Genomic DNA, 57,671 nt, shown 5'->3' with positions numbered 1-57,671 from the left:
ACGGTGGCGGACACGACGGCGGCCCCCGCCGTCGCGATCGCCTCGGTGAGGTCGGCGAGCAGCCGGGGGCGCCCGAACGACTCGGCGACCAGCGTGACCCGGCACGCGGCCGCCTCGCCCCAGCGGACGCCGACCGGTGTCCGGCCGGTGGACCGCATCCGGGCCGCCCCGGGACACTCCCGCCGGTGCACGGTGACCGTGCCGCCGCGGACGACGAAGCCGGTGACGTCGTCGGGGGGCACGGGCGTGCAGCAGCCCGCGAGGCGCACGGTGGCGTCCGGCCGGTCCACCACGGCGCCCGCGGTCGCGGGGGTCTCCTGGGGCTGCGGTTCGGGCCTGGGCCCGGACGGCCGGCCGCCGTGCGGTCCCTGGGGAGGCTCGGGGTGGGCTTCCAGCCAGCCGGTGATGGCGATCCGGGCCGCGGGGGTTCTGGCGTGGTCGAGCCAGGCGCGCGAGGGGCCGGAACCGGCGTCCTCGGCGAGCAGCGGCTGCACCGTGTCGCCGTCGCTCAGCACGGTGCCGAGGGTGGCGAGCCGGCCGTTGACCCGGGCGCCGACGCAGTTGTGCGCCCGGTCCCCGTACTGCGCGTAGGCGGCGTCGACGCAGCTGGCTCCGGCGGGCAGTCCGAGCGTGCCGCCGTCGGTGCGGAAGACCGTGATCTCGCGGTCCTGGGCGAGGTCGGCGCGGAGCGTGGTCCAGAACGTGTCGGGGTCCGGTGCCGACTGCTGCCATTGCAGGAGCCTGGACAGCCAGCCGGGCCGGGTCGGGTCGGCGCGTTCCCCGTCCGCGGGTTCGGCGGCCTGGGGTCCGGAGCCGCCGTCCGCCGCGTACGGGTTGCCGAGGGCGATGACGCCGGCTTCGGCGACCTTGTGCATCCGGTGCGTGCGGATGAGGACTTCGGCGACCGCGCCCTCGGGGCCGACGACCGCGGTGTGCAGCGACTGGTAGAGGTTGAACTTGGGCGCGGCGACGAAGTCCTTGAACTCGGAGATCACCGGGGTGAAGCAGGTGTGCAGCTCGCCGAGCACGGCGTAGCAGTCGGCGTCCTCGCCGACGAGGACCAGCAGGCGTCCGAAGTCGGTACCGCGCAGTTCGCCGCGTTTGATCCTGACCCGGTGCACGGAGAAGTGGTGGCGCGGTCTGATGAGGACCTCGGCGAGGATGCCCGCCTCCCGCAGCACCGCCGCGACGTTCTCGGCGATGGGGGCGAGCGGGTCGGGTCCGGCGGCGGCGATCAGCGCCCGGGTGCGTTCGTACTCCTCGGGGTGGAGGATCGCGAAGACGAGGTCTTCGAGTTCGGTCTTGAGCACCTGCACGCCGAGCCGTTCGGCGAGCGGGATCAGCACGTCACGGGTGACCCGGGCGATCCTGGCCTGCTTCTCCGGGCGCATCACACCGAGGGTCCGCATGTTGTGGAGCCGGTCGGCGAGCTTGATCGACATCACCCGGACGTCGTCGCCGGTGGCCACCAGCATCTTGCGGAAGGTCTCGGGTTCGGCCGCCGCGCCGTAGTCGACCTTCTCCAGTTTGGTGACGCCGTCGACGAGGTAGCAGACCTCCTTGCCGAACTGCTCCCGCACCTGATCGAGCGTCACTTCGGTGTCCTCGACGGTGTCGTGGAGCAGCGAGGCGGTCAGTGTCGTGGTCTCGGCGCCGAGTTCGGCGAGGATCAGGGTAACGGCGAGGGGGTGCGTGATGTACGGCTCGCCGCTCTTGCGCATCTGTCCGCGGTGCGAGGACTCCGCGAGCAGATAGGCGCGCTGCAGGATGGAGAGGTCGGCATCGGGGTGATGGGCGCGGTGTGCCTCGGCGACATGGCCGATCGCATCGGGAAGTCGGTCACGCGGTACGGAGCCGAGGAGCGCGACGCGGCCGAGCCTGCGGAGGTCAATCCGGGGGCGGCCCCGCCTGCGGATGGGAGTACCAGGGTTGGCGGCCTCTGCGCTCATGGGGGGGTACCTCCGGCGACGTCGACCGGCAGGGGGGAAGGCACGGTCGCACCTCCGGGCCGGTGCTTGATGCTACCGAGCCCACCACGTGGCGGAGTCCCGCTCTTGCCCAGCGTGAAACGGATCACCCATTCGAGCGAAGCCTTGGGCCTTGCCGTTTCGGTCATGTCAGGCATCGCCCGTACGCGACCACCCGGCCGGTGCGGGGTGGTGGCGCCCGCTCGGGCCGCTACGCGGGCCGGGCGGCGAGCCAGGCCGGATCGATGACGCCCTCGGCGACGATCACGGCGGGGCCGGTCATCTCGATCTCGCCGTCCGGGTGCTCGGTGATGACGAGGGTGCCGCCGGGCAGGTCGACCGTGTACGTGACCGGGGTACCGGTCCGCGCGGGGTCGGCGCCGTCCCTGCGGGCCGTGGCGACGGCGACGGCGCAGGCGCCCGTGCCGCAGGAGCGGGTCTCCCCCGAGCCGCGCTCGTGGACCCGCATGGCCACATGGCGGGGACCCCGGTCGACGACGAACTCGATGTTGACGCCGTCGGGGTAAACGGCCGCGGGACTGTAGGACGGGGTGGCCAGCAGGGCGCCCGCGTGCTCCAGTTCATCGACGAAGGCGACGGCGTGCGGATTGCCCATGTTCACGTTGCGGGCGTCCCAGCCGCGGCCGTCCACGGTGACCGTGACCCCGTCCTCGGGCAGGGTCGCGCGTCCCATGGAGACGGTGATGTCGCCGTCCTTGGCGATGTGCACCTTCTTGACGCCTCCCCGGGTGGCGACGGCGAGGTCGCCCGCCTCGGCGTGCCCGGCGCGCTGCAGATAACGGGCGAAGACGCGTACGCCGTTGCCGCACATCTCGGCGACGGAGCCGTCGGCATTGCGGTAGTCCATGAACCACTCGGCCTCGTCCGCCATGGCACGCGCCTCGGGATGCGCGGCGGACCGTACAACGTGCAGCAGCCCGTCCCCGCCGATACCGGCCCGGCGGTCGCACAGCCGTGCGACGACCGCGGGAGGCAGGTCCACGGCGTCGTCCGGGTCGGGAACGATCACGAAGTCGTTCTCGGTTCCGTGGCCCTTGAGGAAAGTGATCTGCGAGGTGCTCACAGGGCAACTGTACGAGGCGGCGGCGACGCCCGCCGAAACCGGGCCGGGCGGAGCGCCGGGGCGGGACGGGAACGGGACGCGGCCGGTCGCCGGGCACGCCGTCGGGCAGCGCCGGAGGGGCCGTCGGAGCAGGTCAGCGGAGCCGGGCCACGCGCCCGACGGCCAGGGCGACCAGGACGAGGCAGACGGCGACGTAGAGGGCGATCACACGCCAGTCGGGCCGTTCGCCCGTGCCCCGCTGCGGCAGTCCGGGCCAGGTGTAGCCGACGCGGCGGGCGGCCATCATGCCCCAGCCCGCGGCACAGCCGCTGATCAGCAGGCCCAGCATGGCGACGACCGCGCCGCCGTCGCCGAACTCGAAGGCGAGTGGGAAGGCGAACATCAGCGAGCCCACCGCGGCGAGCGCGACGATCGGCGCGAGCTGCCAGATGCGCATCCGCCTTGCGGGCCGCAGCTCGACCTCGACCTCGGCGGGCACGTCGAGTTCGTCGGGCCCGTCGGGGCTCAGACGCGCCGGTTCGCGGCCCGTCCCATGCGCCGTCGCGTGAACCTGGTCGTGCGCGGGCGCGTGTCGCGTGTCCGGTGCGTCGTCTTCCGTGTCGCGAGGGCCGGCCTCCATCGCCACGCGCCCTCCCAACTCGGACTCCACTGATCGATCGATGCTCGATGATGGCACGCCCCGAGGCACCGGAATGACGAGCGGGGCGTCCCGATGCCATCACGTGATCAGGCTGTAACCGCTCGTTCGACCAACGCCAGAGCCCGGTGCGGGAGTTCCCCGCGGTCCTCGGCGGCACCGCTCAGCCAGTGGACCCGCGGGTCGCGGCGGAACCACGAGTCCTGACGGCGCGCGAATCGTTTGGTGGCGCGAATCGTCTCGGCGCGCGCCTCCTCCTCCGTGCATTCCCCGGCCAGCGCGGCCAGCACCTGCTGGTAGCCGAGCGCCCGGGAGGCGGTCAGTCCGTCGCGCAGACCTCGTGCCTCCAGATCGCGCACCTCGTCGACGAGTCCGGCCTCCCACATCCGGTCCACCCGCAGGGCGATGCGTTCGTCGAGTTCGGGACGGGCCACGTCGACGCCGATCTGGACGGTGTCGTACACCGCATCGTTACCCGGAAGGTTGGCGGTGAAGGGTCTGCCGGTGATCTCGATGACTTCGAGGGCCCGGACGATCCTCCGGCCGTTGCTCGGCAGGATGGCCCGGCCCGCCTCGGGGTCGGCGGCGGCGAGCCGGGCGTGCAGCGCCCCGGGGCCGCGCTCGGTCAGCTCCTCCTCCAGCCTGGCCCGCACCTCCGGATCCGTGCCGGGGAACTCCAGTGCGTCGATGGCGCCCTTCACGTAGAGGCCGGAGCCGCCGACCAGGACGGGGGTGCGCCCCGCCGCGAGCAGCCGGTCGATCTCCGCGCGGGCCAGTCGCTGGTACTCGGCGACGCTGGCGGTCTCCGTGACGTCCCAGATGTCCAGCAGGTGGTGCGGCACGGCCCCGCGCTCGGGGAGCGTCAGCTTCGCGGTGCCGATGTCCATGCCCCGGTAGAGCTGCATGGAGTCGGCGTTGATCACTTCGCCGTCGAGCCGCTGAGCGAGGAACACCCCCAGATCGGACTTTCCGGCAGCGGTGGGGCCGACGACGGTGATGACCCGCGGTGCGGGAGCTGAGCTTGTCACCGCCCCAGTCTCGCAAACCTTCCGCCCTGTTCCCGAACGAGTGGGGCGGCCCGGGGCGGCGCCGGTCCTGCGACGCCGAACGACGCGAATCCTCGCTCAAACCAGTAGAATTTCTACGTGAATACGGGCGTTTTTCATGGTTTGGAATTCGACTGCGAAGCCGGTGGGCGAAGCGGTCGGCGGCCGGACCGGACAGGACGCCCGACCATGGTTTCTTCCAACAGGGAAGGTGCCCGATGGGCTTCCTGGACACTTTGAAGGCCAAGCTGAGCCCCGCCAGGGAAAAGGTCGGCGAACTCGCGCATCAGCACGGGGACAAGATCGACCACGGCCTCGACAAGGCGGCACGGACGGTCGACGAAAAGACCAAGGGCAAGTACAGCGAGAAGATCGAGTCCGGCACGAGAAAGGCCAAGGAAGCGGTCGAACGCCTGTCCCACAAGCACGAGGACGGTGCGCCCGAGCGCGGGGACGACACGCCGCCGAGCGCGCCACCGCCCGCTTCGTGACACTCGGCCGCTTGGTGGCGTCCCGCCGACCGGGACGTCCGGCGGAACGGGAGGACCGCGCCGACGGGCGGCCACGCGGTGCGAAGACCGCACGGCCGCCCGCCGCACGCGTGACTCCGTGCGGTGCCCTCCCCCGTACGGGTCCCGGGGCCGCGGACGACTCCCGTACGGGTCTCAGGACCAGGCGGCGACCAGGTAACCGACGCCGTACGGGGCGTCCTCGTACAACAGCCGTCCGCGCAGGTCGGCCCCTTCGGCCGCGCCCGCGAGGACCTGCCAGGGCGCGCGGCCGGCCGCCTTCAGTTCGTGTGCGAGCGACGCGTCCAATGCGATCAGGGCGCCGGGATCGGCCTCGCCCAGGGCGCGCGCGGCGGCGGCGTCGAACGCCTCGGCGCGCTCGTCCAGGTAGCCGGGGGCCTTGAGCGTGCGGCAGGCGCTGCCGTCGCCCATCACCAGGAGTGCCAGCCGGTCCGCCCGGGCGGCCAGCTCCCGCCCCGAGCTCACGCAGCGTTCGGTCTCCAGGGGCTCCCCCACGCCGAGGCCTTCGACGGGTGCGTCCGACCAGCGTGCGTCAGCGAGCAGCCAGGCGCCCACGGCCAGGGACGGCGGCAGCGGACGGTCCGCCACCCGCCCCAGGTCGCGCCCGAGCCGTACGCCGAGATCGACGCCGAAGCCCCGGAACGTGGCGGTGGCACCCTCGGAGTGCGGTCCCCGGCCCGCGTGGGCGGCGGGCCCGACCACGATCAACAGGTCGGGCCGGGCGGTGGCGAGCACGTCCACGGCATCGGCGCACGCCTTCCTCAGCGCGTCGAGCTCGGGCGCGGCACCGGCGGCGACCTCGGGTACCAGCAGGGGCGGACAGGGGCAGACAGCGGCGGCGACAAGCATGGTCGGCAGCGTACTGCGTGAGCACGCGACTCCGGCCGGCCGTCGCCGCCCCGCGGCCGGTCCGCCGTCACCACCGGAGCGGGCGGGGCGCCGGGCTCTCAGTCGCAGCCGCAGCCGGGGGCAGCCGCGGCCGGCAGCGGGGCCGGGGCGCCGATGCCGGGCAGCCCCAGCATCACTCCGGCCGGCTTGGCCGCCTCGGCGGCGTTGCGCCTCTCCCAGGCGTCCCCGGCCCGGGTCCGCCGCACCCCCAGCGCAGGTCCCTCGGCGAGCAGGTGGTGCGGGGCCGCGTACGTGACCTCCACCGTCACCACGTCGCCCGGGCGCACCTCCTCGTCGGGCTTGGTGAAGTGGACCAGGCGGTTGTCGGGGGCGCGGCCGGAGAGACGGTGCGTGGCGCCGTCCTTGCGGCCCTCGCCCTCCGCGACCATGATCTCCAGCGTCCGGCCGACCTGCTTCTTGTTCTCCTCCCAGGAGATCTCCTCCTGGAGGGCGGACAGACGCATGTAGCGCTCCTGGACGACCTCCTTGGGGATCTGCCCCTCCATCTCGGCGGCCGGGGTCCCGGGGCGCTTGGAGTACTGGAAGGTGAAGGCGTTGGCGAAGCGCGCCTCGCGGACCACGTGCAGGGTCTGCTCGAAGTCCTCCTCGGTCTCGCCGGGGAAGCCCACGATGATGTCGGTGGAGATGGCGGCGTCCGGCATCGCGGCACGCACCTTCTCGATGATGCCGAGGAAGCGCTCCTGGCGGTACGAGCGGCGCATCGCCCTGAGCACGGTGTCCGAGCCGGACTGCAGCGGCATGTGCAGCTGGGGCATCACGTTGGGCGTCTCGGCCATGGCCGCGATCACGTCGTCCGTGAAGTCACGCGGGTGCGGCGAGGTGAAGCGGACCCGTTCCAGGCCCTCGATCGTCCCGCAGGCGCGCAGCAGCTTGGAGAACGCCTCCCGGTCGCCGATGTCCGAGCCGTACGCGTTCACGTTCTGGCCGAGCAGGGTGATCTCCGAGACGCCCTCGGCGACCAGTGCCTCGATCTCGGCGAGGATGTCGCCGGTGCGGCGGTCCTTCTCCTTGCCGCGCAGCGCCGGGACGATGCAGAAGGTGCAGGTGTTGTTGCAGCCGACGGAGATGGAGACCCACGCCGCGTAGGCGGACTCGCGACGCGTGGGCAGGGTGGAGGGGAACGCCTCCAGGGACTCGGCGATCTCGATCTGGGCTTCCTCCTGGACGCGGGCGCGCTCCAGCAGCACCGGCAGCTTGCCGATGTTGTGCGTGCCGAAGACGACGTCCACCCAGGGGGCCCGCTCGACGATGGTGGTCCGGTCCTTCTGCGCCAGGCAGCCGCCGACGGCGATCTGCATGCCGGGGCGCCTGGCCTTCATCGGGGCGAGCCTGCCGAGGTTGCCGTAGAGCTTGTTGTCGGCGTTCTCCCGCACCGCGCACGTGTTGAAGACGACGACGTCGGCGTCCCCGTCGGAGCCCTCGGCGGCCCGCACGTAACCCGCGCCCTCCAGCAGACCGGACAACCGCTCGGAGTCGTGGACGTTCATCTGGCACCCGTAGGTGCGGATTTCGTAGCTCTTGGGTGCTTGGACGTCCACTGCGAGGCTCCGGTCGCTGCTGCTGGTCATCCCTCAAGGGTAGGCGGTCCCGGGAGCGCCTCCCGCTCCGGAGCCCCGGCCCTGGTCATCGCGGGGACGGGCTGGCAGGATCGCCGCCATGCTCCAGGCGCTCTCCCGTATCGGCCGCCGGCGCGCCCTCCGGGCGGGTGCCGTCCTCGTCGTCGTGCTCGGGCTGTCGCTGTGGTGGCTGCTGCCGCTCGGGAAGCCGGCGCCGAGCGGGACGCTGACGTTCAGCACCGGGGTGCGCAGTGGGGTCTACCAGCGTTACGGCGAGCGGCTGATGGGCGACCTCGCCAGGGATCTGCCGCAGGTGTCGATCCGGCTGCGGACCAGTGAGGGTTCCCAGCAGAACATCGCGCGGGTGGCGACCGGGAAGGCCGACTTCACCATCGCCACCGCCGACGCCCTCGCCACCTATCTGCGCGACCGCGGTCCGGGCGCCGACCGGCTGCGGGGCTGCGTGCGGCTGTACGACGACTACGTCCAGCTGGTGGTGCCCCGGGACTCGCCGGTGCGCCAGGTCTCCGACCTGCGCGGCCTGCGCATCGGGGTGGGGCAGCCGGGATCGGGGGTGCGGCTGGTCGCCGACCGCGTGATGGCGGCCGCCGGGCTGGATCCGAACGACGACGTGACACCGGTGCCCGACGGCATCGACACCATGCCGAGGCAGCTGGAGACCGGCCGGCTCGACGCCTTCTTCTGGTCCGGCGGACTGCCCACCTCCGCCGTGCAGGAGCTGTCGGACCGGTTCGCGGTCCGGCTGGTTCCGCTGGAGGCGTCGCTGGTCAAGGAGCTTCAGGCGGTGGGCGGGGCCGCCCGTCACTACCGGTCGGCCGTGATGCCCGCCGACGCCTACCGCAACGCGCAGCAGGGTCAGGCGGTGCCCACATTGGCGATCGCCAATGTCCTGGTGACCACCGACCGCACGGATCCGTCGATGACCGCGGCGTTCACCAGGACCGTGATCGACAGCCGGGACCGGATCGGACGCGAGGTGCACGCGGCCCAACTGGTGGACCTGCGGACGGCGATCTACACCGATCCGTTGCCGTTGCACGAGGGGGCCAAGCAGTACTACCGCTCGGTCAAGCCGTGACCGGTGGTGCGCAGGGCCTGGTCCGTGGTCCGTGCCCCTCGGTCCGTGACGCGCGCCGGCCCGTGCACGGGTCCCGCCCGGCGGCGACCTGGTCGTACCCGGCCGCCCGGTCGGGCCGTGACCGCGCGCACGGTACGGCCGCTCAGCCCTGCGGGCCGTTGCGCGGCACCGTCACCGTCACGCGCAGCCCGTGCGGTTCGTTGGCCGTGTAGTCGAGGGAGCCGCCGCCCGCGGCCAGGAGGGCCTTGGAGATGGAGAGTCCGAGACCCGATCCCTTCACGTTCTGGTGCTGCGTGCTGCGCCAGAACCGGTCCCCGACGCGTTCCAGCTCCTGCGGCGTGAGGCCGGGGCCGTGGTCGGCGACGACCACCGTGACGTCGTCGCGTCCGGAACCGACCGTGACCAGGACCTCCTTCCCGGCGGGGGTGAACTTGAGGGCGTTGTCGATGACGGCGTCGAGGGCGCTCGACAGCGCGATGGGGTCCGTCCAGGCCGTCACCGCGGTCGGTCCGTCCGACCGGAGCCGTACCCCCTTGTCGTCGGCGACCGGACGCCAGGAGGCGACGCGTTCCTCGGTGAGCGCGCCGATGTCCGTGAGTCGCAGGTCGGCCGCGGCGTGCTCGGCGAGCGCCAGGTCGAGCAGGTCGTCCAGGACCTGGGCGAGGCGCTTGCCCTCCGTGCGCACGGAGGCGATCTCCTCGTTGCCCTCGGGGAGTTCGAGCGCGAGGAGCTCGATCCGCAGCAACAACGCGGAGAGGGGATTGCGCAGTTGGTGCGAGGCGTCGGCGACGAAGGCGCGCTGCTGCTCCAGCACGTTCTCGACGTTGTCGGCCATCTCGTTGAACGAGCGGGCCAGACGCCTGAGTTCGGGCGGGCCGCCGGAGGCCGCGACCCTCGATCTCATCCGGCCGCTGGCGATGTCGTGGGTGGCCGCGTCCAGGGTCCGTACCGGCAGCAGCACCCAGCCGGTGAGTCTGATCGCGGCGCCGACCGCCACCAGCATGGCGATCGCCTCGCCCGCGGCGATCAGCAGCCAGCCGCGCAGCGTGCGCGCGCGCATCTCGGACGTGGGCGAGTCGATGACCACGACGGCGACGACATCGCCGTCCCGTACGACGGGCGAGGCGATGACGATCCTGCCCCGTTGCCAGGGCCAGACCTGTTGCGGATCGTGGCTGCGCCGCCCGAGGAGCGCCTCCTGGAACGCCTCCCGCCCCTCCCCGTCCAGGGGCAGCTGCCAGTCCGCCGGGGCCTTGGCCATGGCGCTGTCGTCGCGGTAGAGGACGCCGGCGTGGATGCCGTACACCGAGTCGTAGGTGCCGAGTTCGCCCCTCAGGGTGTCGCGCCGCTCCTCGTAGCCGGGAGTGCGTTCGGCGACGAACTGGGCGAGCGCGGCGAACCGCGCGGCGTCGTCGATGCGGTCGATGACGACGCGCTGCTGCTCGGCGTTGGCCACGCTCACGGCCAGCGGGAAGCCGAGGGCGAGCAACACGCTCGCCATGAGCACGATGAGGAGGGGAAGCAGCCGGGTGCGCACCTGGGACGTAGGCCTCTGTTCGTCTCCGCCGCCGCTACGCGGCCGGGTCGACGAGGCGGTAGCCCACCCCGCGCACCGTCTCGATCAATGCGGGCAGCCGCAGCTTGGAACGCAGGGACGCGACGTGCACTTCGAGCGTGCGGCCCGTGCCCTCCCAACTCGTGCGCCACACCTCGCTGATGATCTGCTCCCTGCGGAAGACCACACCGGGCCGCTGGGCCAGCAGCGCGAGCAGATCGAACTCCTTGCGGGTGAGCTGGATCTCCGAACCGTCCACACTGACCCGGCGGGTCGGCAGCTCGATCCGGACGTCCCCCAGGCGCAGCGCGGCGACCGGTGTGGACACGGTGTCCTCGCCGGCCGACGTGCGCCGGCTGACGGCGTGGATGCGGGCGAGGAGTTCGCCGGTGTCGTACGGCTTGACCACGTAGTCGTCGGCCCCGAGGTTGAGGCCGTGGATCCGCGAGCGGACATCGGCGCGGGCGGTCACCATGATGACCGGTGTGGACGTGCGCTTGCGGATCTTCCCGCACACCTCGTAGCCGTCCTGATCGGGCAGGCCGAGGTCGAGGAGCACGACGCCGAAGGGTTCCGTGTCCGCGGGCAGCAGCGCCTGGAGCGCGTCCTCGCCGGTGCGTGCGTGGACGACCTGGAAGCCGTGCCGGGCGAGGATCGCGGAGAGCGCGGCCGCGACGTGGTTGTCGTCCTCGACGAGCAGCAGTCTCATACGCCCTCCTTCCATGCTGCGACGGTGCGGTACCGGCTGCCGCGGGGCGTTCGCGGCCACGGGGGTCCGCGCGGGCGCGCGTGCGGAGCCCGTGCCGCTCCCGGTGTCGTGTTTCGTACGCCTCTGGTCACTTCCCCGTACGGAGGTGTTTCACGTGATGGCGTACCAGGGCATCCACTCCGATGAGCGGTACGCCAGTCAAGAGCCCGCCCCTCGCGTCGGGCCATCTGTTATCCACCCGGTACGCCCGGGGTGTCCCACCCACATCCCTGGTCACAGGGTGTGTCCGGGCGCCACCGGATCGTTATCCTCAATTCTCGCTCAGATGTGATGACGCTGGTCGCGCCGCAACCCTAGGGTCCTTCCCAACCGAGGAGGACGGAGCAAGAAGCCGATGAGCGGAGTTTCAGTGACCAAGGGCGCCGAGGACGCCGCACCCGCGGCGAACGACCTTGTCGTACTGAGCAACGTCAACAAGCACTTCGGCGCGCTGCATGTGCTCCAGGACATCGACCTGACCATCGCCCGCGGCGAGGTCGTGGTCGTCATCGGACCCTCCGGGTCCGGAAAGTCCACGCTGTGCCGCACGATCAACCGCTTGGAGACGATCGACTCGGGCGACATCTCGATCGACGGCAGGCCGCTGCCGCAGGAGGGCCGGGAGCTGGCACGGCTGCGTGCCGATGTCGGGATGGTTTTCCAGTCGTTCAATCTCTTCGCGCACAAGACCGTGCTCGAAAATGTGATGCTGAGTCAGATAAAGGTCCGCAAGACCGACAAGAAGGCCGCCGAGGACAAGGCCCGTTCGCTGCTGGAGCGGGTGGGTGTCGCGACGCAGGCCGACAAGTACCCGGCCCAGCTCTCCGGCGGTCAGCAGCAACGCGTGGCCATCGCCCGGGCGTTGGCGATGGATCCCAAGGTGATCCTCTTCGACGAGCCGACCTCCGCGCTCGACCCGGAGATGATCAACGAGGTGCTGGACGTCATGCAGCAGCTCGCCCGGGAGGGCATGACGATGGTCGTGGTCACGCACGAGATGGGCTTCGCGCGTTCTGCCGCGAACCGGGTCGTCTTCATGGCGGACGGGAAGATCGTCGAAGAGGCCACGCCCGACCAGTTCTTCAGCAACCCGCGCAGCGACCGGGCCAAGGACTTCCTCTCGAAGATCCTTCACCACTGATCGGAACCGATCGACCGGAACCGGTCGGCCCGAGCCGATCGATTCCTCGCCACCGGTCCGTGAACCGGCCGGTCACCCGCATCGCGTCAACTTTAGGGAATGTCATCATGCAGCTTCGTAAGGTCACCGCCGCCTCGGCCGCCGTGCTCGCTCTCGCCCTGACCGCCACCGCCTGTGGTTCCGACAAGAAGGACGGCGGTTCGGACGGTTCGGGCAGCGGCAAGATCACCATCGGCATCAAGATCGACCAGCCCGGTCTGGGGCTGAAGACGCCGGACGGCAAGTTCACCGGCTTCGACGTCGACGTCGCCACGTACGTCGCCAAGGAACTCGGCTACGACGCCAAGGACATCGTCTTCAAGGAAACCAAGAGCGCCGACCGCGAGACGGCGATCGAGCGCGGCGACGTGAAGTTCATCGCCGCTTCCTACTCGATCAACGACGAGCGTCTGAAGAAGGTCGACTTCGCCGGCCCGTACCTGCTGGCGCACCAGGACATCCTGGTCCGCGCCGACGACGACTCGATCAAGTCGCCGGAGGACCTGAACAGCAAGAAGCTGTGTTCGGTCGCCGGTTCCACCTCGGCGCAGAACGTCAAGGACAAGCTGGCCCCGAAGGCGCAGCTCCAGACCTACGGTGGCTACTCGGAGTGCCTGACCGGCCTGGAGAACAAGGTCATCGACGCCCTGACCACCGATGACGACATTCTTGCGGGCTACGCCTCGCAGAAGGAGTTCCAGGGGAAGTTCAAGCTGGCCGGCTTCAAGATGACCAACGAGAACTACGGCATCGGCCTGAAGAAGGGCGACGCCGATCTCAAGAAGAAGATCAACGACGCTCTCACCAAGATGGTCTCGGACGGTTCCTGGGACAAGGCCGTGAAGGACAACTTCGGCCCGGCGAACTACAAGAACGAGCCCGCTCCGAAGATCGGCAACGTCGTCAAGTGAAGCAGGGCTGACCGGGCGCGCCGTCCGTGAACGGCGGCGCGCCGCGCCCTCCCTCCGACACGCGGAAGCGCGGGAGATCGTGTTCGACTTTCTTGAAGGTTACGACCTGCTGGGGGCCTTCTGGGTGACGGTGCAGCTCACCGTCTACTCCGCTCTCGGCTCCCTCATATGGGGAACGCTACTGGCCGGCATGAGGGTCAGCCCGGTCCCCCTGATGCGCGGCTTCGCCACCGCGTACGTCAATGTGGTCCGGAACATTCCGCTGACCGTGATCATCGTGTTCTCGTCGCTGGGCCTGTACCAGACGCTGGGCATCATGCTCGGTGCCGAGGTCATCGACGACATCAACTTCCGTCTGGCGGTGCTCGCCCTGGTCGCCTACACCGCGGCCTTCGTGTGCGAGGCGCTGCGTTCCGGCATCAACACGGTGCCGGTCGGCCAGGCCGAGGCGGCGCGTGCGCTCGGGCTGAGCTTCACGCAGGTGCTGCGGCTGATCATCCTTCCTCAGGCGTTCCGTGCGGTGGTCAACCCGTTGTCCAACGTGCTGATCGCGCTGACGAAGAACACCACGGTCGCCTCCGCGATCGGTGTCATCGAGGCGTCCTACCTGATGAAGGACATGATCGAGGCCGAGGCCCAGCTGATCCTGATCGCGCTGGTCTTCGCGTTCGGCTTCGTCGTCCTGACCCTCCCGACCGGCCTGATCCTCGGCTGGGTGAGCAAGAAGGTGGCGGTGAAGCGATGAGTTCCTCGGTCCTCTACGACGCCCAGGGACCGCGCGCCAAGCAGCGGAACATCCTGTACACGGTGCTGTTCGTCCTGGGCACCGCGGCCGTGGTGTGGTGGGTGTACGACGGCCTGGCCGAGAAGCACCAGCTCGACTGGATCAAGTGGAAGCCCTTCTTCACCAGCTTCCAGCCCTGGGCGACGTACATCTGGCCGGGCCTCCAGAACACGCTCAAGGCGGCGTTCTTCGCCCTGCTCATCGCGCTGCCGCTGGGTGCCCTGTTCGGTATCGGCAGACTGTCGGACCACCGCTGGGTACGGATGCCGGCCGGCTTCGTCGTGGAGCTCTTCCGCGCCGTCCCCGTACTGATCCTGATGATCGTCGCGAACGCGGTGTACGCGGAGTACACCACCATCGACACCGATGTGCGTCCGCTGTACGCCGTGGTGACCGGTCTGGTGCTGTACAACTTCTCGGTGCTCGCCGAGATCGTGCGGGCCGGAATCGAGTCCCTGCCGAAGGGCCAGGCGGAGGCGGCCAAGGCGCTCGGCATGCGCAAGAGCCAGGTCATGGTGTTCGTGCTGCTGCCGCAGGCGGTGACGGCCATGCTGCCGGCGATCGTCAGCCAGCTCGTCGTCATCGTGAAGGACACGGCGCTCGGTGGCGCCATGATGACCTTCCCCGAACTGCTGGCGTCGGTCCGTCCGATGAGCGCCAACTACGGTGCCAACACCATCGCTTGCTTCACCGTCATTGCCGTGATCTTCGTGGCGCTGAATTTCGCGCTCACCTCGTTCGCGAGCTGGTTGGAGCGGTGGCTGCGGCGCAACAGGAAGAGCAGGGGCACCGCGCCGGGGGGCGCACAGAAGACCGTCGGTGAGCCGGCGCTCGTCGTGGACGACGGACGCGCCTGACGGCTCGCAGCATCGGGCGCCCGAGGGGCGGTGGCGAACGCGCCACCGCCCCTCGTCGTCGTCCGGCGTCGCTTGACGCGGGCACCGGCAGTAGGTTGCATACGTTCTGTGATCGCGCCCCCTGCACCCTTCGCCGCCACACCTCCTCCACGCCCTGTCACGGTGCCGGGCCGTGCCTTCCTGCCGCCCGTGTCCGCACCGAGCGCCCCGGTCCGAGGAGTTGCCCCGTGGACCCGGTGATCGTAGTCGGCGCGGGACCGGTCGGTCTGGCGCTGTCGCTCGCCCTCGCAGCCCAGGATGTGCCCTCCGTCCTCCTCGACGAGGACCCGGGACGGGACGAGACGCGCCCCGCTCGGACCGTGATCCTGCGCGAGGACACCGCTGACCTGGTCGAACGGCTGGGCTGCACGGCGCTTGGGCACGAGGGCGCGCGGTGGTCCGGGTGGCGGTCCATGCGGCGCAGGCAACTGGTGCGCGAACTGCCCCTGGGAACGGGCGAAGACCGGGGCCGGGACGAGGACGTCGTCGACGGCGATCCGCCGCCTCCCTCCCCCGTCCACCTGCCGCAGCACGCTCTGACCTGCGGACTGCGGGACGCGGTCGCCGCGCAGGAACTCGTACGGGTGGTGCCGTACAGCCGGGTCGACCGGCTGGAGCAGGACGCCACCGGCGTCACGGTGCACACCAGGGAGCCGAACGCCACGTGGTGGCGCGGGAGTTACGTGGTGGGCTGCGACGGCGCCCGGTCCACCGTGCGCAAGCTCCTCGACATCCGCTTCCCGGGACGCACGGCGGTGGAGCGCCATGCCGTCGCCGCGCTGCGCACCGAACTCCCCTGGCCGGGGCGGGCCGTGCTGCACCGGCTGCCGCCGTGGCGCACCGGCGGCGCCGAGGTGACCGCGCGTCCGCTCCCGGACGGCGTCTGGCGGCTGGACTGGCTGCTGCCGCCGCGCGGCGAACTGGTCACCCCGGACGCCCTGATCACCCGCATCCGGGACACCCTGGCCGGCTGGTGCGGCGAGACGCCGCCGTACGAACTGCTGGACACCGGCGTGTACACGCTGCACCATCGGCTCGCCCTGCGCTGGCGGGCCGACCGGGCCTTCCTGGCCGGGGACGCCGCCCATCTGCTGGGCGCGCTGGGCACCCAGGGGCTCGACGAGGGAGTGCGGGACGCCGAGAACCTCGCCTGGAAACTGGCGCACGCCTGGCACCAGGGCGCCTCGGACGTACTGCTCGACAGCTATCAGGCGGAGCGGCGGGCCGCGGTGGCCACGCGGCTGCGGGCCGCGGACCAGTCGCTGCCGGTCCTGCGCGGGGGTGGGGGGCTGCGGACCCTCGTCCCGGGGAGCGCACGGGGGCACGACTCCTTGCTCATGGACGGGCATCTGGGCCGGGGCCCCCTCGGCGCGCCCCCTTCGTACTCTCATTCGCCCCTTGCGCCCGCGCATGCCGAGGCGCACACCTCCGTGGGTACGCTCCCCGGTGCGCCGGTCATCGATGTGCGGGTGACGGCGCCCGACGGCACGACCGTACGGCTGCGCGAGCGGCTGGGGCTGGGGAACCTGCTGGTGCTCCTGGTGGCACCCGGCACCGGGGTGTGGGACCGGCGGCACTGGATGACGGCGGGGGTCATGCCCCGACTCGCCACGGCGGTCGACGCGCTGCCGGTGCGGAGCGAGCTTCTGGTGACGGAGAGCTATCCGGGGGCGTCGGCGCACACCGTCCTGCTGATCAGGCCCGACGGTCATCTCGTGGCATCGTTCGGCGGGGTGCGGCCCCGGGAGCTCCACGCGGCGGCGGACACGGTACGCGGCGGGGCGGTGCACACCACCGAGCGCTCCGACCGGACGGTGGAGGTCAATTGACCGCTGCCGGTCCGCATGGTGTACTCCGGAACGTGACCGACACCGATGTGCGCCTGTGGCGGAGGGTCCATATGGACCTCGTCCGCTATGCGGGCTGCGTGTGTCGCCCGTCCTGCTGACTCGCCCCTCCCCTGCCGCGCCGTGCGCTCTTCCGTACGGCGTGCGCCCGCGCGAACCTTCAGGACGGCTCTCCTTGTCTGCTTCTTCCTCACCCTCCGCACCCCTGCCCGCCTCCACCGGTGCCGGGTCCGCTTCCGGTTCGTCGGCCCGTACGGGTTCCGGTACGACGGCCACCGGTCCGGGTTCCGGCTCCGAGCAGACGGCCGGTTCCGGCACCGGTCCGTCGGCCGCCGAACTGCTCGACTTCGTCCTCCGGGTGGCCGCCGCCCCCCGCATCGTCGCCTCGCTCCCCCTCGATCCCGAAGGACGCACCTGGCTCCCGCTCGACGGCCCCGGCGGCAGTGAGGCGTGGCTGATCGGCTGGCCACCGGGCAGCGGCACCGGCTGGCACGACCACGCCGACTCGATCGGCGCCTTCACCACCGCGACCGGCACCCTCAAGGAGTACTCGCTCGCCGCCCGGCTGCCCACCGACGGCTGGAAGACCCTGGAGCTCACCGAGGGCATCGACCGTTCCCGTGTGCTGACCGCCGGTCGGGGCAGGGCCTTCGGCCGTCACCACGTCCACGAGGTGCTGAACGAGTCCACCACCGAGCATGCCGTCTCCGTCCACGCGTACTTCCCACCGCTGCCCCGGATCCGGCGCTACAGCCGAACCGGTTCCGTGCTCCGCCTCGAACAGGTGGAACGGCCGGAGGACTGGCAGTGAGCGACAGGCGCGCGGCCGGATCCGAACCGGTCGGCCGCGCGGGCGGGTCGGAACCGATGGGCCGCGCGGGCGGCTCGGGACCCGTCGGCATCGATGAACTGCTGGAACGTGTCCGGTCCGGGTTCGTCAGGGTCGGTCCCCGGGAGGCCGCCGCCGCGGCCGAGGACGGGGCACTGCTCGTCGACATCCGCTACGCGCGACTGCGGGAACGGGACGGGCTGATCCCCGGAGCACTGGTCGTCGAACGCAATGAACTGGAGTGGCGGCTGGACCCGTGGGGAAGCCACCGGCTGCCGGAGGCGGTGGGCCACGGCCTTCGGATCGTGGTGGTCTGCGACGAGGGCTACGCGTCGAGTCTCGCCGTCGCGTCCCTGCGGCAGCTCGGGCTGCACCGAGCGACGGACCTGATCGGCGGCTTCCAGGCCTGGCGCGCGGCGGGGCTTCCCGTGGACGTGTGACGGGCGCGGGCGGCGCGGACCGGTACACGGGCGGGCGGAGTCGCGGCCACCACCGGCGCCGTGTACACGCACCGCGTGGGTCCGGAATCGTCCGGGCCCACGCGCCACGGGCGGCAGCTCCGTGTCCCTCGTCCGTCCCTCGAATCCGTCGCGACACACCCGAACGCCGCACCCCGGTGGAGCGATCTCCGCTCACGGCGGACATTCGGCTCAACGCCGAGAACGACGTGACGGAGGCACCGCGCCCATGCCGACCCCCATCTCCACCACCCCCGCACCCGCCCCGACCCCCGATCTGCTCGATGCCCAGGTCGTTCACCTGTACGACACCGAGGCATGGCGGCAGATCGTCTCCGGCTGGGATCTCACCGCTTCCGAGCCGGTGCCCCTGCCCTCCCCCGGGGCCATGGAGCAGGCGCCGGAACCTGGACCGACGGACTGGCGCGCCCTGCTGTCCGTACCGGTCGACCGGCTCATCGCCGAATCCGTCCGGGCCCTGCCCGCCACCGCGCCGCGCGAGCGGCCCCTTCCCGGGCGGCTGGGCGCGATCCTCCCCGACCGGCTGCACTCCTGGCGCCGCATCGGACAGCCCGATGTGCGACCCTCCACTCATCTCGCCCACGCGCGAAGGATCCTGACCGAGTGGGGCTGGCAGAACACGCCCTACAAACTCCGCAACGCCCGCGGGGCGCGGTGCATCTGCGGCGCCCTCCTCACCGCGCACCGTCTGGGCTACGGCTCCCTGGACACCGTGGACCGGGCGGGCGCCTGGCTCGTCACCGAGCTCCGCTCCCGGGGCTGGACCGGTCTGATCGGTCCGTGGAACCGCCACCCCGGCCGTACCGCCGAGGAGGCACTCGCCCTGGTCGACGCCACCATCGCCCGCGCCGCCCGCGCCGGTCAGTGAAGGCGCCCGGTCCACGAAGACGGCCGGGACACGGAGCCGTGTCACGGCACAGCCGCTGCGTCACGCCCCGGTGCCGCCGGGGCGAGCAGGGCGTCGACCACGTCGCGCAGCGGGCCTCCGAGGTCCTTCTCGGTGGCCGACGCGAGCGGCTCCAGGCCGCGGGAGGCGCGCAGCACCGTGATGCCGAAGGCCACGGACAGCACCAGTTGCGCGCGCAGGAGCAGTTGGTCGCCGCCGGGGGCGTCGGGCCGCCATCCGGCCGCCGAGGCGAGCCGCTCGCTGAACGTTCGCAGCAGGCCGGTGCGCATCCGCTCGGTTCGCTCGTCGCCGGAGGAGCGCAGCAGCAGGAGGAGCGCGTCCCTGGGAGTGTCCGAGGCGAGCACGCCCGCGGTGTGGCCGCTGATGACCTCCGGGATCTGTTCCAGGTCGGCGACCGTGCCCGCCTCGCGGGAGAGTTCGCCGATGACCGCCCTCAGGCAGGCTTCGAAGAGACCTTCCTTGGACCGGAAGTAGCGGTTGATGAGCGCGACGTTGACACCGGCGTCGTCGGCGATGTCGCGCACGGTGGTGGCCGCGTATCCGTCGTGCGCGAAGCGGCGACGGGCCGATTCGAGCAGAAGCGCGCGGGTCCTGGCGCCGGTGCCCCGCCGAGCTGTCTGCGGCGCACCGGCCGTCGCAGCCGGGGGCGTGGTGCCGGCCGACGGCGCGGGACCGGTGGTCGCCGCGGACGGCGCGGGACCGGTCGTCGACGACTCGGGCGAGGGGTCGTCCGGGGAACTGCTGGCTCTCATTGCTGTCCTCTCTCCACCCGAACGGTACGTCCACCACCATGTAAACAAATGTTGACCACACGCCCAGGCCTGCTCTAGCGTCCATGTAAGCAGATGTTTACTTATGGCCCCGGGCGAGCGAATCGAGCCCGGCGACCCCTCAACTTCCTGGAGTCCCGAATGGACGCCCCCCAGCCCACGGCCCGCACCGGTGGCGTGGTCGCCACGCTGGCCCTCGCCGGCATCACCGCCGCGATCATGCAGACCCTGGTCACACCGCTCATCGCGGAGTTGCCCGAGATCCTGCACACCACGTCGTCGAACGCGGCATGGGTGATCACCGTCACCCTGCTGGCGGGAGCGATCTGCGTACCGATCTCCGGACGGCTCGGCGACCTGATCGGCAAGCGCCGCATGCTCCTCGCGTGCTCCGTACCGCTGGCGGCCGGCTCACTGGTGTGCGCCCTCGCCACCTCCGTCGTGCCGATGATCATCGGACGCGGGCTGCAGGGGATGGGCATGGGCATGGTGCCGCTCGGCATCGCCCTGCTGCGCGACGTGGTCCCCGCGGAGAAGCTCAGCTCCTCCATCGCGCTGGTGAGCGCCTCCATGGGGATCGGCGGCGGGCTCGGTCTGCCGATCGCTGCGGCGGTGGCCCAGTACGCCGACTGGCGGGTGCTGTTCTGGGGCTCCACCGTCCTGGCCGTACTGATCGGCGCGGCGATCTGGTTCCTCATCCCCGAGGTCCCCGCCGGGGCCAGGGGGCAGCGCTTCGACGTCCCCGGGGCGGTCGGGCTCGCCGCCGGACTGGTCTGCCTGCTGCTCGCCGTGTCGAAGGGCGCCGACTGGGGCTGGACCTCCGCGACCACCCTCGGACTGTTCGCCGCGGCCGTCGTGATCCTGCCCGCCTGGGGCGCCTGGGAGCTGCGCACCAGGGATCCGCTGGTCGACCTGCGCACCACGGCCCGCCCGCGTGTGCTGCTCACCAACGTCGCCTCCGTCTTCGTCGGCTTCGGCATGTACGCGAGCATGCTGGTCGTGCCGCAGCTGCTCCAGTTCCCGGAGGCCACCGGCTACGGACTGGGCCAGTCGATGCTCGCCGCCAGTCTGTGGATGGCGCCCGGAGGCATCATGATGATGATCGTCTCGCCGTTCGGCGGGAAGCTCACCGACGCCCGCGGCCCGAAGTTCACCCTGATCTGCGGCGTTCTGGTACTGGCCGTCGGGTACGGCCTGTCGCTCGTGCTCATGGGCTCCGCATGGGGCCTCATGCTCGCCCTCGTGGTCATCAACAGCGGCGTGGGGCTCGCGTACGGCTCGATGCCCGCGCTGATCATGAGCTCGGTCCCGCTCGCCGAGACCGCCGCCGCCAACGGCTTCAACGCCCTCATGCGTTCACTGGGCACCTCGGTCGGCGCCGCCGTGATGGGCGTGGTCCTCTCGCAGATGACCGTCACCATGGGCGGCCACACCTTCACCTCCGAGAGCGGCTTCCGTTCCGGCCTGGTCATCGGCTGTGGCATCGCGCTCGTCGCCGCGCTCATCGCCGGTGTCATCCCGGCCGCCCGTGCCGTCCCCCGCACCGGAGGCGAAGCCACCCCCGCCACACCCGAGCACACCGCCCCCGGGCAGGTCGCACCCGAGCACACCACAGCCACACGGACCGCACAGCTCCCCCAGGACGCACAGCTCCCCCAGGACGCACAGCTCCCCCAGGACGCGCAGAGCGCCCAGGTCACGCGGGCCGAGGTCTGACGGGACGACCTCCGCCTGTTCGGCAACCGCCGCGCCGTGGTGCCGACATGCCGGAGCGCCGCAGTGGCCACACGCCTCTTCCGGTGCCCCGCTGTCGGCACCCTGCGCGCCTCAACCGCCGGCTGCCGTCACATGCGAACCTCTTGGAACCGCCACATCACCCACCACCGTCCAACGCCGATCAGAACGGCTCGTCCAGCCCCTCCGTGTCCTCCCCCTCCTCCTCCAGCGCCTGACGCACCACGCGCAGCGCCATGCCTTCCCCGTACCCCTTGCGAGCGAGCATGCCCGCGAGGCGACGCAGCCGTCTGTCACGGTCCAGCCCGCGAGTGGAACGCAGTTTGCGCGCCACCAGTTCACGGGCCGTCGCCTCCTCCCGCTCCGCGTCGAGCTGCCCGACCGCCTCGTCGATCACGGCCGAGTCCACCCCCTTGGTGCGCAACTCACGGACGAGCGCCCGGCGGGCGAGCCCCCGACCGTGGTGCCGGGACTCCACCCAGGCATCCGCGAAGGCGGCGTCGTCGATCAGCCCCACGTCCTCGAAGCGGGACAGCACCTGCTCGGCCGCCTCGTCCGGGATCTCCCGCTTGCGCAGGGCATCCGCGAGCTGCTTCCGGGTGCGCGGGGTCCCGGTGAGCAACCGCAGGCATATGTTGCGGGCCTGCTCGACCGGATCTCGCGGTTCCCCCTTCTCGGCCCTCGACGAGGAGGGGGAACCGCTGCCTCTGGAACGGGAGCGGCCACGACGCCCCGCCCCCTCGCCGGAACCCGAGGCCGAACCGGGACCCGGGCCCGGACCATGGCCGCCCCCGGCCTCCGGCCCGTACGTGTCCTCGTACCCGTACGCGCTTTCGTGCCCGCGCTCGTCCTCGCACCCGGCGAGATGCCCGACGGCGAACTCGGAACCGGGGCCGGCGCCCGGGTCCGTGGCGCCGACCGGCCACTCCGTACGACGCGTCATGGGTCAGCTCTTGGCTGCCGCGGCCTTGGCAGGCTTGGTCTTGCCGGCCGGAGCAGGCACCGACTTCGCGCTCTCCGCCGGAGCCGCGGCGCCGCCTCCCGAGCCGGTCTCGGCGGCGTTGTCCTCCGCCCTGACGCCGACACCCAGCTTCTCGAGGATCTTCTTCTCGATCTCATTGGCGAGGTCGGGGTTGTCCTTGAGGAAGTTACGGGCGTTCTCCTTGCCCTGGCCGAGTTGGTCGCCCTCGTAGGTGTACCAGGCACCGGCCTTGCGGACGAAGCCGTGTTCCACACCCATGTCGATCAGACCGCCCTCGCGGCTGATGCCCTGCCCGTAGAGGATGTCGAACTCGGCCTGCTTGAAGGGCGGCGAGACCTTGTTCTTCACGACCTTGACGCGGGTGCGGTTGCCGACGGCCTCGGTGCCGTCCTTCAGCGTCTCGATCCTGCGGATGTCGAGGCGCACCGAGGCGTAGAACTTCAGCGCCCGGCCACCGGTCGTGGTCTCGGGAGAGCCGAACATCACACCGATCTTCTCGCGCAGCTGGTTGATGAAGATCGCCGTGGTCTTGGACTGGTTGAGCGCGCTGGTGATCTTGCGGAGCGCCTGGCTCATCAGGCGGGCCTGGAGACCCACGTGCGAGTCGCCCATCTCGCCCTCGATCTCGGCGCGCGGCACGAGCGCGGCGACGGAGTCGATCACGATCAGGTCGAGAGCGCCGGAGCGGACCAGCATGTCCACGATCTCGAGGGCCTGCTCACCGTTGTCCGGCTGGGACAGGATGAGGTTGTCGATGTCAACGCCGAGCTTCTTCGCGTACTCGGGGTCGAGGGCGTGCTCGGCGTCGATGAAGGCCACCGAGCCGCCCTGCTTCTGCGCGTTCGCCACGGCGTGCAGTGTCAGTGTCGTCTTGCCGGAGGACTCCGGCCCGTACACCTCCACCACACGGCCGCGCGGCAGACCACCGACGCCAAGGGCCACGTCGAGAGCGGTGGACCCGGTGGGGATCACCTCGACGGGCTCGTTCGGCCGCTCGCCGAGGCGCATGACCGCGCCCTTGCCGAATTGCCGTTCAATCTGTGCGAGCGCGGCGTCCAGCGCCTTCTCGCGGTCGGTTCCTGCCATGGGTTCCACCCGATTTGCTTGTGTCGATCGCTTCACGTCAAAGACGCTAACCCCTGCCACTGACAATGGGCCTCGACGTCCTCCCGGCCTGTGGATAACTCCACGGTGGGGCCCGGGAAAACCCGGCCGGAATCCCATAAGAATGGATGTTCGATTTTAGTGTCAAGCGCACCGCGCCGGGCCGGGCCACCTCCTGTGATCGACCTTTGTCATCGTGCCCCGCCCCCTGCCGTCGAGGGCCGATCGGCGCGGAACCTCGGCCGTCGGGCCGCGGACCGCCGGGCACCTCTGCGGCCCGGACAGGCCGGGCAGGTGATCCGCTGAAGGTGCTGCTGGTGCCGTCCCCCGTAGCTGTCCGGGCACAGCTCCGCATACGTTCGGCGCATGGCTGACGAGTGCTTCGGGCTTCCACGGCCCGCCGCGAGCCAGGATCTGCTCGACCCCGACCGCGGCGATCTCGATGCCTCCCTGAGGGCTGCCCCGTAACCCCTGGCTTCCATCGGCGTCGCCCGGGCCGACCCGAACAGTGAGCGAGTGCGCCGGATCCACGGTGACGCGACAGACCTCCCACCGCTGGAGGTCGACCTCGTGATGACGACGGCGAACGTCGCCCAAGCCATCGCTGATCCCCCACATGGCAGCAGACGCTGCGGGGAGCCTACGAAGCACTGCGGCCCGGTGGGCACCTGGTTCTCGAGACCCGCGATCCGGCCCGACGCGCCTCGGAGGGGTGGACGCGCAAGATCTCCTGTCGTGTGACGGAGATCCCCGGCGACGGCTCCGTCGAGAGCCGGATCGGGCCGATCGAGGTGAACTAACCTCTGGTGACCTTCCGCCGGACCTGTGTCTTCGCTGCGGACGGACAGGTGCTGACCTCGGATTCGACCTCGCGATTCCGTGAGCGGGAAGAGGTCGGGAGGGACCTGGTCGCACATGGCTACGCGGTTGAGGACGTTCGCGATGCGCACGAACGGCCAGGGCGCGAGTTCGTCTTCCTGGCACGACGTCCGTGACCTCCGGTGATCCGGGTGCCGGTCCCCGGCTGCGGCCCGGAGGCCCGCGCAGCCGGGAAGGCGCGGTCGGTCCGCGCAGCCGGGAGCGCGCCGGGCCGGGGCCGCCGGGCGCCCGCGGGGCCGCGCCGTCACAGACCCCGGGGGCGCTTCCGGGCCTCCCGGCACGCCCTTCCCCGGTCAGGCGCTGTCCGGACTCTCCGCCTCCCCGGCACCGGCCCGGGCGTCGTGGCCCGCGTCGTTCCCGTCCGTCCGCCAGAAGCGGCGCAGCCGGGTGAGTGGCGCCTCACCGCGTCGCCGACGGGAGCCGTGCACCCGGGGGTCGTCCGTCACGTCGTACCGCTTCACATAGGCGCCCAGGAACGCCTGGAGGGTGGCGACGGCCGGGATCGCGATCAACGCGCCCACCGCGCCCATCAGCGCCGTACCCGCGATGACCGATCCGAACGCGACGGCCGGATGGATGTCGACGGTCTTGGAGGTGAGCTTGGGCTGCAGACCGTAGTTCTCGAACTGCTGGTAGACCACGACGAAGCCGAGCACCCACACCGCGTACCAGGGGTCCACGGTGAACGCGATCAGCATCGGCAGGGCTCCCGCCAGATACGTGCCGATCGTGGGTATGAACTGGGAGACCAGGCCGACCCAGATGGCGAGCGCCGGCGCGTAGGGAACGCCGAGGATCACCAGCACGATGTAGTGCGCGATTCCGGAGACGAGTGCCATCAGGCCGCGCGAGTAGAGGTAGCCGCCCGTCTTGTCGACCGCGATCTCCCAGGCCCGCAGGACCTCCGCCTGCCTGGCGGGCGGCAGGACCGAGCACAGGGCGCGCCGCAGCCTGGGGCCGTCGGCGGCGAAGTAGAACGAGAACAGGAAGACCGTCAGGAGACGGAAGAGCCCGCCGAGCACGGTGGTGGAGACGTCGAGCACTCCGCTCGCACTGTTCTGGACGTACTTCTGCAACCAGTCGGAATGCAGCAGGCTGTCCTGGACCTCGACCCGGGACAGCTCGGTGTGGAAGTTCTGGTTGACCCAGTTGATCACCGAGTCCAGGTACTTCGGGAACTCCTCGACCATGTCGACGATCTGGCCGGCGAGCATCGAGCCGAGCAGCACGACGAAGCCGGTGGAGGCTATCAGCACGGCGAGGAAGACCAGGAAGGTGGCGACACCGCGGCGCATTCCACGTGCGGACATGCGACTCACCGCGGGCTCGATGGCGAGCGCCAGGAAGAACGCGATCAGTACGTTGATCAGCAGCCCGACGAGTTGGTCGAACGCCCAGCTGCCGAGCCGGAAGCAGGCGTAGAGCGCCAGGGCGAGCACCATGGCGCGCGGCAGCCACACGGGCATACGGGTCGTCGGCCGGTGACCGGCCGACGCCACCGACGGGTCCGACGGGGCGGTCCGGGTGTGAGGCGCCTCGCGCTGAGCCGTCGAGGCTGTGGCGACTGTCTGGGTCGTCTGGGCTGTCTCGTCTGCAGATGGCACCGCTCCAGTCTCACCCACCACGGTGACAAACGGCGGTCCGCCCCGCGCAACGGCACAGGTCCGGCGCCTGGCGGGGAGGGATCAGCGCTTGTCGGCGGGGATGCCGACCGCCGCGCAGACCCCTCGCCAGACGTCCTTCGCCTCCCAGCCGGCGGCCAGTGCCTGGTGCACCGTCTGCCCGTCGAGTTCGGCCATCACGTGATCGCGTGCGAAGGAGTCGGCGTACCCCGCGCCGAAGTGGTCCGCCATCCGTTCCCAGAAAATCGTCAACCGCATGACCTCAGTATCCCGCTCCTGAGGGTGCAGCCCGGCCGCTACGGCTTGCCGAGAGCGCTTACCGCCCTACGGTCGGTCCATGGCTGGAACCGGAACAAGTCCCCTCAAGCGTGCCGAGCAGTTCATCTGGCTCACGGCCCGTGTCCTGGAACAGCGGCGGTTCGCCCATCACTTCCTGGGAGGAAGCGCGGACGCCGTGGAGACCGCGCTCACCGCCTACCTGAACGAGGACGGCGGATACGGGCACGCGCTCGAACCGGATCTGCGCGGACCCGTCAGTCAGCCGCTGCACATCGCGCACGCCCTCAACGTCCTCGACTCGGTCGGCCGCTGCGGCGGGCCACGGGTGGAACGGATCTGCCGTTTCCTGACCGATGTGTCGACCAAGGAGGGGGCGTTGCCCGCCCTGCTGCCGACGCAGCGCGGCTACCCGGCCGCGCCGTTCATCCCGATCGTCGACGATCCGCCCGCGGAGCTGCTGGCCACCGGCCCCGTGGTCGGGCTCCTGCACCGCAATGCGGTGTGGCACGCCTGGCTGTTCCGGGCCACCGATTTCTGCTGGTCGGTGGTCGAGGCTCTGGACCGGTCGCATCCGTACGAGATCGAGGCGGCGCTCGCCTTCCTGGACGGCGCTCCGGACCGGGCCCGTGCCGAGGCGGCGGCCGACCGGCTGGGGCGGCTGGTACGGGAACAGCGGCTCGTCGTGCTGAATCCGGAGCGGCGAGCGGAGTACCCGGTGGCGGCCGGGTACGCGCCGGGCGAGCAGCACTTCCCGTACGACTACGCCCGGACGCCCGATTCACTGGCGCGGGCCTGGTTCACCGACGAGGAGCTGGAACGCTCGCTCGACCATCTCGCGGCCGAGCAGCAGGCGGACGGCGGCTGGACGGTGAACTGGCGCCGGTGGGCCCCGGGGACGGCCCTGGAGGGGCGGCCCCTCGTGACCCTCAAGGCGCTCCTGACCCTGCGGGCCCACGGGCGCGACATCGGCTGAGAACGCCCGGGGGTCGCCGCGGTGCACCCCACCGGGACGCCACACGGCCCGGCGCACCCCGACGGCCGCTCATGGCCCACCCGTCACTCGTGGTCCGACCGTCGCGCATGTCCCAGCCGCCGCTCCTGGCCCGACCGTCGCTCCGGCCCGTCCGTCGCTCACGAGTACCCCGTGGGTCGGGTCGTCGCTCGCGCGGCTGTCACCAGAGTGCCGGGGCGAGGGCGCGTACCAGCGCCGTGACGACCACGGCGGTGCCCACCACCACGAGAAAGGGAGCGCGCAGCGCCAGAGCGAGCGCCGCTGCCGCGAGCCCCGCGCCCCTGGCGTCCAGGGTCAGGCCCCGGCCGTCGCCGAACGTCTGCTGTGCGGTGAGGGCGGCCAGGAGCGCCACGGGCAGGAGTGCGGCGAGCCGCCGGGTGAGCGGACGTTCCAGCACCCCTGCGGGCACCAGCAGGCCGAGCAGTTTGGCGAGGTAGCAGCCGACGGCGGTCAGCGCGATGGCGATCCAGACGTTCATCGGCCCGCCTCCGTCATGGCCGTACCCCGGGCCGTGCCCTTGCCGCGTCCCTGGGAGGGCCCTCCCTTCCCGCGTCCGCGCAGGAAGAGGACCACGGGTGCGGCGAGCGCGGACAGCAGGACGGGGACGCCCGCGGGCAGTACGGGCAGCAGCCCGAGCGCGAGCAGGACCGCGAGCGCGGCGGTGACGCGCTCCGTCGTGCTCTTCAGCATCGGCGCGAGAAGGGCGAGGAAGACCGCCGGTGATGCCGCGTCCAGCCCCCAGGCATCGGTGTCTCCCAGTGCCTCGGCGCCGAGGGCGCCCAGCAGTGTCGTCAGGTTCCACAGCACGTAGAGGCTGAGCCCGGTGACGGCGAAGCCGATCCTCGCGGCCCGCCGGGTGGGCTGCGACAGGGTCACGGCGGTCGTCTCGTCGATGACCCACTGGGCGGCGAAGGGCCGAAACGCGCGCGGGAGCGCGAGGAGCTGCGACAGCCGCAGGCCGTAGAACGAGTTGCGTACGCCGAGGAAGAAGGCTCCGGCGGCCGCGGTGTACGGATTGCCTCCCGCCGCGAGGGCTCCCACGAGGGCGAACTGCGAGGCGCCGGTGAAGACGGCGAGACTGAGCGCGCAGGTCTGCGGCAGGCTCAGCCCGGAACCGGCCGCGGTCACGCCGAAGGCGAAACCGGAGAGCCCGACCGCCGTCCCGACACCGAGCGCGTCACGTACGACGGCCGCGTCCTGCTTCGGCTCGGTCACGTCCGCCGGCGAACCGGCCGCATTCGACCTCGAACCGGTCATGTCCGGGTTCGGACCAACCGGGTATGCCTCCGGACCGGCCGCATCCGTCCTCATGCCGACGGCATCCGTCTCCGGCCCGGTCGTGCGGGCCCTCGGATCGGGCGCATGGGTGCTCGTCCCGGCCGCTTCGCCGTGGCCTTCTGGGAGTGCTGTCTGTTCTGCCACGTCCGGAACGCTACGTGCCCGGATCGGGACCGGTCTTGTACGTTCCTGCACGTTCGCGCTGGTACGCGCCCGGGGGCACTCCCACGATCCGGGTGAAATGACGGTTGAGGTGCGGCTGATCGGTGAAGCCCACTTCGGCGGCCACCTCCGCGGGCGGTCTCCCCGCGTCCAGCAACCGGCGCGCGGCCCGCACCCGGGCGTCGGTGAGCCAGGCGTGGGGCGGCATCCCGTACTGCTTCTTGAAGGCCCTCAGCAGCGCGAACGGACCGGTGCCGAGTTCCGCGGCCAGCGCGTCCAGCGTGGGCGGGCGGGTCATCCGGTCCTCCAGCACGGCCCGGGCACGCGTCGCGTGAAGCGCACCGGCCGAGCGGGGCGCGCGCGTCGGCAGCACGCCGCCGTGCCGGCCGAGCAGCCGCGCGACCATGACACGCAGCACGGTGTCCGCGGCGAGCGCGTTGCCCTCCTCGGCCGCGCGGTGCACCTCGCCGATCAGCCGGGCCGCGTACGGATCCACGACGCCTGTCTCGGTGAAGCCGACGGTGCCGCGCAGACTCGTCGTCTCGGCCGCGATGTCGGTGATCACCTGTGCGGACGGGTACAGCGTGGCGTACACCCAGCCCTCCGGGACACCCGCCCGGGCGGTGTGCGGCACCTCCGGGTTGATCATGACGACGACGCCGGGACCCGCGTGCACGGTGCCGCTCGGCAGCCCCACGTCCTCCACTCCGTGGGTGATGGTGCCGAAGACGTAGCCCTCGTGGCTGTGGCGCGGAAAGGCATGGCGCACGTACCGGGCGCGCAGCAGATCGAGGTCGGGCAGCTCCGCGTACTGCCAGTGCCTCGCCCACTCCCCCGCTCCCGGCTCCGGTATCTCACCCATGGACGAATTCTCGCAGGTGGCGGCGCGGTCGTCGGCGGTCGACCGTCCGGGTGCCCGGAACGGTCGCGGGCTGCCGGGCACGGTCGGCCACGGCCGTCACGGCCCGTTGTCAGTGGTGGGGTGCACGATGGGGGACATGGCCGGTTCCGTGCTCGACTCGTTCTCCCCCGCGACCCGCGGCTGGTTCACGGGAGCCTTCAGTGCCCCCACAGCCGCGCAGGAGGGCGCCTGGCGCGCGATCGCCGAGGGGTCGGACGTGCTGGTCGTCGCGCCGACCGGCTCCGGCAAGACCCTGGCGGCGTTCCTCGCCGCGCTGGACGGGCTGGCGTCCGTCCCACCGCCGGCCGACGCGAAGAAGCGTTGCCGTGTGCTCTACGTGTCCCCCCTGAAGGCCCTCGCGGTCGACGTCGAGCGCAATCTGCGCTCACCGCTGACCGGCATCCGCCAGGAGTCGGTGCGGCTCGGGCTGCCCGAGCCCGAGGTCCGGGTGGGCATCCGCTCGGGCGACACCCCGCCCGCCGAGCGCCGCTCCATGGCGACCCGCCCGCCGGACATCCTGATCACCACGCCGGAATCGCTGTTCCTGATGCTGACGTCGTCGGCCTGCGAGGCGCTCTCAGGTGTCGAGACGGTCATCCTCGACGAGGTGCACGCCGTGGCGGGCACGAAGCGGGGCGCCCATCTCGCTCTCTCCCTGGAACGGCTCGACGAACTGCTGCCCGCGCCCGCGCGGCGGATCGGCCTGTCGGCCACGGTCCGGCCGGTCGACGAGGTGGCGCGTTTCCTCTCGCCCGGGCGGAGGGTCGAGATCGTCCAGCCACCCTCCGCCAAGCGGTTCGATCTGTCGGTGGTCGTTCCGGTCGAGGACCTGGGCGAGCTCGGCGGCTCCCCCGTTTCCGACGCGGACGGGGCGGGTCGGACGGACAAGCCGTCGATCTGGCCCCATGTCGAGGAACGCATCGTCGATCTCGTCCAGGAACACCGGTCCACGATCGTCTTCGCCAACTCCCGCCGTCTGGCGGAACGCCTGTGCAACCGGCTCAACGAGATCGCGTACGAGCGGGCCACAGGCACCGTCCTCGGGGCCCCCGACGCCCCGCCCGGGGAGGGCGGTTCCGTAGGGCGGCTGCCGGAGGCGCACTCCCCCGCCGAGATCATGGCCCAGTCCGGCGCGGCGAAGGGTGCTCCCGCACTGCTGGCCCGCGCCCACCACGGTTCGGTCTCCAAGGAACAGCGCGCCCAGGTCGAGGAAGACCTCAAGGCGGGCCGGCTGCCGGCCGTGGTCGCCACCTCCAGTCTGGAGCTGGGCATCGACATGGGGGCGGTCGACCTGGTGATCCAGGTGGAGTCGCCGCCGTCGGTCGCCTCCGGGCTGCAGCGCGTCGGCCGGGCCGGACATCAGGTCGGCGCGGTCTCCACCGGGGTGGTCTTCCCCAAGTACCGGGGCGATCTGGTGCAGGCGGCCGTGGTCACCGAGCGGATGCGCGAGGGCTCCATCGAGGCACTCCGGATCCCGTCCAACCCTCTGGACGTACTGGCCCAGCAGCTCGTCGCGATGGTCTCCCTGGACAGCTGGCAGGTGGACGACCTGCTGGCCGTGATCCGCCGTGCCGCGCCCTTCGCCTCGCTGCCGGAGTCGGCCTTCACGGCGGTGCTGGACATGCTCGCCGGCCGCTATCCGTCCGACGCCTTCGCCGAGCTGCGTCCCCGTGTGGTCTGGGACCGGATCGCCGGTACGGTCACGGGCCGCCCGGGTGCCCAGCGGCTGGCCGTGACCTCCGGGGGGACCATTCCCGACCGCGGGCTGTTCGGGGTCTTCCTCGCGGGGGCCGACCCCAAGAAGGGTGGTGGCCGGGTCGGTGAGCTGGACGAGGAGATGGTGTACGAGTCCCGGGTCGGGGACGTCTTCACGCTGGGCACCACCTCCTGGCGGATCGAGGACATCACCCGTGACCGGGTCCTCGTGTCGCCCGCCCCCGGGGTTCCCGGCAGGCTGCCGTTCTGGAAGGGCGACCAGCTGGGCCGCCCGCTGGAGCTGGGACGGGCGCTGGGCGCGTTCCTCCGGGAGATCGGCGGGATGCCGCCGGAGGACGCCCGGCTGCGCCTGCTCGCCGCCGGGCTCGACGCCTGGGCCGCGGACAACACCCTGTCGTACATCGAGGAACAGCGTCGCGCCTGTGGCCACGTCCCCGACGACCGGACCATCCTCGTCGAGCGGTTCCGCGACGAACTGGGCGACTGGCGGGTCGTCGTCCACTCCCCGTTCGGCGCACAGGTGCATGCCCCGTGGGCGCTGGCGCTGGGCGCCCGCCTCGCCGAGCGGTACGGCATGGACGCCCAGGTGATGCATGCCGATGACGGCATCGTACTGCGGCTGCCCGACGCCGATCTGATGGGTCTGGACCTTCTCGATCTCGACACCGCCCAGGACCCGTCCGGCTCCCCGTCCCCGTTGCCGGGCCTGTCGTACGACAGCGAGCAACCACCCGTCGGGGCCGCCGACGTGACGTTCGATCAGGGCGAGATCGGCCAGATCGTCACGGACCAGGTCGGCGGTTCGGCGCTCTTCGCGTCGCGGTTCCGCGAGTGCGCGGCCCGTGCCCTGCTGCTGCCTCGCCGCAGCCCCGGCAAGCGCACCCCGCTCTGGCAACAGCGCCAGCGTGCCGCTCAACTGCTCCAGGTCGCCTCGGAGTTCGGCTCGTTCCCGATCGTCCTGGAAGCGGTCCGCGAATGCCTCCAGGACGTCTTCGACGTTCCGGGGCTGACGGAACTGATGGGCGACCTCGAAGCACGCCGGGTCCGGCTGGTCGAGGTGACCACCCCGGAGCCCTCTCCGTTCGCCCGCTCGCTCCTGTTCGGTTACGTCGCCCAGTTCCTGTACGAGGGCGACTCGCCGCTCGCCGAACGGCGGGCCGCGGCCCTCTCCCTCGACTCCCATCTGCTGGCGGAGCTCCTCGGCCAGGCGGAGCTGCGCGAGTTGCTCGACGCGGACGTCCTGACCGAGCTGGAGCGGGAGCTCCAGTGGCTGGCCGACGACCGCCGGGTCAAGGACGTCGAAGGGGTCGCCGACGCCCTCCGCGTCCTCGGGCCGCTCACCGACGCCGAGTTGACCGAGCGGGGTGCCGGGCCGGGGTGGGCCGCGGAGCTGTCGACCGCGCGCCGGGCCATCCGGGTCAGGATCGGCGGAGCGGACCACTGGGCGGCGATCGAGGATGCCGGACGCCTGCGCGACGCCCTGGGCACCGCCCTCCCGGTCGGCGTCCCGGAGGCGTTCACCGAGCCGGTCAAGGATCCCCTCGGCGACCTCCTCGCCCGATACGCCCGTACGCGCGGCCCGTTCACCTCCGCCGGGGCCGCCGCCCGCTTCGGTCTCGGCGCCGCCGTCACGGACGGCGCCCTCCAGCGGCTGGCCGCCACCGGCCGGATCGTCCAGGGCGAGTTCCACCCCGCCGGAATCGGCCAGGAGTGGTGCGACGCCACCGTTCTGCGCCGATTGCGCCGACGCTCGCTCGCCGCGCTCCGCCACGAACTGGAACCCGTCCCGCCCGCCGCGCTCGCCGGTTTCCTTCCGCAATGGCAGCACCTGGGCGACAACAGCCTGCGCGGGATCGACGGGCTGGCCCGCGCCGTCGAGCAGTTGCAGGGTGCGCCCGTTCCGGCGTCGGCCCTGGAGAAACTGATCCTCCCGAGCCGGGTGAGCGGCTACACCCCGGCGCTGCTGGACGAGCTGACGACCACCGGCGAGGTCGTCTGGGCCGGCGCGGGGGCGCTGCCCGGCAAGGACGGCTGGCTGTCGCTCTACCTCGCCGACAGCGCACCCCTGCTCCTCCCGCCGCCGCACCCCCTCGAACTCACCGCACTGCACGAATCGGTTCTGACGGCGTTGAGCGGCGGGTACGGCCTGTTCTTCCGGCAGATCGCCGACCAGATCCGCGCCACCACCCATCCGGACTGCACCGATCCGCAACTGGCCGACGCCGTCTGGGACCTGGCCTGGTCGGGCCGGCTCACCAACGACACGCTCGCCCCGCTGCGCTCGCTCCTCGGCTCCGGCCGCACGGCGGGGTCGACCGCCCACCGTGCGAGACGGAACTTCCCGCGCGGGCGTTACGGCTCGCTCACGGCCGCGGCCCGCCCCGTTTCCCGCACCGGACCACCCACGGTCTCGGGCCGCTGGTCCCTGCTGCCCGCCGCCGAGCCCGACCCCACCCACCGCGCTCACGCCCTGGCCCGCACGCTCCTCGACCGCCACGGCGTGGTGACCCGCGGGGCCGTGCAGGCCGAGGGGGTCGAGGGCGGGTTCTCCGCCGCGTATCGCGTGCTCTCCGCGTTCGAGGACAACGGGCAGGCCCGGCGCGGCTATGTGGTCGAAGGGCTGGGGGCGGCCCAGTTCGCGATGGACGGCGCGGTCGACCGGCTGCGCACGGTGTCCACCGCACGCGACCGGGCCGAGCCGGGCGTCGCACCCCACGCCGTGGTGCTCGCCGCGGCGGACCCGGCCAACGCGTACGGCGCGGCCCTGCCGTGGCCGGAGTCGCCGGACGGGGCCGGCCACAAGCCTGGCCGCAAGGCAGGTGCCCTGGTGGTGCTGGTCGACGGCGAACTGGCGATGTACATGGAGCGTGGCGGCAAGTCGCTGCTGGCCTGGCCCACCGATCCGGGGGATCCGGTGCTCGTCGCGGCAGCGGGGGCGCTGGCGGAAGCCGCCCGCGCGGGGGCGCTCGGCACGGTCACGGTGGAGCGCGCCAACGGCGCCTCGTCGCTGACGTCCCCGCTCGGCCGCGTCCTGGAGGCGGCCGGATTCCTGGCCACCCCCAGGGGGCTCCGCCTCCGCGCCTGACGTCCCTGCCACACCCTCACGGCCCCTGTCCCTCTCACCCCAGCCCGCGCCGTAGACCGTGCCGCCTCTCGCACTCGGTACGCGGCACCACGCAGACGCGGCCCGTGCACCGACCGGAACTCCCGTCCGGCTCGGCTCGGTCCGGACCGAGCCGGATGCGCCCGCGGGCCGCATCATGGAGACATGCCCGAAGGAGACACCGTCCTGCAGACCGCACGGCGTCTGCACGCCGCCCTCGCCGACCGCGTCCTCACCCGCTCCGACCTGCGCGTCCCCCGGTTCGCCACCGCCGACCTCACCGGCCGGACGGTGCTGGACGTCATCTCGCGCGGCAAGCACCTCCTCACCCGCATCGAGGGCGGCCTCACCCTCCACAGTCATCTGCGGATGGACGGTTCCTGGCAGGTCTACGCACCGGGCGAGCGCTGGCGCGGCGGGCCCGCCCACCAGATCCGTGTGGTGCTCGCCAACGCGGACCACACGGCCGTCGGCTATCGGCTGCCGGTCCTGGAGCTCCTCCGCACCAGGGAGGAGGAGCGAGCGGTCGGGCACCTCGGCCCCGACCTCCTGGGCCCCGACTGGGACCCCGACGCTGCCCTGCGCAATCTGCTGACCGACTCGTCCCGCCCCCTCGGCGAGGCCCTGCTGGACCAGCGCAACCTGGCGGGAATCGGCAACGTCTACAAGGCCGAGCTCTGCTTCCTCGCCCGCGCCACCCCGTGGCTGCCCATCGGCGAACTGCCCACCGCCACCGCCTCGCGCCTCGTCACCACGGCCAGGCAACTCCTCGAAGCCAACCGCGACCGCCCCGTACGCACGACAACCATGACGACCACGGGCACGGCGGCGAACACGCGCACAGGGGTCGTGGCCCGCCCCCACGGCTCGAAGGAACGGCTCTGGGTCTACGGCAGGACCAACCGCCCCTGTCTGCGCTGCGGCACACCGATCCGCATGGCCGAGCAGGACGCCCGCCCCACCTACTGGTGCCCGCACTGCCAGGCGGGCCCCACGGCCTGACTCCCCACACGCCCAGCCTCCCTCCCGCGCCGCAGCCGCTCCGCTCGCGCGCGCACCGAACGACACCCCTCCCGGAGGGCATTTCCGTTCCCCTCGCAATTCGCATACCACACAAGAGAGTTGACGGCACGTCAGCTCCAGTCGTAACGTCCGCTGCATGAGCTTCGCCGGGTACGACCTCACGGGCCGCTCCGCGTTCGTCACCGGAGCGGCGAGCGGCATCGGCAGGGCGAGTGCCGTCCTGCTCGCGTCGGCGGGCGCCACCGTGCACTGCGCGGACCGTGACGAGAACGGACTGTCGCAGACCCGGAACCTGGTCACCGAAGCGGGCGGGTCCTGCCATGTCCACCCGCTCGACGTCACCGATCACGACGCGGTCAGGGCAGCGGTGACCGCCGCGGGCGGCCTCGACATCCTGGCCGCGGTGGCCGGGATCATGCACACGAGCAGCGTCCTGGAGACCTCTGATGCCGATCTCGATCGCGTCCTCGCGGTCAACTTCAAGGGCGTCCTCTACGCCTGCCAGGAAGTGGCCCGGGGCCTGATCGCGCGCGGCGCCCCCGGTTCGCTGATCACGATGGCCTCGGGAGCGGTCGACGCCGCGAGCCCCGGGCTGCTGGGCTACAGCGTGGCCAAAGCGGCGGTCGTCCAGCTGACGAGGACCCTCGCGACCGAGCTGGGACCCCACTCCATCCGCGTCAACGCCGTCGCCCCGGGCTGGATCCGCACCCCCATGACCGCCCGCCACGACGCGGAACGGCAGCACCGGGCCGAGACCATGATGGCGAGGATGTCACCGCTGGGCCGGGTCGGAGAGCCCGAGGACGTCGCCCACACCGTGCTCCACCTCGCATCCGATGCGTCGTCCTTCATGACCGGCCAGATCCTTCGCCCGAACGGCGGCGCGACCATGCCCTGGTAGTCTGCCGGACCCGGACCAGGCGGCGCAGACCTGCACGCGACCAGCGCCCGAATCGACGTGCCCCGGCACACGACCACCGCCTCGCACACCGCGTCGCGACGTCCCGCCACCGGACCACGCACGGCCGCCCGGTCCCGGACCACCAGCTCACCCAGCGCGCCCGGACACGGCACCAGCCATCCGGACACCGCACCGCCATCCCGCTCGCTCCGCCCACGCACCACGCCCGGATCCGGGACGACCAGGCCGTGCCCCCGCTCCCCTCCGCGGCGTCCGCACTCGTACACCCTTCCGGCGTACTCGCCCCTACCCGCCCCGCCCTCGCGGCCGCGTGCACGGGCAACAGACTCAGTCCCCATCCGCCCGCCGCCACCGCGCCCTCGACGAGCCCCACATGAGCCGGTTCCAGCGCGAGCCGCAGCACGGCCCACCACCACACCCCGCCGAGAACGAGCGCCGGCACCCATCGCCGCACCATGGCTGCCTCCTCCGGCCGAACCTAGTTCGGCGCGCTCGCCCGGCGCGAGGGCGCACCGATGCGCCACCGGCGCGCGGTCTGCGGGCCGTAGCGCGTTGTGCGCTCCTCGCCTGGAGTTCCCCGAGCGTGCTGTGCGGATTCGTGTACGTGGGCCGCCCGGCCGGGGCCCCTCCGGTACCGGTCCCGGCCGCACCAACCATGCTCCTGTCCGGCAGGTCGCGCCTGGCGTGCGACGCGACAGGCGCGAAACGGTCCGGGGGCGCCCTCACCGCCCGACGCCCTCTCCCCGAAGTCTGGCGCGCCGAAGCCCCGACCGCATCCAGAGCAACGGCAGGCCCCACCCGAAGCGCCCCACCGGAAACGGCGGCGCCCGGAACGGCCTCCGAATGAGTCCGGGAGCGGTGTTTCCGCCGGCCCGGAGCGGCGTCCCGGCCGTTCCACACACCCCAGCCGTTCCACACGCCCGCGGCGACACCGGGGGCACGGCAGAGCCCCCACCGTCCCGGACAGGGCTCGGCGGGGGCTCGGAGGCGGCTCGGCAGGCATGGCCGGGCTTGGCACGGAGGTTCGCCGCAGAGGACGGATGCGAAGCCGTCGCCCCGAAGGAACCGGCCGTCCGCGTCGATCAACCGCGTCAGCCATCCACGTCAGGCGATCGCCTCACGCACGCGCACGGAACTCTTCGCATCGCACATCCGCGCCACAACAGATGCACGTCAGGCGTTCGCCGCCTGGAACATCCACGCGTGCTTCTCGAGGTCGGCGGTCAGACCGATGAGCAGGTCCTGGCTGATCGGGTCGGGGCCGCCGGTCTTCTCGATCCGCTCCCGCATGCGCCCGATCACCACGCCGAGGGCACTCACCAGGGCCTCCACCGCGTGCCCGTCCGTGACCCAGCCCTCGGGCACGGACGCGATGGCCGTGGTCCTCGCGATCGTCCCCGACCGCCCGTCCGGATTGACGCCGAGGGCGGAGGCGCGTTCCGCGACCGAGTCGGAGTGCCGACGGGCGGTGTCGACGACCTCGTCGAGCTGGAGATGCACGGACCGGAATCGCGGCCCGACCACGTTCCAGTGCACCTGCTTGGCCACCAGGGAAAGATCGATCAGGTCCACCAGGGCGCCCTGCAACGCGTCTCCCACGACCTGGAGGTCGGACTCGGAAAGCGGGCTCTTCACCACGGACATGCGCATCTCCGATCTGCTTCTGTTCCGTTCGACATCACGCGCAACTTCACACACAACATCACCCACGATTGCACATACGGGCAGAAATAGATCATTCAGGAAGAAAGAGAAGGAAGGCTTCATACCTCAGACGCCCGGACCAACGACGCCCGGACCGAACCGTCCCGCGACTACCGCGGTCAGGCAGACGCACGGAAGACGTGGAGGGCATGGACGACACAGACAGACACACGGAAGCCGCAGGCAGACGCACAGAAGCCCCGGCCCCCATGAGGGACCAGGGCTTCCCCTGTACACCGGACCGCGCGGTCAGGCGGCGACGACATCCACCGCTTCCGTGGGCGCCTTGATGGTCACCCGCCCCGTCGGCACACCCGCCACCGACGTCACGGAGACGGAGTTGAGCACCGGACGCACCGGCACGGGCACCGGATCGCTGGCTGCTGCCGACTCGGCCAGTTCGGCCAGCGACAGCTCATCGCTCACTTCACGCATGAGCTCGGACATCCGTACGTCAAGCGCGTCGCAAATGGCGGAGAGCAGTTCGGAGGACGCCTCCTTCTGCCCCCGCTCCACCTCGGAGAGATAGCCGAGCGAGACTCGGGCGGACGAGGAGACTTCGCGCAGAGTACGGCCTTGGCGCTGGCGCTGCCGACGCAGCACGTCACCAAGCAGGCGACGGAGCAGAATCATCGGTGGCTCCCTCCTCGGACCGCGTAGCCGCATCCTTCACGCCCCACCGTACCGCCTTGCGCCGCGGCCGTGCGGGGAGCGATGTCGTGTTCACTCAGGGCTGCAAACATCAATTCCCCCCGTTCTGTTCCGTATCCTGTGCGCCTGCATTCTTGCCGAGTTTGTCGGAAAGCAGTGTGAGAACGTTCCGTACGCTCTCTTTACGGATGTCCGCACGGCTGCCGTTCAACCGCAGCACGGCCACATTCTCCGCGCCGTCCGGCCCGGACACCGCGACGTAGACCGTGCCGACGGGCTTTCCGTCCTGCGGGTCGGGGCCCGCGACGCCGGTGGTCGCCACTCCCCAGTCTGCACCGAGAACGCGCCGCACACCTGTCGCCATCTGCCGCGCCACGTCCGCGTCGACCGCGCCGCGCTCCGCCAGGAGGGCACCGTCCACACCGAGCAGTTCCCGCTTCAGGGGCGTCGCGTAGGCCGTCACGGACCCCCGGAAGGAACGCGAGGCGCCCGGTACGGACGTCAGCTCCGCCGCGACCAGACCACCGGTCAGGGACTCGGCGACGGCGAGCGTCTCCCCGCGCCGTGCGAGCAGTTCCAGGGCCCGGGCCGCGGCCGTCACCGCTCCGCCCCCGCGGAACCGCGGTCGCCCGACTCCCCCGAAGGCCCGGATGCCCCGGCCGTACGGCTCGAAGCCGCGGCAGCGGCCCGTTCGGACGCGAGCCCCCTGCGCCGCAGCACGACGGCCTGCCGTACGTAGTCGAGCCCGGTGGCGACCGTCAGCGCGACGGCCAGCGCCATCACCCAGAAGCGCAGGGTGGCGAGCGGGCCCGTCAGTGCCAGCACGTACATGCCGACCGCCACGCCCTGGGCCAGCGTCTTCATCTTCCCGCCGCGACTGGCCGGAATCACCCCGTGCCGGATCACCCAGAACCGCAGCAGCGTGATGCCTATCTCGCGGAAGAGGATCACGCCCGTGACCCACCAGGGCAGGTCGCCCAGATACGAAAGGCAGATCAGTGCCGAGCCCATGATCGCCTTGTCCGCGATCGGGTCGGCGATCTTCCCGAAATCGGTGACCAGGTTGTACGTGCGTGCGAGGTGGCCGTCGAACAGGTCGGTGATCATGGCGATGGCGAACGCCGCCCAGGCGAACGACCGCCAGGCCGGGTCGTAGCCGCCGTTGTGCAGCAGCAACAGCACGAAGCCGGGCACCAGCACCAGCCGGAGCATGGTGAGCAGATTGGCGATGTTCCACAGACTGGCCTGGTTGACGGCCGCGGAACCCAGCTTGCCGCCGCGGACCGGCTTCGCGCCGGAGCCGCCTGCCGCGGATGCCGGGACTCCCGTCATCTGGCCGCCTCCACGAGCTCGGAACACTCGGCCACCAGGTCCACTCCTTCGGTACCGACGACCTTTGCCTCGACCATACGGCCGGGCACGAGGCCCTCGCGTGTCGTGAGGAGCACCTGGCCGTCCGTCTCGGGCGCCTGGTGCGCCGCGCGCCCCACCGCGCCGTCCTCGTCGTCCACGGACTCGACGAGCACCTGGAGGGTCTCGCCGAGGCGCTCCTCGGCCCGCTGCGAGGTCAGTTCCTCGGCCAGCCGGGAGATGTGCGCGAGCCGTTCCGCGACGACGTCGGCGTCCAGCTTGTTCTCGTAACGGGCCGCTTCGGTGCCCTCCTCGTCGGAGTAGCCGAAGACGCCGATGGCGTCGAGCCGGGCACCGGTGAGGAAGCGTTCCAGCTCCGCCAGGTCGGCCTCCGTCTCGCCAGGGAAGCCGACGATGAAGTTGGAGCGGGCACCGGCCTGCGGGGCCTTGCCGCGGATGGTGTCCAGGAGTTCCAGGAAGCGGTCGGTGTCACCGAAGCGGCGCATCGCCCGCAGCACGCCGGGGGCCGAGTGCTGGAAGGACAGGTCGAAGTACGGGGCGACCTTCGGGGTCGAGGTCAGCACGTCGATGAGGCCCGGCCGCATCTCCGCGGGCTGCAGATAGCTGACCCGGATCCGTTCGATCCCGTCCACCTCGGCGAGCTCCGGCAGGAGCGTCTCCAGCAGCCGGATGTCACCGAGGTCCTTGCCGTACGAAGTGTTGTTCTCGGAGACCAGCATGACCTCCTTCACACCCTGCTCGGCCAGCCAGCGGGTCTCCCCCAGGACGTCCGACGGGCGCCGCGAGATGAAGGAGCCACGGAAGGACGGGATGGCGCAGAAGGAGCAGCGGCGGTCACAGCCGGAGGCGAGCTTCACCGAGGCGACGGGGCTGGTGCCCAGTCTCCGGCGCAGCGGCGCTCGTGGGCCGGAGACGGGTGCGACGCCCTCGGGCAGGTCCGCCGGTGCCGGCGCGGGCGCGGCCGGCTGCGCGTGGCCGGGCAGGGCCACGGCGGCGTCCTGCCGCTCTGCCGGGCTGATCGGCAGGAGCTTGCGGCGGTCACGCGGGGTGTGCGAGGCGTGGATGCCGCCGCTCAGAATGGTCTGGAGGCGGTCGGAGATGTCGGCGTAGTCGTCGAATCCGAGGACGCCGTCCGCCTCGGGCAGGGCCTCGGCGAGGTCCTTTCCGTAGCGCTCGGCCATGCAGCCGACGGCGACCACGGCCTGGGTCCTGCCGTGGTCCTTCAGGTCATTGGCTTCGAGCAGTGCGTCGACGGAGTCCTTCTTGGCGGCCTCGACGAATCCGCAGGTGTTGACGACGGCGACGTCCGCGTCGGAGGCGTCCTCGACGAGCTCCCAGCCGTCCGCTGCCAAGCGGCCTGCGAGCTCCTCCGAGTCCACCTCGTTACGGGCGCAGCCGAGAGTGACAAGGGCGACGGTACGGCGTTCGGGCATGGGCTCAAGACTACTTTGTCCCGGCACACGCCCTGCCGTGCAGGGTTCCCTCGTCGTTCCCTCGTCACGTCCGGTGACGAAAGCGGCGGGTGCCCGGCACGGTCGCCGGGCACCCGCCGCCTCCGTGGAGCCGTCCGGGGGCCGTACGTCAGCCGACCGCCGGGTCGCCCTTCGTGTACGAGAGCCGCTCGACCTGGCCCGGCTGGAACTTGTCCTCGACCTTCTTGCCATTCACGTAGAGCTCGATGGACCCGGCGTCACCGAGGACGAGGTCGACCCGCTCCTGATCCTGGAAGGTCTTGGACTGGCCCTGGAGCAGCAGGCCGTCGAAGAGCAGCCGCCCGTTGTGGTCCTTGGCGGAGATCCAGCTCTTGCCCTGGCTGGCGCTGAGCTTCACCGTCACCTTGTCCCGGGGGGCCGCGGCGATGGCGCTGTCGGAGGTCTCCGGCTTGGGGTCCGCGGACTTGCCGGTCTTGGGCCGGGGGCTCTCCGTGTTGGCGGTCGCGCCCTCCGCGACCTGCGTGGTCGTGGGTCTGTCGTTGTTGCCGCCCTTGACGACCGTGAAGCCGACGAAGCCGACCACGACGACGATCGCCGCCACCATGGCGGCCGTCCAGTTGGGGCGGCGGGGTTCGGACCGGATGCGCTCGGCCTCGAACAGCGGGGCCGCTGACGTGGGTGCCGGGCGGCCGCCGTGCTCGTCGTCGTACTGCGCGACCAGTGGTTCCGGATCGATGTGGACGGCGCGTGCCAGCGCGCGGATGTGGCCGCGTGCGTACACGTCGCCGCCGCAGCGGGAGAAGTCGTCCTCTTCGATCGCGTGCACGATGGGGATGCGCACCCGCGTGGACGTACTGATTTCTTCGACCGTGAGACCTGCGGCGATACGAGCCTGCTGAAGCACTCGACCGATCGAAGGCCGGTCGTCTTCGGGAGAGTTGCCGATGGACACGGGGGCGCCTTTCGAGCGTGAGCCACCTGCTGGATGTTCAGTCTAGGGGGGGTACGAAAGAGTGGAGCAACCGGGAGGAAGGACTTTGTACGCCATCGGACTCGAACGCGGTCCGCGCGCCGGGCCGCCCCGGGGAGAACCATCCTGCCGCCCCTCCCCTCAACTTGACGTACGACCCGGCGAAACGGTTGCCCGTACTTCACCTACGAGGCGGGTTCCCCGCGGATCAGCGCCAACACCCCGTCCAGCTCGTCGGGTTTCACCAGGACGTCTCGGGCCTTGGAACCCTCGCTCGGTCCCACGATGTTCCGCGACTCCATCAGGTCCATGAGCCGGCCCGCCTTGGCGAAGCCCACCCTCAGCTTGCGCTGGAGCATCGAGGTGGACCCGAACTGGGTGGACACGACCAGCTCGGCGGCCTGGCAGAGCAGGTCCAGGTCGTCGCCGATGTCCTCGTCGATCTCCTTCTTCCTGCCGGTGCCGACCACCACGTCGTCGCGGAAGACCGGCGCCATCTGATCCTTGCAGTGCCGGACGACGGCAGCGACCTCGTCCTCGGTGACGAAGGCCCCCTGCATTCGGGTGGGCTTGTTGGCCCCCATCGGCAGGAACAGCCCGTCGCCCTTCCCGATGAGCTTCTCGGCACCGGGCTGGTCGAGGATGACGCGGCTGTCGGCCAGCGACGACGTCGCGAAGGCGAGCCGCGAGGGCACGTTCGCCTTGATCAGACCCGTGACGACGTCGACCGAGGGCCGCTGGGTGGCGAGCACCAGATGGATCCCCGCGGCGCGGGCCAGTTGGGTGATGCGGACGATGGCGTCCTCCACGTCGCGCGGGGCGACCATCATCAGGTCGGCGAGCTCGTCGACGATCACCAGCAGGTACGGGTACGGCGAGAGCTCGCGCTCGCTGCCCTCCGGCGGCTTGACCTTGCCGTCGCGCACGGCCTGGTTGAAGTCGTCGATGTGCCGGTAGCCGAAGGCGGCGAGGTCGTCGTACCGGAGGTCCATCTCCCGCACGACCCACTGGAGGGCCTCGGCGGCCCGCTTGGGGTTGGTGATGATCGGCGTGATCAGGTGCGGGATGCCCTCGTACGCGGTCAGCTCGACGCGCTTGGGGTCGACCAGCACCATGCGGACGTCCTCCGGGGTCGCCCGCACCATGATCGAGGTGATCAGACAGTTGATGCAGGACGACTTGCCGGACCCGGTGGCACCGGCCACCAGCACGTGCGGCATCTTCGCCAGGTTGGCCATCACATAGCCGCCCTCGACGTCCTTGCCGAGCGCGACCAGCATCGGGTGGTCGTCCTCGGCGGCGTCGGCGAGGCGCAGCACGTCGCCGAGGTTGACCATCTCGCGGTCGCTGTTGGGGATCTCGATGCCCACCGCCGACTTCCCCGGGATAGGGGAGATGATCCGGACATCCGGGCTGGCGACCGCGTACGCGATGTTCTTGGCGAGGGCGGTGATCCGCTCGACCTTCACGGCGGGGCCGAGCTCCACCTCGTAGCGGGTGACCGTCGGGCCCCGGGTGAAGCCGGTGACCGCGGCGTCGACCTTGAACTCGGTGAAGACGTTCGTCAGGGCCGCGACGATCGCGTCGTTGGCGGCGCTGCGGGTCTTGCCGGGCCCGCCGCGTTCCAGCAGGTCGAGCGAGGGCAGCGCGTAGGTGATGTCGCCGGACAGCTGGAGCTGCTCGGCGCGGGCCGGCAGCGGTTCGGACTGCGACCGGTCGGGCGCGGGCTTCGTCAGGTCGGGCACGCTGCCCGACGACACCGGGGACTTCGCCTGCTTCCCTCCCCCGGCGGCGGGCTCGCTCTCCCGGGCGCCCGGGACCGGCGGCGCCGGGCGTTCGCGGTCGACGGAGACGCCCTGGGTGAGGTCGGCGACGATCGGCGAGGGCGGCATGCCGTTGAGCACGGCCCCGTCGAGCGCGGCGGCGGCCGCCGCGGCGACGTCCACCGCGTCCATGGTGCGGTTCATCGCGGGCTGTGCGGAGGGCCTGCGGGGGCCGCGGCGCCGGGAGAGCGCCTCGGCCTCCGCCTGTTCGGGGTCGTACTCCCCGGAGGCCTCGGAACGGCGTGCGGAGGAACGTCGGGAGCGGGCGGGCAGAGCCTCGCGCCACTGCTCCTCGTAGCGCTCGTCGTCGTTCTCCTCGTCCTCCGCGGGATCGTACGGCGGATCCAGGACGCCCAGCTTGGTGCCGAGCAGACGCAGCCGTTGCGGAATGGCGTTGACCGGGGTGGCGGTGACGACGAGCAGCCCGAAGACGGTGAGGAGGAGCAGCAGCGGTACGGCGAGGACCTCGCCCATGGTGTAGATCAACGGCTTGGAGGCGGCCCAGCCGATCAGCCCGCCCGCGTCCTGCATCGCCGTCGTGCCGTCGCCCCTGCCGGGCGATCCGCACGCGATGTGGACCTGTCCCAGCACGCCGACGACCAGGGCGGAGAGTCCGATGACGATACGGCCGTTGGCCTCGGGCCGCTCCGGGTAGCGGATCAGCCGCACGGCGATGGTGCCGAGCAGTATCGGCACGAGCAGATCGAGCCGTCCGAAGGCCCCGGTGACGAGCATCTCGACGAGGTCGCCGACGGGACCGCGCAGGTTGGACCAGGTGCCCGCGGCGACGACGAGCGCCAGGCCGAGCAGGAGCAGGGCGATGCCGTCCTTGCGGTGCGCTGGGTCGAGTCCCTTGGCGCCGCGTCCTATGCCGCGGAACATCGCGCCGACGGCGTGCGCGGCACCGAGCCAGACGGCGCGCGCCAGGCGGTACACGCCGCTGGTGGGCGACGGTGCCGGGCGCGGTGCGGCCGGCCTCCTCGCCGCCTTCTTGGCGGGTGCCTTCTTCGAGGGCGTGCTCTTCTTCGCTGCGGGCTTCTTGGCGGGCGCGGCTTTCTTGGCCGGCGCGGCCTTCTTGACGGGCCCCGCGGTACGGCCGACGCGCTTCGCGGTGCCCGCCGTGCCCTGGGAACCCTTGCCGGACGTACGTGAGGCCATGATGCCGAGGTTACCGGTGCCGACGGCGGTGAACACGTGCGCCTGCCGCTTCACCCGACCGTGTCGCCGGGCGGAGGCCGGAAACTGACACGTCCTCACGCCACCACGCGACGGGACGCGCCTGGTGACGGGCCGTCGGGCAGGCGGAAAAGAGCGGCGGTTGGACGGACGTCCGGACCATCGCCCGTGTCGCGGCCGGGAATCGACCCGTGTCCGCTTCCCCGGCGTCGAGGAGACGCGTGTCCGGACGTCGGTCTCCGCATGTCCGTGCACCGCTCCGTACGCCGCCGGGTCCCGGCGCGCCGGCGGAACCGCTCCCGCCCGAGCGTGCGGAGGCGCTTGCCCTACGACGCGGGCATGCCCCCACGGCCCGTCGGGGCCGGACTGCTACGAAGGAAGGGCGGCCGTTCCGCTGCCGGTACCCGGCTCCAGCGCGTCGAGCGCCCGGCGCAGACCGGTCAGTTTGCGTTCCAGATGGGCGGCGGTGGCCACGGCCGCGGCGTCCGCCGACTCGTCGTCGAGCTGCTTGGAGAGCGCTTCGGCCTGCTCCTCCACTGCGGCGAGCCGCGCCGAGAGCTCGGCCAGCAGTCCGGCGGGTTCCCCGTCCTGGCCGACGCCTCCCTCGGCGTCGCCCTCCAGCTGGAGCCGCAGCAGCGCCGCCTGCTCGCGCAGCTTGCAGTTCTTCGTGTACAGCTCGACGAAGACCGAGACCTTCGCCCGGAGCACCCATGGGTCGAACGGCTTCGAGATGTAGTCCACCGCGCCCGCCGCGTAGCCCCTGAAGGTGTGATGCGGTCCGTGATTGATCGCGGTGAGGAAGATGATCGGGATGTCCCGGGTCCGTTCCCGCCGCTTGATGTGCGCCGCGGTTTCGAAACCGTCCATCCCAGGCATCTGGACGTCCAGCAGAATGACCGCGAAGTCGTCCGTGAGCAGCGCTTTGAGCGCTTCCTCCCCTGACGATGCCCGTACCAGTGTCTGATCGAGCGCAGAGAGGATGGCCTCCAGCGCCAGCAGATTCTCCGGCCGGTCATCGACCAGGAGGATCTTGGCCTTCTGCACCATGGCCCGTCCTCCTCGCCCCGGAATTGCACCGGGCGCCGCCCCAGGGGACGACTCCCTTACGCCGTCCGTCCTTGTGCCGGTCATGGTAGCCGCACCCTGCCCGTCACCACACCCTGTCACCGCGATGTCACTGTGCACACAGCGAAAACGCGGCGGGCGGCGGGAAGGTTCCCGCCGCGCCCCTCCTCGCGCCTCGAACAGAGTCGATCTTGAAATCGCGGCAATTCGCTCCGCTCGGTGATCACTCTCCGCGCATCCACTGCTCCATTACGGAAAGGAGATGATCAGGATCAACCGGCTTGGTGACATAGTCGGAAGCACCGGATTCGATCGCCTTTTCCCGGTCGCCCTTCATCGCCTTCGCGGTCAGCGCGACGATCGGCAGTCCGGCGAACTGCGGCATCCGGCGGATCGCCGCCGTCGTGGCATAGCCGTCCATCTCCGGCATCATGATGTCCATCAGCACGACCGTCACATCGTCGTGCTGCTCCAGGACTTCGATGCCGACACGGCCGTTCTCGGCGTACAGCACCGACAGGCCGTGCTGCTCCAGCACGCTGGTGAGCGCGAAGACGTTGCGGATGTCGTCGTCGACGATCAGCACCTTCTCCCGGTGGAACCGGAACGTCCTGCGGACCTCCGCCTCCTCCTGGACGCCGGGAGCCCACGACTCCTGCCCGGTGGCCGCGGCCGAGGAGCGGGACGGCAGCGCGGGCTGTTGCCCCGCACCCCCCAGCGCCTTGCGACGGTGCCGGACCGGTCCGGCGGCCCCCGAAGCGGCCTGGACACCGCCGGAACCGGCCGGATCGTGCGCGGCCGTCATCGGCACGGCACCCGGTGCGCCCTCCGCGAGCGGCGTCTCCTCGGCCGCCGCCCCCTGCGCCGCGGCCTCCTCCGGACCGTTCTGCGGGAAGCCCTGCGACGGCAACTCGCTCGGGTGCAGCGGCAGGTACAGCGTGAACGTCGAGCCGCGACCGGGCTCGCTCGCCGCGTGGATCTCGCCGCCCAGCAGCCGGGCGATCTCCCGGCTGATGGACAGCCCCAGCCCCGTGCCGCCGTACTTGCGGCTGGTCGTGCCGTCCGCCTGCTTGAACGCCTCGAAGATCACCAGCATCTTGCTCGCCGCGATCCCGATGCCGGTGTCGGTGACCGAGAAGGCGATCAGGTCGGCATCGGCGTCGCGCAGCGAACCGGCCTCCAGCAGCTGCTCGCGGATGGCGTGCGGCACGTCGTCGGCGGCGAGCCGGATGACCAGTTCGACCGCCCCGCTGTCGGTGAACTTCACCGCGTTGGAAAGGAGGTTGCGCAGCACCTGGAGCAGGCGTTGTTCGTCCGTGTGCAGCGTCGCGGGCAGTTCCGGGGAGACCCGTACGGAGAAATCGAGCCCCTTCTCCGCGGTGAGCGGCCGGAACGTCGCCTCCACGTAGTCGACCAGCTGGACCAGCGCGATCCGGGTCGGGCTGACGTCCATCTTGCCCGCCTCGACCTTCGTGAGATCGAGGATGTCGTTGATCAGCTGAAGCAGATCGGAACCGGCTCCGTGGATCGTCTCGGCGAACTCCACCTGCTTCGGCGAGAGATTGCCCTCCGCGTTGTCCGCGAGCAACTTGGCGAGAATCAGCAGCGAGTTGAGCGGAGTGCGCAGCTCGTGCGACATGTTCGCCAGGAACTCGGACTTGTAGCGCATGGAGACCGCGAGCTGTTCGGCGCGTTCCTCCAGGACCTGCCGGGCGTCCTCGATCTCGGTGTTCTTGACCTCGATGTCGCGGTTCTGCCGGGCCAACAGCTCGGCCTTTTCCTCCAGTTCGGTATTGGACGCCTCAAGGGCCTCCTGACGGTTCTCCAACTCCTTGGAACGGTCCCGCAATTGCTGGGCCAGTTCCTGCGACTGCTCGAGGAGCTTCTCGGTCTTCGTGTTGACGCTGATGGTGTTGACGCTCGTCGCGATCATTTCGGCGAGCTGGTTCAGGAAGTCCCGCTGAATCTGTGTGAACGGCTGGAACGAGGCCAGCTCGATCACACCGAGGACCTTGCCCTCGAAAAGCACCGGCAGCACGATCACATGCGCGGGAGGTGCCTCGCCGAGCCCGGAGGAGATCTTCAGATACCCCGGCGGAACGTTGTCCACCTGAATGGTCCGCTTCTCCTCCGCCGCCGTCCCGATCAGCGTCTCACCGGGACGGAACGAGGTCGGCATCGTCCCGGCCGAGTACCCGTAGCTGCCTCTCATGCGCAGCTCGTACGAACCGTCCTGGTCGCCGTCCACCCCCACCGTGTCGGTGTCCCCGATCGGCATGGCCAGGAAGAACGCACCGTGCTGCGCGGAGACCACCGGCGTCAGCTCGCTCATGATCAGCGAGGCCACGTCGTCCAGATCGCGCCGGCCCTGCATCAGACCGGAGATCCGCGCGAGGTTGCCCTTGAGCCAGTCCTGTTCCTTGTTGGTGGCCGTGGTGTCGCGCAGGTTGGCGATCATCGTGTTGATGTTGTCCTGCAGCGCCTGGATCTCACCGGCCGCGTCCACGTCGACCTTGAGGTTGAGATCGCCCCGGGTCACGGCGGTGGCGACCGCCGCGATGGCCCGGACCTGGCGGGTGAGGTTTCCGGCCATCTCGTTCACCGACTCGGTGAGATCGCGCCAGGTGCCGTCGACGTCCCGGACGCGTGCCTGACCACCCAGCTGGCCCTCCGTGCCCACCTCGCGGGCCACCCGGGTCACCTGCTCGGCGAACGAGGACAGCTGGTCGACCATCGTGTTGATGGTGTCCTTGAGCTCCAGGATCTCGCCGCGGGCATCGATGTCGATCTTCTTCGTGAGGTCGCCCTTGGCGATGGCCGTGGTCACCGCGGCGATCTGGCGCACCTGGCCGGTCAGGTTGGACGCCATCGAGTTCACCGACTCGGTCAGGTCCTTCCACGTACCGGACACCCCCGGTACGCGCGCCTGGCCGCCCAGTTCGCCCTCCGTGCCCACCTCGCGGGCCACCCGCGTCACCTCGTCGGCGAACGAGGACAGCGTCGTCACCATCGTGTTGACGGTGTCGGCGAGTTCGGCGACCTCGCCGCGCGCCTCCACGGTGACCTTCTTCGTCAGGTCCCCGTTGGCGACCGCGGACGACACCCGGGAGATGTTCCGCACCTGGCTGGTCAGATTGTTGGCCATCAGGTTGACGTTGTCGCTGAGGTCCTTCCAGATGCCGGTGGCACCGCGCACCCGCGCCTGCCCGCCGAGGATGCCCTCCGTGCCCACCTCACGGGCGACCCGCGTCACCTCGTCGGCGAAGTTGAGCAGCTGGTCGACCATGGTGTTGACGGTCGTGACCAGTTCGAGGATCTCGCCCTTGGCGTCGACCGTGATCTTCTTGGAGAGATCGCCGTTGGCGACCGCGGTGGTGACCTCGGCGATGTTGCGGACCTGGAGGGTCAGGTTGTTCGCCATGCCGTTGACGGACTGGGTGAGGTCCTTCCACGTACCGGACACGCCCTGCACCTCGGCCTGACCGCCGAGGATGCCCTCCGTACCGACCTCACGGGCCACCCGTGTCACCTGCTCGGCGAAGTTCGAGAGCTGGTCCACCATCGTGTTCAGGGTGTTCTTCAGCTCCAGGATCTCGCCGCGCGCGTCCACGTCGATCTTCTGCGACAGGTCGCCCCGCGCCACCGCCGTGGCGACCTGGGCGATGCTGCGGACCTGGTCGGTGAGATTGCCTGCCATGCCGTTCACCGAGTCGGTCAGATCGCGCCACACACCGGCCACCCCGGGCACCTGGGCCTGCCCGCCGAGCCGCCCGTCCGTGCCCACCTCGCGGGCCACCCTGGTCACCTGGTCGGCGAAGGCGGAGAGCTGATCAACCATCGTGTTGATGGTGTTCTTCAGCTCCAGGATCTCGCCGCGCGCGTCCACGTCGATCTTCTGCGACAGGTCGCCCCGCGCCACCGCAGTCGTCACCTGGGCGATCTCACGGACCTGGGACGTCAGGTTCCCGGCCATGAAGTTGACGGAGTCCGTGAGCTCCTTCCAGGTGCCGGAGACGCCGTCGACCCGCGCCTGACCGCCCAGCCGGCCCTCCGTGCCCACGTCCCGCGCCATCCGCGTGACCTGGTCGGCGAAGGACGAGAGCTGCGCCACCATCGTGTTGACGGTGTTCTTCAGCTCCAGCATCTCCCCCGCGACGTCGACCGTGACCTTCTGCGACAGGTCCCCGTTCGCGACCGCGGTCGTCACCTGCGCGATGTCCCGCACCTGACCCGTCAGGTTCCGGAACGCGGTGTTCACCGAGTCGGTGAGGTCCTTCCACGTGCCCGCCGCACCCGGCACCTCTGCCTGGCCGCCCAGCCGGCCCTCGACGCCGACCTCCCGCGCCACCCGCGTCACTTCCGAACCGAAGGACTGCAGCTGATCGACCATCGTGTTGACGGTGTTCTTCAGCTCCAGCATCTCGCCGGCCACGTCGACCGTGACCTTCTGCGACAGGTCGCCGCTGGCCACCGCCGTGGTCACCTGCGCGATGTCCCGCACCTGCGTCGTCAGATTACGGAAGACCGTGTTCACCGAATCGGTGAGGTCCTTCCAGGTCCCGGCTGCCCCCGGCACCTGCGCCTGCCCGCCGAGCAGCCCCTCGCCGCCGATCTCGCTCGCCACTCGGGTCACTTCGTCCGCGAAGGTCCGCAGCGTCTCGGTCATCTGGTTGATGGTCTCGGCCAGTTGTGCGACCTCGCCGCGCGCGCTCACCCTCACCTTCTGCGACAGGTCGCCGTTGGCGACGGCCATGGTCACCTCGGCGATGCCTCGCACCTGGGAGGTCAGGTTCCCCGCCATCGTGTTGACGGAGTCGGTGAGGTCCTTCCACACACCGGCCACGCCGGGCACCTGCGCCTGCCCGCCCAGCTCGCCCTCCGTGCCCACCTCGCGGGCGACCCGCGTCACCTCGGACGAGAACGACGACAGCTGGTCGACCATCGTGTTCACGGTGTTCTTCAGCTGGAGCATCTCACCGGCCACGTGGACGGTGACCTTCCGCGACAGATCCCCCTTGGCGACCGCCGTCGTGACCAGGGCGATGTCCCGCACCTGGGCGGTCAGTCGGTACGCCATGGTGTTCACGGAGTCCGTGAGGTCCTTCCACGACCCGGACATCCCGCGCACCTGGGCCTGCCCGCCCAGCTTGCCCTCGGTCCCCACCTCGACCGCGACCCTGGTGACCTGCTCGGTGAACGCCGAGAGCTGGTCGACCAGGTTGTTGACCGTACGGGCGACCTTCAGGAACTCGCCGCGCAGCGGCCGTACCGCCCCGTCGGCCGTGTACGACCGCAGCTCCATGCGCTGTTCGAGATCGCCGTCGGCCACCGCCGCCAGCACCCGCCCGACCTCCGAGACCGGGCGGGCCAGATCGTCGACCAGTTCGTTGGAGGCGTCGATGGCGGCGGCCCACGACCCCTCGCAGGCGCCCGTCTCCAGCCGCTCGGTGAGCTTCCCCTCCCGCCCGACCACGCGCCGCACCCGGGCCAGCTCCCCGGTGAGGTGCAGATTGCGGTCGGCGACCTCGTTGAACAGCGCCGCGATCTCCGCCATCACGCCGTCCCCGGAGACCGTCAGGCGCCGGCGGAAGTTCCCGTCGCGCATCGCCACCAGTCCGGCCAGCAGTCTGTTGAGCGCCGCCGCGTCGACCTCGATGGTGCCGTTGCGCTGTTTCTTCACGGACTGTCCGCCTTGTGTGCGCGTTCCTGATCCCCGCGCCGCCACGCCAGACTCCACCGTGTCCCTCCCGCAGGGGTTGACCGTTTCGCTCGGGTCCTGTCTGGGAGCTTGCCCAGATCCTCTTTGGCTCACCGCCACTGCCCACCGTCGACGGGTGACCATGCGGACGTCAAATCGTTGAAACGTACCAGGCCCGACCTGATCGGAGTGCGACCTCCACCGGTTGTCGCCACGGCCCCGCCGAGAAGTCCGGACTTGTCCGCCCACTTGCCCGATCCTGGCCGTTCCTGCGCGAAGTCGGACCTCGTGTACCGGGCACCGAGACCGAGCGTCTAGCCTGGCTAGTGCTGTGGCCGGGAAGATTCGCCGGACGCCACGTGCCGGTGACCCTTCCCGGTCACAGCACGACGACAGGTCCTAGGCGAATCGAAGCGGCGAGAAACGGGCACAGGATTCGGGGAAGCGACGAGACACCACATGGGGAGTGCTGTGATCACCGCGCGCGCGGCAGCCACCTTCGACCCGGTCGGGCGCTCGGTCGCTGCGGCCCGCGCCTTCGTCCGGGACACCCTCCAGGGTTGGGGGTACACGGACGTCGTCGACGACGCGGTCGTCCTCACCAGCGAACTCGTGACGAACGCCGTGGTCCACGCCGGCACCGCCGCGGACGTGCTCTGTCTGCGCACGGAGGACGGCGTCCGGATCGAGGTCTCCGACCACTATCCGGAGCGGGAGGTCCCGCTCAGGCGCCCGGGCCCGGATCACACGGGCCCGGAGCGTGAGAACGGCCGGGGACTGCTGCTCTGCGCGGCACTGGCCTCCCGGTGGGGCGTCGAGTACTCCCCCACCCACAAGCACGTCTGGTTCCAGCTGGACCTGCCCGAGCGCCCGGTGGGCATCCGCTCCGCCGGCCCGCAGCTCCCGGTCGGCCTGCTCCCGGTCGCCGACGAACGGGTACGGGTGGCCGTCGCCCAGACCGACAGCACCGGTTGCGTCACCGCCTGGAACGAGGACGCCACGTTCCTTTTCGGCTACACCCCCGACCAGGTCCTCGGCAAACAGCTCACCGACTTCACGGCGTGGCCGCAGACGCCTGGCACCAACACCGGCATCGCCGAGGCCCTGCGGCTGTCGCACTGGGAGGGCAGCTACGGCATCCGGGGCGCCGACGGCCGCACCATCCCCGTCTACGCCTCCCACCTGCGGGTCCGCGATCCGCACGGCGAACCGTCCACCGTCTGTCTGCTGGTGCGCGACTACGAACGCGCCGTCCTCCAGTCCCCGCCTCGCACCCCGGTCTCCGACGCGAACGTCGAAAACCGCAAGGCGGACCCGTTCGAGATCTTCATCGGCTCCCCGGCCCCCGACGACCTCGACGGCCTGCTCCAGCGCACGGTCGAGCGGGCACGCGACATGCTCGACTCCGATTCGGCGTTCCTGCTGCTCGCCACGGACGACGAGACGGAACTGGAGGTGCGGGCCACGACGGGCCTGCCCTCCGCCCGCCAGCGTTTCGCCCGCGTTCCGGTGGAGGCCGGAACGGGACGTTACGGCTCCGCCCGGATGCCCGCCGTCCACGAGGACCTGGACACGGTCCCCGGAGCCGTCCCGCTGCTCGCGGGCACGGGCATGCGCTCCGTCGTCACCGTGCCGCTCAAGGTCGAGGGGCGTCTGACGGGCTCGTTGGGCGTCGCCGCGGAGGCCGCGGGCCGGTACACAAACGAGGAGGCGCTGCGTCTCCAGTTCGCCGCGGACCGCATCGCGCTGGCCGTCGAGTCGGCCCGGCTGGGCGAGCTGGAGCGCCTGCGCCGCGGTTCGCTGTCCTTCCTCGTCGAGGCGTCCGACCTCCTCGCGGGCACCCTGGACCGGGACCAGACCCTGGCGCTGATGGCACAGATGACGGTCCCCACCCTGGCCAACTGGTGCGCCGTCTACACGATCGCCGACCAGTCCTCGGACCCCTACCTCTCCTATGTGCTGCACGAGGACGAGGAACGCATCGACGGGCTCAAGGCCCTGCTCTCCAGGATCGCCCCGCCGGACCCCGTGCCGACCCCCGGCGCCCGCGTCTGGCACGCCCCGTCCGAAGCGGCCCATCGGGCGGCCCTGCGCACCTCGATGCGCACGCTCGGCCTGTCCGAACCCGGCGGTCCGGGCCCCGGCATCGGTACGACGCTCGCCACCGCGGCGGCGGTGGGCGGCGAGACCGTGGTCCTGCCGCTCGTCGCCCGGAACCGCGTCATCGGCATGCTCACGCTCGGAAAGCCCGCGGACGACCACTTCCGCCAGGAGAGCCTGGAACTGGCCGAGGACCTGTCCCGGCGTGCCGCGCTCGCCCTGGACAACGCCCGGCTCTACTCGGAGCGCATGGCGATCAGCCAGTCGCTCCAGCGGAGTCTGCTGCCGCCGGAACTGCCGGAGGTCCCCAATGTCGAGATCGAGGTCATCTACCGCGCGGCGGGCGAGGGCAACGAGGTCGGCGGCGACTTCTACGACGTGTTCCCCATCCGCGACGGCGCCTACGGCTTCGCCATCGGCGATGTCTGCGGTACGGGCCCGCAGGCCGCGGCCGTCACGGGCCTCGCCCGTCACGCCCTGCGCCTCCTCGCCCGCGAGGGCTTCGGCGGCCCGGCGGTCCTGGAGCGCCTCAACGCCGCGATCCTGGACGAGGGCGCCCGCAGCCGCTTCCTGACGCTCCTTTACGGCGAGCTGTGGCCCCAGGAGGACGGCAGCGCTCTCCTGAAGGTGGTCTGCGCGGGTCACCCTCTGCCGCTGCGCCTGCGCCAGGACGGCTCCGTCGAGGCCGCGGCCGAACCACAGCCGCTGCTGGGCGTCATGGAGGACCTCGACCTGTACGAGCAGACAGTGACGCTCGCTCCGGGCGATGTCCTGCTGTGCGTGACGGACGGCGTCACGGAACGCCGTGAGGGCACCCGCATGCTCGGCGACGACGGCCTGGCCGACGTCCTCGCCACGTGTACGGGCCTGACGGCCGGCGCGGTGGCGGCACGCATCCTGCGGGCCGTCGAGCGCTTCGCCGCCGAACCGGCCTCCGACGACATGGCCATCCTCGCCATGCGCGTCCCCGAACCACCCGCCGCCTGAACGCAGTCCACGGTCCGGGCACTTCAGCGGGCGGGTTCGGCCGACGGGGCCGCACCAGCGTCGCGAGAGTCCGTGCGCGCCCTGTCAGCGACGCAGACGGGCGTTGAGCCGGGCGGCCTGGCGCGTCAGGTGATCGCGCTCGGCGAGATCGGCTGCCTTGCGGGCCGCCTCGGCATACAGGCGCGCCGCCGTGGCCAGGTCGCCGTCGCGCTCATGGAGGTACGCCGCCGCCGCGGAGTGGCGGGGCAGTGAATCGTCCAGCGCCGCGAGCGCCGCCAGGCCGGCGCGCGGTCCATCGGCCTCACCGACGGCCACCGCGCGATTGAGCCGGACGACCGGACTGTCGGTCAGGCGCGCGAGCTCGTCGTACCACTCGACGATCTGCACCCAGTCGGTCTCCGCGGCGCTGGGCGCGTCGGCGTGGAGGGCCGCGATCGCGGCCTGGGCCTGGTACTCGCCCAGCCGGTCACGGGCGAGGGCCGCCTGAAGGATCCCGATGCCCTCGGCGATCGTTCCGGTGTCCCACCTGCCCCGGTCCTGCTCGGCGAGCGGCACCAGGCTCCCGTCGGACGCGGTCCGGGCAGCGCGCCGGGCGTGGTGGAGCAGCATGAGGGCGAGCAGCCCCGCCACCTCGGGGTGGTCGAACTGGGCCGCGAGCTGCCGGGTGAGCCGGATGGCCTCGGCGGCGAGGTCGACGTCGCCGGAGTAGCCCTCGTTGAAGACCAGATAGAGGACGCGCAGCACGGTGGCGACGTCACCGGGCTGATCGAACCGCACGGCGGACACGGCGCGTTTGGCCCGGCTGATGCGCTGCGCCATGGTCGCCTCGGGCACCAGGTAGGCCCGGGCGATCTGGCGGGTGGTCAGCCCGCCGACGGCGCGCAGTGTGAGCGCGACCGCGGACGACGGCGTCAGCGACGGGTGGGCGCACAGGAAATAGAGCTGGAGCGTGTCGTCCACCGCGGGCGCGGGCCCGGGTGCCGGCTCCTCGTCGACGACGTTCTCACGCCGACGGCGGGCGACGTCCGCCCGGGTCGCGTCGAGGAACCGGCGCCAGGCGACGGTGACCAGCCAGCCCTTCGGGTCCCGAGGTGGGTCGGCCGGCCAGACGCGGACCGCCTCGACCAGTGCGTCCTGTACGGCGTCCTCGGCCGCCGCGAAGTCGGCTCCGCGGCGGACGAGGATCCCGAGCACGCTCGGCGTGAGGCTCCGGAGCAGGCTCTCGTTCATCCGGAGGTCACTCCGTGATGGTGGGCGGCGCGGCCAGGAACGGCCGCACCTCCAGCCATTCGTGAATCGGCTTCCCGCCCGCTCCGGGAGCGGCCGACAGTTCCCCCGCCAGCTCGATGGCACGCTCGTAGCTGTCGACGTCGATCACCATCCAGCCGGCGATGAGGTCCTTCGTCTCGGCGAACGGGCCGTCGGTGACCGGCGGGCGCCCCTCGCCGTCGTACCGGACGAACGTCCCCTCGGGGGCGAGCGCCTGGCCGTCGACGAACTCGCCGGTCGCTTCGAGCCGGGCCGCGAAGTCCTCCATGTACTGCACGTGGGCCGAGATCTCCTCCGGCGTCCACTGGTCCATGGGCACGTCGTTGATCGCAGCCGGGGCGCCTCGGTAGTGCTTGAGCAGCAGGTACTTGGCCATCGTGTCTCTCCTCGGTGCTGATGCGACCCATTGTGGCCGCGTTCATCAGGGAGACGGAGCCGGTCACGGGATCTCGACATCCCTGCCCGAACATTTTTGGCCCGCGCAGACGAACCCGGGCATGCCACGACGGACGGCACGTCGTGCCCCGACCCTCGGTGAGTGAACCCTGTATCGAACATGCAAAAGGCCCTCACCGACTGGTGAGGGCCTTTCTTCCTGAGCCCCAATGCGGAATCGAACCGCAGACCTTCTCCTTACCATGGAGACGCTCTACCGACTGAGCTATTGGGGCCTGCTGCGCTGTGGCAACGATGTAATCATACCCTGAACTCAGGGGTGCTCAGAACCACTGGCCACAGAAGAATCTGACGGCTTTTCACCCTTCCCCCGGCTGCCGGAGGATCCGTGTCCCCCTGCCTCCAGCCCGTGCCGACTCCTCCGGCTGTGGTGCCGTAGGCCCGAGCGAGGCGGACCGAGCAGGCCAGTTGCTGAATCTGCCTTGAACGCGAGAAAGCCCCGCACCACAAGGGTGCGGGGCTTCCCCACAAAAACTGTTCGGCGGCGACCTACTCTCCCACAGGGTCCCCCCTGCAG

General features: G+C 71.1%; 43 protein-coding genes, 1 tRNA gene and 2 pseudogenes (1 of these 46 running past the window's edge). 18 read left to right on the top strand and 28 right to left on the bottom strand.

Annotated elements, in window-relative coordinates:
- From AB0E67_RS28205 to miaA, 4 genes are all read right to left on the bottom strand, one after another.
- On the bottom strand, positions 1–1,949 hold the 5' portion of the coding sequence (locus AB0E67_RS28205; RefSeq protein WP_362031762.1) for an HD domain-containing protein. The gene continues 148 nt to the left of window position 1, outside the view; the window shows 1,949 of its 2,097 coding nt (coding positions 1–1,949); it begins with the start codon at positions 1,947–1,949; its stop codon lies off the left edge, out of view.
- 229 nt (positions 1,950–2,178) lie between these two features.
- The gene (dapF, locus tag AB0E67_RS28200; RefSeq protein WP_362031760.1) at positions 2,179–3,051 is read right to left on the bottom strand and encodes a diaminopimelate epimerase; all 873 of its coding nucleotides are present in this window, start codon (positions 3,049–3,051) and stop codon (positions 2,179–2,181) included.
- Between the two features lie 133 nt (positions 3,052–3,184).
- Positions 3,185–3,670, bottom strand: coding sequence for a hypothetical protein (locus AB0E67_RS28195; RefSeq protein ID WP_362031798.1), 486 nt, complete (start codon positions 3,668–3,670; stop codon positions 3,185–3,187).
- A 107-nt stretch (positions 3,671–3,777) separates the two neighbouring features.
- The gene (gene miaA, locus AB0E67_RS28190; RefSeq protein WP_362031758.1) at positions 3,778–4,716 is read right to left on the bottom strand and encodes a tRNA (adenosine(37)-N6)-dimethylallyltransferase MiaA; all 939 of its coding nucleotides are present in this window, start codon (positions 4,714–4,716) and stop codon (positions 3,778–3,780) included.
- Between the two features lie 236 nt (positions 4,717–4,952).
- Between miaA and AB0E67_RS28185 the strand changes: the two genes are divergently transcribed.
- Positions 4,953–5,225, top strand: a complete 273-nt coding sequence (locus tag AB0E67_RS28185; protein WP_362031757.1) for an antitoxin — start codon at positions 4,953–4,955, stop codon at positions 5,223–5,225.
- Between the two features lie 174 nt (positions 5,226–5,399).
- On the opposite strand, the gene AB0E67_RS28180 is transcribed toward AB0E67_RS28185, so the two are convergent.
- Together AB0E67_RS28180 and miaB are read right to left on the bottom strand one after the other, a co-directional pair.
- On the bottom strand, positions 5,400–6,113 hold the full coding sequence (locus AB0E67_RS28180) for a class III extradiol dioxygenase subunit B-like domain-containing protein (protein WP_362031755.1): 714 nt from the start codon (positions 6,111–6,113) through the stop codon (positions 5,400–5,402).
- A gap of 98 nt (positions 6,114–6,211) precedes the next feature.
- Positions 6,212–7,741 (bottom strand): tRNA (N6-isopentenyl adenosine(37)-C2)-methylthiotransferase MiaB, encoded by a 1,530-nt coding sequence (miaB, locus tag AB0E67_RS28175; protein ID WP_362031753.1) that lies wholly within the window; start codon positions 7,739–7,741, stop codon positions 6,212–6,214.
- Positions 7,742–7,829: 88 nt separating this feature from the next.
- Here miaB and AB0E67_RS28170 point away from each other — a divergent pair, with 88 nt between their 5' ends.
- Positions 7,830–8,828 carry a TAXI family TRAP transporter solute-binding subunit gene (locus tag AB0E67_RS28170; protein ID WP_362031751.1) on the top strand — a complete coding sequence of 333 codons (999 nt, stop codon included), beginning with the start codon at positions 7,830–7,832 and terminating at the stop codon, positions 8,826–8,828.
- 142 nt (positions 8,829–8,970) lie between these two features.
- Here AB0E67_RS28170 and AB0E67_RS28165 read toward each other — a convergent pair whose 3' ends face one another.
- Together AB0E67_RS28165 and AB0E67_RS28160 are read right to left on the bottom strand one after the other, a co-directional pair.
- The gene (locus tag AB0E67_RS28165) at positions 8,971–10,365 is read right to left on the bottom strand and encodes an ATP-binding protein (RefSeq protein ID WP_362031749.1); all 1,395 of its coding nucleotides are present in this window, start codon (positions 10,363–10,365) and stop codon (positions 8,971–8,973) included.
- Between the two features lie 34 nt (positions 10,366–10,399).
- Complete coding sequence (locus AB0E67_RS28160; RefSeq protein WP_362031747.1) at positions 10,400–11,092, bottom strand: response regulator transcription factor; 693 nt, start codon at positions 11,090–11,092, stop codon at positions 10,400–10,402.
- Positions 11,093–11,486: 394 nt separating this feature from the next.
- Between AB0E67_RS28160 and AB0E67_RS28155 the strand changes: the two genes are divergently transcribed.
- The 9 genes from AB0E67_RS28155 to AB0E67_RS28115 all read left to right on the top strand — a co-directional run bounded on the left by AB0E67_RS28155 (position 11,487) and on the right by AB0E67_RS28115 (position 18,925).
- A complete protein-coding gene (locus AB0E67_RS28155; RefSeq protein ID WP_362031745.1) occupies positions 11,487–12,272 on the top strand; it encodes an amino acid ABC transporter ATP-binding protein in 786 nt (261 codons plus the stop codon).
- A gap of 107 nt (positions 12,273–12,379) precedes the next feature.
- Positions 12,380–13,222, top strand: coding sequence for a glutamate ABC transporter substrate-binding protein (locus AB0E67_RS28150; RefSeq protein WP_362031743.1), 843 nt, complete (start codon positions 12,380–12,382; stop codon positions 13,220–13,222).
- Between the two features lie 79 nt (positions 13,223–13,301).
- The gene (locus tag AB0E67_RS28145) at positions 13,302–13,967 is read left to right on the top strand and encodes an amino acid ABC transporter permease (RefSeq protein WP_351516247.1); all 666 of its coding nucleotides are present in this window, start codon (positions 13,302–13,304) and stop codon (positions 13,965–13,967) included.
- Complete coding sequence (locus AB0E67_RS28140) at positions 13,964–14,863, top strand: amino acid ABC transporter permease (protein ID WP_362031741.1); 900 nt, start codon at positions 13,964–13,966, stop codon at positions 14,861–14,863. Before AB0E67_RS28145 ends, AB0E67_RS28140 begins: the two co-directional genes overlap by 4 nt.
- Before the next feature lie 227 nt (positions 14,864–15,090).
- A complete protein-coding gene (locus AB0E67_RS28135) occupies positions 15,091–16,731 on the top strand; it encodes an FAD-dependent monooxygenase (protein WP_362031739.1) in 1,641 nt (546 codons plus the stop codon).
- Between the two features lie 32 nt (positions 16,732–16,763).
- A complete protein-coding gene (locus AB0E67_RS28130) occupies positions 16,764–16,850 on the top strand; it encodes a putative leader peptide (protein ID WP_311605579.1) in 87 nt (28 codons plus the stop codon).
- A gap of 236 nt (positions 16,851–17,086) precedes the next feature.
- Complete coding sequence (locus AB0E67_RS28125; RefSeq protein ID WP_362031796.1) at positions 17,087–17,560, top strand: cysteine dioxygenase; 474 nt, start codon at positions 17,087–17,089, stop codon at positions 17,558–17,560.
- A gap of 56 nt (positions 17,561–17,616) precedes the next feature.
- A complete protein-coding gene (locus tag AB0E67_RS28120; protein WP_362031794.1) occupies positions 17,617–18,018 on the top strand; it encodes a rhodanese-like domain-containing protein in 402 nt (133 codons plus the stop codon).
- Positions 18,019–18,265: 247 nt separating this feature from the next.
- Entirely contained in the window at positions 18,266–18,925 is a 660-nt protein-coding gene (locus AB0E67_RS28115; RefSeq protein WP_362031737.1) for a hypothetical protein, read from the top strand.
- Between the two features lie 41 nt (positions 18,926–18,966).
- Here AB0E67_RS28115 and AB0E67_RS28110 read toward each other — a convergent pair whose 3' ends face one another.
- Positions 18,967–19,716, bottom strand: coding sequence for a TetR family transcriptional regulator (locus AB0E67_RS28110; RefSeq protein ID WP_362031735.1), 750 nt, complete (start codon positions 19,714–19,716; stop codon positions 18,967–18,969).
- Positions 19,717–19,875: 159 nt separating this feature from the next.
- On the opposite strand from AB0E67_RS28110, the pseudogene AB0E67_RS28105 reads away from it, so the two are divergent.
- Positions 19,876–21,264 (top strand): annotated as a pseudogene (locus AB0E67_RS28105) (MFS transporter); the annotation flags it as partial.
- 367 nt (positions 21,265–21,631) lie between these two features.
- On the opposite strand, the gene recX reads toward AB0E67_RS28105, so the two are convergent.
- Together recX and recA are read right to left on the bottom strand one after the other, a co-directional pair.
- On the bottom strand, positions 21,632–22,411 hold the full coding sequence (recX, locus tag AB0E67_RS28100; RefSeq protein ID WP_362031733.1) for a recombination regulator RecX: 780 nt from the start codon (positions 22,409–22,411) through the stop codon (positions 21,632–21,634).
- A 3-nt stretch (positions 22,412–22,414) separates the two neighbouring features.
- Positions 22,415–23,536: a recombinase RecA gene (recA, locus tag AB0E67_RS28095; RefSeq protein WP_362031731.1), complete on the bottom strand. Its 1,122-nt coding sequence runs from the start codon at positions 23,534–23,536 to the stop codon at positions 22,415–22,417.
- 384 nt (positions 23,537–23,920) lie between these two features.
- Here recA and AB0E67_RS28090 point away from each other — a divergent pair.
- Positions 23,921–24,549, top strand: a pseudogene (locus tag AB0E67_RS28090) (class I SAM-dependent methyltransferase).
- A gap of 177 nt (positions 24,550–24,726) precedes the next feature.
- On the opposite strand, the gene AB0E67_RS28085 reads toward AB0E67_RS28090, so the two are convergent.
- Together AB0E67_RS28085 and AB0E67_RS28080 are read right to left on the bottom strand one after the other, a co-directional pair.
- Positions 24,727–25,899: an AI-2E family transporter gene (locus AB0E67_RS28085; protein WP_362031793.1), complete on the bottom strand. Its 1,173-nt coding sequence runs from the start codon at positions 25,897–25,899 to the stop codon at positions 24,727–24,729.
- A gap of 219 nt (positions 25,900–26,118) precedes the next feature.
- Positions 26,119–26,313: a DUF3046 domain-containing protein gene (locus AB0E67_RS28080; protein ID WP_362031729.1), complete on the bottom strand. Its 195-nt coding sequence runs from the start codon at positions 26,311–26,313 to the stop codon at positions 26,119–26,121.
- A gap of 79 nt (positions 26,314–26,392) precedes the next feature.
- Between AB0E67_RS28080 and AB0E67_RS28075 the strand changes: the two genes are divergently transcribed.
- Positions 26,393–27,307, top strand: coding sequence for a hypothetical protein (locus tag AB0E67_RS28075; RefSeq protein WP_362031727.1), 915 nt, complete (start codon positions 26,393–26,395; stop codon positions 27,305–27,307).
- 199 nt (positions 27,308–27,506) lie between these two features.
- On the opposite strand, the gene AB0E67_RS28070 is transcribed toward AB0E67_RS28075, so the two are convergent.
- The 3 genes from AB0E67_RS28070 to AB0E67_RS28060 form a co-directional block, all read right to left on the bottom strand.
- Positions 27,507–27,824: an AzlD domain-containing protein gene (locus tag AB0E67_RS28070; RefSeq protein ID WP_073789765.1), complete on the bottom strand. Its 318-nt coding sequence runs from the start codon at positions 27,822–27,824 to the stop codon at positions 27,507–27,509.
- Complete coding sequence (locus AB0E67_RS28065) at positions 27,821–28,603, bottom strand: AzlC family ABC transporter permease (RefSeq protein WP_362031725.1); 783 nt, start codon at positions 28,601–28,603, stop codon at positions 27,821–27,823. The genes AB0E67_RS28070 and AB0E67_RS28065 overlap by 4 nt, the downstream gene beginning before the upstream one ends.
- Before the next feature lie 175 nt (positions 28,604–28,778).
- Complete coding sequence (locus tag AB0E67_RS28060; protein ID WP_362031723.1) at positions 28,779–29,648, bottom strand: AraC family transcriptional regulator; 870 nt, start codon at positions 29,646–29,648, stop codon at positions 28,779–28,781.
- A 136-nt stretch (positions 29,649–29,784) separates the two neighbouring features.
- Here AB0E67_RS28060 and AB0E67_RS28055 point away from each other — a divergent pair, with 136 nt between their 5' ends.
- From AB0E67_RS28055 to AB0E67_RS28045, 3 genes are all read left to right on the top strand, one after another.
- A complete protein-coding gene (locus tag AB0E67_RS28055; protein ID WP_362031721.1) occupies positions 29,785–34,488 on the top strand; it encodes a DEAD/DEAH box helicase in 4,704 nt (1,567 codons plus the stop codon).
- A gap of 183 nt (positions 34,489–34,671) precedes the next feature.
- A complete protein-coding gene (locus AB0E67_RS28050; protein ID WP_362031719.1) occupies positions 34,672–35,508 on the top strand; it encodes a DNA-formamidopyrimidine glycosylase family protein in 837 nt (278 codons plus the stop codon).
- Between the two features lie 157 nt (positions 35,509–35,665).
- Entirely contained in the window at positions 35,666–36,430 is a 765-nt protein-coding gene (locus AB0E67_RS28045; RefSeq protein WP_362031717.1) for an SDR family NAD(P)-dependent oxidoreductase, read from the top strand.
- Between the two features lie 1,194 nt (positions 36,431–37,624).
- On the opposite strand, the gene AB0E67_RS28040 is transcribed toward AB0E67_RS28045, so the two are convergent.
- From AB0E67_RS28040 to AB0E67_RS28000, 9 genes are all read right to left on the bottom strand, one after another.
- Entirely contained in the window at positions 37,625–38,095 is a 471-nt protein-coding gene (locus AB0E67_RS28040; protein ID WP_362031716.1) for a DNA starvation/stationary phase protection protein, read from the bottom strand.
- 309 nt (positions 38,096–38,404) lie between these two features.
- Positions 38,405–38,788 (bottom strand): helix-turn-helix transcriptional regulator, encoded by a 384-nt coding sequence (locus tag AB0E67_RS28035; RefSeq protein ID WP_351516220.1) that lies wholly within the window; start codon positions 38,786–38,788, stop codon positions 38,405–38,407.
- A 109-nt stretch (positions 38,789–38,897) separates the two neighbouring features.
- Entirely contained in the window at positions 38,898–39,407 is a 510-nt protein-coding gene (locus tag AB0E67_RS28030; RefSeq protein ID WP_362031714.1) for a CinA family protein, read from the bottom strand.
- Positions 39,404–40,138 carry a CDP-diacylglycerol--glycerol-3-phosphate 3-phosphatidyltransferase gene (gene pgsA, locus AB0E67_RS28025; RefSeq protein WP_362031712.1) on the bottom strand — a complete coding sequence of 245 codons (735 nt, stop codon included), beginning with the start codon at positions 40,136–40,138 and terminating at the stop codon, positions 39,404–39,406. Before pgsA ends, AB0E67_RS28030 begins: the two co-directional genes overlap by 4 nt.
- Entirely contained in the window at positions 40,135–41,610 is a 1,476-nt protein-coding gene (rimO, locus tag AB0E67_RS28020) for a 30S ribosomal protein S12 methylthiotransferase RimO (RefSeq protein ID WP_362031710.1), read from the bottom strand. The genes pgsA and rimO overlap by 4 nt, the downstream gene beginning before the upstream one ends.
- 148 nt (positions 41,611–41,758) lie before the next feature.
- A complete protein-coding gene (locus AB0E67_RS28015) occupies positions 41,759–42,562 on the bottom strand; it encodes a RodZ domain-containing protein (RefSeq protein WP_362031706.1) in 804 nt (267 codons plus the stop codon).
- Positions 42,563–42,765: 203 nt separating this feature from the next.
- The gene (locus AB0E67_RS28010; RefSeq protein ID WP_362031704.1) at positions 42,766–45,561 is read right to left on the bottom strand and encodes a DNA translocase FtsK; all 2,796 of its coding nucleotides are present in this window, start codon (positions 45,559–45,561) and stop codon (positions 42,766–42,768) included.
- Positions 45,562–45,948: 387 nt separating this feature from the next.
- Positions 45,949–46,626, bottom strand: coding sequence for a response regulator (locus tag AB0E67_RS28005; protein WP_351516211.1), 678 nt, complete (start codon positions 46,624–46,626; stop codon positions 45,949–45,951).
- A 241-nt stretch (positions 46,627–46,867) separates the two neighbouring features.
- Entirely contained in the window at positions 46,868–52,324 is a 5,457-nt protein-coding gene (locus tag AB0E67_RS28000) for a HAMP domain-containing protein (RefSeq protein WP_362031703.1), read from the bottom strand.
- 477 nt (positions 52,325–52,801) lie between these two features.
- On the opposite strand from AB0E67_RS28000, the gene AB0E67_RS27995 reads away from it, so the two are divergent.
- Positions 52,802–55,429: a SpoIIE family protein phosphatase gene (locus AB0E67_RS27995; protein ID WP_362031701.1), complete on the top strand. Its 2,628-nt coding sequence runs from the start codon at positions 52,802–52,804 to the stop codon at positions 55,427–55,429.
- Between the two features lie 84 nt (positions 55,430–55,513).
- Here AB0E67_RS27995 and AB0E67_RS27990 read toward each other — a convergent pair whose 3' ends face one another.
- The 3 genes from AB0E67_RS27990 to AB0E67_RS27980 form a co-directional block, all read right to left on the bottom strand.
- Positions 55,514–56,659, bottom strand: coding sequence for a DUF6596 domain-containing protein (locus tag AB0E67_RS27990; protein WP_362031699.1), 1,146 nt, complete (start codon positions 56,657–56,659; stop codon positions 55,514–55,516).
- A gap of 7 nt (positions 56,660–56,666) precedes the next feature.
- Entirely contained in the window at positions 56,667–57,074 is a 408-nt protein-coding gene (locus AB0E67_RS27985; RefSeq protein WP_362031697.1) for a YciI family protein, read from the bottom strand.
- A 222-nt stretch (positions 57,075–57,296) separates the two neighbouring features.
- Positions 57,297–57,369, bottom strand: a tRNA-Thr gene (locus AB0E67_RS27980).
- Positions 57,370–57,671: the final 302 nt, after the last annotated feature.

The sequence above is a fragment of the Streptomyces sp. NPDC032161 genome (assembly GCF_040636995.1).
Taxonomy (GTDB): domain Bacteria; phylum Actinomycetota; class Actinomycetes; order Streptomycetales; family Streptomycetaceae; genus Streptomyces.
This window is presented reverse-complemented; position numbering and strand designations above follow the sequence as displayed.

Excerpts from the sequence above, each read along its gene's own strand:
- AB0E67_RS28195 (WP_362031798.1), bottom strand. The coding sequence starts at position 3,670 with ATGGAGGCCGGCCCTCGCGACACGGAAGACGACGCACCGGACACGCGA.
- AB0E67_RS28185 (WP_362031757.1), top strand. The coding sequence starts at position 4,953 with ATGGGCTTCCTGGACACTTTGAAGGCCAAGCTGAGCCCCGCCAGGGAA.
- AB0E67_RS28180 (WP_362031755.1), bottom strand. The coding sequence starts at position 6,113 with ATGCTTGTCGCCGCCGCTGTCTGCCCCTGTCCGCCCCTGCTGGTACCC.
- miaB (WP_362031753.1), bottom strand. The coding sequence starts at position 7,741 with ATGACCAGCAGCAGCGACCGGAGCCTCGCAGTGGACGTCCAAGCACCC.
- AB0E67_RS28170 (WP_362031751.1), top strand. The coding sequence starts at position 7,830 with ATGCTCCAGGCGCTCTCCCGTATCGGCCGCCGGCGCGCCCTCCGGGCG.
- AB0E67_RS28160 (WP_362031747.1), bottom strand. The coding sequence starts at position 11,092 with ATGAGACTGCTGCTCGTCGAGGACGACAACCACGTCGCGGCCGCGCTC.
- AB0E67_RS28155 (WP_362031745.1), top strand. The coding sequence starts at position 11,487 with ATGAGCGGAGTTTCAGTGACCAAGGGCGCCGAGGACGCCGCACCCGCG.
- AB0E67_RS28150 (WP_362031743.1), top strand. The coding sequence starts at position 12,380 with ATGCAGCTTCGTAAGGTCACCGCCGCCTCGGCCGCCGTGCTCGCTCTC.
- AB0E67_RS28140 (WP_362031741.1), top strand. The coding sequence starts at position 13,964 with ATGAGTTCCTCGGTCCTCTACGACGCCCAGGGACCGCGCGCCAAGCAG.
- AB0E67_RS28120 (WP_362031794.1), top strand. The coding sequence starts at position 17,617 with ATGGGCCGCGCGGGCGGCTCGGGACCCGTCGGCATCGATGAACTGCTG.
- AB0E67_RS28115 (WP_362031737.1), top strand. The coding sequence starts at position 18,266 with ATGCCGACCCCCATCTCCACCACCCCCGCACCCGCCCCGACCCCCGAT.
- AB0E67_RS28110 (WP_362031735.1), bottom strand. The coding sequence starts at position 19,716 with ATGAGAGCCAGCAGTTCCCCGGACGACCCCTCGCCCGAGTCGTCGACG.
- recX (WP_362031733.1), bottom strand. The coding sequence starts at position 22,411 with ATGACGCGTCGTACGGAGTGGCCGGTCGGCGCCACGGACCCGGGCGCC.
- recA (WP_362031731.1), bottom strand. The coding sequence starts at position 23,536 with ATGGCAGGAACCGACCGCGAGAAGGCGCTGGACGCCGCGCTCGCACAG.
- AB0E67_RS28085 (WP_362031793.1), bottom strand. The coding sequence starts at position 25,899 with ATGCCCGTGTGGCTGCCGCGCGCCATGGTGCTCGCCCTGGCGCTCTAC.
- AB0E67_RS28080 (WP_362031729.1), bottom strand. The coding sequence starts at position 26,313 with ATGCGGTTGACGATTTTCTGGGAACGGATGGCGGACCACTTCGGCGCG.
- AB0E67_RS28075 (WP_362031727.1), top strand. The coding sequence starts at position 26,393 with ATGGCTGGAACCGGAACAAGTCCCCTCAAGCGTGCCGAGCAGTTCATC.
- AB0E67_RS28070 (WP_073789765.1), bottom strand. The coding sequence starts at position 27,824 with ATGAACGTCTGGATCGCCATCGCGCTGACCGCCGTCGGCTGCTACCTC.
- AB0E67_RS28065 (WP_362031725.1), bottom strand. The coding sequence starts at position 28,603 with ATGACCGGTTCGAGGTCGAATGCGGCCGGTTCGCCGGCGGACGTGACC.
- AB0E67_RS28060 (WP_362031723.1), bottom strand. The coding sequence starts at position 29,648 with ATGGGTGAGATACCGGAGCCGGGAGCGGGGGAGTGGGCGAGGCACTGG.
- AB0E67_RS28055 (WP_362031721.1), top strand. The coding sequence starts at position 29,785 with ATGGCCGGTTCCGTGCTCGACTCGTTCTCCCCCGCGACCCGCGGCTGG.
- AB0E67_RS28050 (WP_362031719.1), top strand. The coding sequence starts at position 34,672 with ATGCCCGAAGGAGACACCGTCCTGCAGACCGCACGGCGTCTGCACGCC.
- AB0E67_RS28045 (WP_362031717.1), top strand. The coding sequence starts at position 35,666 with ATGAGCTTCGCCGGGTACGACCTCACGGGCCGCTCCGCGTTCGTCACC.
- AB0E67_RS28040 (WP_362031716.1), bottom strand. The coding sequence starts at position 38,095 with ATGTCCGTGGTGAAGAGCCCGCTTTCCGAGTCCGACCTCCAGGTCGTG.
- AB0E67_RS28035 (WP_351516220.1), bottom strand. The coding sequence starts at position 38,788 with ATGATTCTGCTCCGTCGCCTGCTTGGTGACGTGCTGCGTCGGCAGCGC.
- pgsA (WP_362031712.1), bottom strand. The coding sequence starts at position 40,138 with ATGACGGGAGTCCCGGCATCCGCGGCAGGCGGCTCCGGCGCGAAGCCG.
- rimO (WP_362031710.1), bottom strand. The coding sequence starts at position 41,610 with ATGCCCGAACGCCGTACCGTCGCCCTTGTCACTCTCGGCTGCGCCCGT.
- AB0E67_RS28010 (WP_362031704.1), bottom strand. The coding sequence starts at position 45,561 with ATGGCCTCACGTACGTCCGGCAAGGGTTCCCAGGGCACGGCGGGCACC.
- AB0E67_RS28005 (WP_351516211.1), bottom strand. The coding sequence starts at position 46,626 with ATGGTGCAGAAGGCCAAGATCCTCCTGGTCGATGACCGGCCGGAGAAT.
- AB0E67_RS27995 (WP_362031701.1), top strand. The coding sequence starts at position 52,802 with ATGGGGAGTGCTGTGATCACCGCGCGCGCGGCAGCCACCTTCGACCCG.
- AB0E67_RS27990 (WP_362031699.1), bottom strand. The coding sequence starts at position 56,659 with ATGAACGAGAGCCTGCTCCGGAGCCTCACGCCGAGCGTGCTCGGGATC.
- AB0E67_RS27985 (WP_362031697.1), bottom strand. The coding sequence starts at position 57,074 with ATGGCCAAGTACCTGCTGCTCAAGCACTACCGAGGCGCCCCGGCTGCG.